Below are 57,671 nucleotides of genomic sequence, written 5' to 3'. Positions count from 1 at the left end.
TCAAGTTCATCTACAGCAACGATCCGACGACCGTCGACTACACCGAGTACGGCATCGACAATGCGATCCTGATCGACAACACCGGCATCTGGCGTGACCGCGACGGGCTGTCGCAGCACCTCCGCCCCGGTGTGGCGAAGGTGGTCCTGACCGCGCCCGGTAAGGGTGACGTCCCCAACATCGTGCACGGCGTCAATCACCGGGACATCGATCCGGCCGAGAAGATCGTGTCGTGCGCGTCCTGCACCACGAACGCCATCGTCCCGCCGCTGAAGACCATGGATGACGAGTTCGGCGTCGTGCGGGGCCACGTCGAGACCGTCCACTCGTTCACCAACGACCAGAACCTGCTGGACAACTTCCACAAGGCCGACCGGCGTGGCCGGTCGGCGCCGTTCAACCTCGTCCTCACCGAGACGGGTGCGGCCTCCGCGATCGCGAAGGCACTCCCCGACCTGAAGGCCAAGATCACCGGCAATTCGATCCGCGTGCCCACGCCGGACGTTTCCGTCGCGATCCTCAACCTTCAGCTCGGCCGCGAGGCCACCAAGGACGAAGTGTTGGAGCACCTTCGCCAGGAATCACTCACCGGAGCATTGAGCCGGAACCTCGACTACACCGCGGCAACCGATGCCGTGTCGAGTGACTTCATCGGCTCGCGTGCGGCGTGCATCGTCGACGCGAACGCGGCCATCGTCGACGGCGACACCGCCATCCTGTACGTCTGGTACGACAACGAGTTCGGCTACTCCTGCCAGGTGGTTCGCACCGTCCAGTACCTCTCGGGCGTGGAGTACCCCATCTACCCGGCGGTCGACGCGGCCGCTACCGCTGGAGCGATCGCCTAGCCTCGGGATTCCGCATCACGCCGCCCGCCGGACTGTCCAAACCGACTCCGGCGGGTGGCGGATCACCCGCATGCGCAGCCCCGGGCGGACGCTACCGGTCAGGGCACCACGAATCGAAGTGCCGTCCAACTCCGGTCGAAGTAGAAGCTGCTCAGGGTCCCGGTGGTGACGGTGAGTCCGGAGTTGCCGGACCCGAGCGGGATCCGGACCCGGTCGGTCCAGCGACCAACTGGCGCGCCCAGGCCGCTGGACTCGTTGGTCAGGCGGACAGGAGTGACGCCGTGCCAGCCGGTGTCGTTGTTCCAGGCACTGATGTTGGCCGTGACCGTGCAGGGGCTGGTGAAGAACGGTGTCCACGACAGCGTGACCCACGCGACGCCCGGCTGATCGTGCGGCGTCTCGAGGACGCTGGTGACCTGACCGGCGCACGGGAGTGAGTGGCCCTCGCCGAGTGTGTACACGGTCGGGAGGGGCACCCGCTCCGGATGGTGCGCGGAGGCGGCGGGAGCCGCCAGGGTCAGCGTCGCTGCCGCCAGGGTCACCGGAATCAAAGCTCTGCGAAGCCTTCTCGTCACCCGCGCAGGCTACATCGTCCGGGTCGCCTCGACTTGTCAGTCGAACGAGTTCGCCATAGGCGTCGGTTCCTCATGCCATAGTGGGCGCATGCGGTCGACCTGCTCGCTCTACATCGATGCCGGGTACCTGCTTGCCTCGGCTGCCACTCGCGTCACCGGTACCTCGCTCCGCGGAGGGATCCACGTCGACTACTCCAAGCTGATCAGTTCGCTCGTGCACGCGGCACAAGCCCGGTCGGGACTGCCCGTGCTGCGGGTGCATTGGTACGACTCGGCGCGCAACGGCGTTCCGGATCCGCAGCAGGAGCGCATCGGCGAGCTCTCCAAGGTCAAGCTCCGGCTCGGCCGGTTCGGAGTCAACGGTGAGCAGAAGGGCGTCGATCTGCGGATCGGCCTCGACCTCGTGGCCCACGCGCGCAACGGGGCATCGGACGTGTTCTTCCTGGTGTCGGGCGACGACGATCTCACCGAAGCAGTCGAGGAGGCGCAGGTCCACGGCGTCCAGGTGGTGGTGTTCGCCGTGCCGTCCGCGGAGGGTAGGCCGCACGGCGTGAGCCGGCATCTCGTCCGGGCCGCGGACGAGCTCGACACCATCGAAGGCGCTGCGGTCGACGATTCCGTCTTGAAGGTCGATCGGCAACCGGTTCCCGAAGCCGTTGCGCCGGAACGGGTCTCCGCGACGCCCGCCACGGTGGCCGCGGCACGGCCGACCGTCCGGACCCCGCTCGATCTCGCGTCCCTCCCGCACAGCCCGGCGCCACCACGCCCGACCAGCGTGCTCGCCTACAGCGTTTCCACCGGGTCCCAGGCGCAGGTTCTGCCTGGATACGACGACACCGAGGGTGACGAGCACGATCGGCTGATCGACGAGGTCGTGATGCGGGTCATCGCGTCGTTCCAGGAGAGTGCCACTGCCGCAGACCAGTTGGGACTCCTGCGGGCGAAACCGTCGATCCCCCGGGACATCGACCGCGCACTTCTGCTGGACGCCTGCGACGTGATGCAGAAGTACGACCTGGACGAGGGCATTCGGTACCGGTTGCGATCGCGTTTCTGGGAGAAGTACGACGAGGCCTGAGCGGGGACGGTCCTACTCCCGGTTCAGCGTCGCCTCCTCGAGGTCGAGTTCACGCAACACCTGGCGCAGCACGTCGTCGTCGATGCGTCCGGTGTCGCGTTCGGCGATGAAGACGTTTCGCTCCGTCTCGAGCATCTGCAGCCGCAGCGCGCGGAAGGCGGCGGACGGACTCTCGCCCAGCTCGGCGTCACTGCGGCCGAGTCGTTCCCAGGCGGCGTGCGCGCGGTGCTCGCTCCAGGCGCGCAGGATCTCGGCGGCGCGCTGCCGGACGGCGGCGGGGTCCCCGTCGGCGCTCGCCACCAGTTGGTCGAGCACCTCCGTCGCGGCCCGCGCGGCCCGGTCCTGCGCGGCGGCGAGAGTCACGGCGTCCCTGCGTCGTTCGTCCGAGTTGTCGACGCCGAGATGGGTGATGAGCCACGGCAGCGTCAGCCCGTGCAGCAGCAGGGTGCCGACCACGACCACGAAGGTGATGAACAGGATCATGTCGCGTCCGGGGAAGGGCGCCCCCGAGTTGACGGTGAGCGGAATCGCGAAGGCCGCGGCCAGCGAGACCACCCCGCGCATGCCGGACCACGCGAGCACGAACACCGCCCGCAGGCTGGGCGCCGGCTCCCGCTCGCGGATCCGCCCGGACATCAGCCGGGGCAGGTAGGCCGCGGGGAAGACCCACAGCACCCGGACGAGGATCACCGCGGCGAGCACGACCGCGGACGCGCCGACCACCTCGGCCACGCTGCGGTCGTGCAGCCCCCGCACGACGCTCGGCAACTGCAGCCCGATCAGCAGGAAGACGAAGGATTCGAGGACGACGTCGACGGCCTTCCACACCGCGGTGTCCTGCAGGCGGGTCGCGTAGCCGGCGCTGGTCGACCGTTGCCCGAGATACAGGCCGGCGACGACCACCGCGATCACCCCGGAACTGTGCACCTCCTCGGCCGCCAGGTAAGCGACGAACGGGACGAGTAGCCCGATTCCGCTCTCCATCACCGGATCCGAGAGCCGCGAGCGGATCGCAGCGACGGCGATGCCCACCACGAAGCCGATCAGCATGCCGCCGATCGCGGCGCCCAGGAAGGTGCGCACCCCCTCCAGCAGGGTGACGCCGGTGCCGACCGCCGCCGCGAGCGCGACGCGGTATGCGGTGAGCGCGGTCGCGTCGTTGAGCAGGCTCTCCCCGCCGAGCAGTGTCATGATCCGCCGCGGCAGGCCGAGGCGTCGTCCGATCGCGCTGGCGGACACCGCATCCGGTGGAGCCACGACGGCCCCGAGCACCAGCGCGGCGGCGAGCGAGAACTGGGGAATGGTGGCGTAGGCGACCACCCCGACGACTGCGGTGGTGGCCAGCGGCAGCCCGATCGCGAGAAACGCGATGGGGCGCGCGTTGCGGCGCATCGCGAGCGAGGAGCTGTCGAGCGCGGCCGAGTAGAGCAGTGGCGGCAGCACCGCGAACAGCACCAGGTCGGGATCGAGCGCGGTGTCGGGGAGCCCGGGAATCTGCGACCCGACCAGGCCGACCAGGACCAGCAGCAGCGGCGCCGACCAGTTCATCCGGCGCGCGACGGCGGCGGTGAGCAGCGCCGCCACCGCGACGGCGAGCAGTGCCACGTTCACGGCGGTTCTCCGTCCGACGTTCCGGTGTGGATATCGCTCCTTGAAGCATGCAGGATGGGAGGTGATGAAGAGAGCACTCCAGCGTGCAGCCGACGCCATCAGGGCCGGATCGCCGGATCCGGCCACCAGCGAGTCGTGCGTCGAGCTGGCGGACGCCACCGGACCGGACCCCGAGGCGCGGACCCCCGGTCGCTGCGAGGAGTGCGAGGCGCTCGGCGAGCAGAACTGGGCACACCTGCGGATGTGCCTGACCTGCGGGCACGTCGGGTGCTGCGATTCGAGCCCGCACCGGCACGCGACCGCACATTTCGAGCAGACCGGACATCCGGTCATGCGTTCGCACGAGCCGGGCGAGACGTGGCGGTGGTGCTACCGGCACGCCGAGATGGGCTGAGCCGACCTCAGGAGTGCTCGCCCTCCGGACCGGTCGATGGAAGACGAACCACGAATTCGGTATGTCCGGGCCGTGATTCGACGCGAATGTCACCCCGGTGCTTGTCGACGATCCGCCACGAGATGTCGAGTCCGAGACCGGTTCCCTCGCCGACCGGTTTCGTGGTGAAGAAGGGCTCGAAGATGCGGTCGCGGATCTCCTCGGGGACGCCCGGGCCGGTGTCCCCGATCGCCACGGCCACGCAGTCGCCGTCCCGGTACGTGCGGACGGTGAGGGTGCCGCGGCCGTCCATCGAGGCGACGGCGTTGTCGACGAGATTGGTCCACACCTGGTTGAGTTCGGCCGCGTACGCGGGGACGGGTGGCAGGCTCCGGTCGTAGTCCTTGACGACGTCGATACCGCCGCCGATCTTGCCGCTGAGCATCACCAGCGTGCTGTCCAGCAGTTCGTGCACGTCCGCGATCTGGAACGGCGCGCGGTCCATCTGCGAGTACTGCTTGGCGGCGCCGACCAGCGAGCTGACCCGGGTGGTGGAGTCGGCGATCTCGTTCATCAGCAGCTCGGTCTCGATGGTGTAGTTGAGCCAGGCCACCGCGCCGGGGAGCACCGGCGGCTCGACCGTGGCCGCCACCCGCTCGAGCCACGCGACGTCCAGACCGGCCTGCACGAAGGTCGGCGCGATGTTCCAACCGCCCGTGATGTCGTGGTCCTCGAGCCAGTCGCCGAGCGTGTCCTCGCGGTCCGACGCCTCCAGCGGGCTCAACGTGGGGGCCTTCGCGACCAGCTCCACCGCCTCTTCCTGGATCCGGATCAGTGCGCGGAGTGCCGCGGGTTCGTACGCCCCGGAGGCGATCATGCCCAGCTTGTGCCGCATGCCGGCTACCCGGTCCCGGAGCGCCGCCGTCGCCCGGACCGCGGCCGCTGCCGGGTTGTTCAGCTCGTGCGTCAGCCCGGCGGACAGCGAGCCGAGGGCGAGCAGCCGCTCCCGCTGGGCGAGGATCTCGCGGGAGCTCTGGTTGCCGAAGAACAGCCCCTCGAGCAGGTGCAGTGCCATCGGGAACCACTCCGCCATGAAACGGGCGAAGTCGTCGGCGTCGAGGACGAAGAAGGTGGAGCGCTCGGGCACGGTCATCGACGTGCCGTAGACCTGCGGCACCCGGTCGCCCATGTAGGCGGTCCAGGCGCCCGAGTAGGAGCCGCGGTGCGACGTGCGCACCATCTCCACCTCCTGGTCGCCCGACTGCTTGGTGAGCACAACCGACCCCTCCACGAGCACGTAGAAGCACGTCGCCGGGGCGCCCTCGCGGTACACCGGGCCCGGCTCGAGCACCTCCAGACGTCCGGCGCGGCACAGCTCCGCGAGCTGAGCGTCGTCGAGCCGCTCGAAGAGGAAGAGTGTCCGCAGCTGTTCCGGCGTGCAGACCGGTCCGGCGTTCACGGCTTCGCCAGGTAGCGGTGGACGAGCATGACGGCCATCGCGCCCTCCCCCACGGCCGACGCCACCCGTTTCGCGGAGTCGGCGCGCACGTCCCCGGCCGCGAAGACCCCGGGCACGTTGGTCTCCAGCTGGTGCGGCAGGCGCTCGAGTTCCCAGCCGGGCGGCCGTCGGCCGTCGACCACCAGGTCCGGTCCGGAGACGACGTAACCGTTGTCGTCGCGGACCACGACGCCGTCGAGCCAGTCCGTGCGCGGTGCGGCCCCGATGAACAGGAACAGCCACTGCGCGTCGACCGATTCGGAGCGGCCGGTGGTGTTGTCGCGCAGGGTGATCCGCTCCAGGTGGTCGCCGCCTTCCGCGCCGATCACCTCCGAGCAGGTCTGGACCGTGATTCTCGGGTTCTGTTGGATCTGCTGAATCAGGTAGTGCGACATGGAGTCGTCCAGCGAGCCGGCGCGCACGACGATGGTCACCGACCGGGCACCCCGGGCGAGGTAGACCGCCGCCTGCCCCGCGGAGTTCGCCCCGCCGATCACGTACACGTCCTGGTCGCTGCACTGCGCGGCCTCCGTCACCGCCGAGCCGTAATACACTCCGCGGCCGGTGAATTCGCTCAGTCCGGGTGCCGACAGCTGCCGATACGAGACGCCCGTGGCGAGGATGACGGTGTGCGCGTCCAGTGCGTCGCCGTCGGCGAACCGAACGGTGCGGGCCGACCCGTTGACCTCCAGGCCGACGACGTCGCGGGTGGTGATCACCTCGGCGCCGAACTTGGCGGCCTGCCTGCGCGCCCGGTCGGCGAGCTGGGCCCCGGACAGCCCGTCCGGGAAGCCGAGGTAGTTCTCGATCCGGGAACTCTGCCCGGCCTGCCCGCCGGTGGCGGTGCGCTCGATCAACACCGTGCGCAAACCCTCCGACGCCCCGTAGACCGCGGCGCCGAGCCCGGCCGGCCCGCCGCCGATGACCACGAGGTCGTAGAAGTCCGATGTGGGGACGGTGGCGAGTCCGACGTGGAGCGCCAGTTCCGCATCGGTCGGCTCCACCAGCGCCTCCCCGTCGGAGGTGATCACGACCGGCAGGTGCATGCCGTCGGCGCCCGCCGCCTGGAGGAGTCGCTGGCCCTCCGGTTCGTCGGACAGGTACCACCGGTAGGGCAGCTGGTTGCGGGCCAGGAACTCGCGCACCTCCGAGGACCGCGCCGACCATCGGTGCGCCACCACCTTGGTCTCGGTCACCGGCTTGCGGTCGGAGGTCACCCAGGCGTCGAGCAGGGCGTCGAGCACCGGATACAGCTTCTCCTCGGGCGGATCCCACGGCTTGAGCAGGTAGTGGTCGAGATCGACGACGTTGATCGCGTCGATCGCCGCGTCGGTGTCGGCGTACGCGGTGAGCAGCACCCGCTTCGCCGCGGGATGCAGGTCCATGCCCTGTTCGAGGAATTCGATGCCGCTCATGCCCGGCATGCGGTAGTCGGCGAGCAGCACCGCGACCGGGTCGCCGCGCAGCTTGATCTCCTCGAGCGCGGCCAGCGCCGCGTCGCCCGATTCGGCCCGGATGATCCGGTACTTCTCGCCGTAGCGGCGACGGAGGTCCCGGACGATGGCGCGGGAGACGCTCGGATCGTCGTCGACGCTGAGAATTGCAGGCTGTGCCATTGTTCTCCCAGGTGCGGCCGCCGCTCAGCCGCCGGTTTCGAGTATGCCGCAGATGTGGGAACGGCGTCGGGCGGATCGCGGCCGTGCAGCGGGTGGTTCCGCCTACACTCGCGGCCATGGAGCTCCATACTCGTCAACTTCGCTATTTCATCGCCGTGGCAGAGGAATTGAGCTTCACCCGGGCAGCACAGCGACTCCACATCGCGCAGCAGGCGCTGAGCGCGCAGATCAAACAGTTGGAACAGACCCTCGGCGTGTCACTGCTGACCCGAACCACGCGCAGCGTGACGCTGACCGTGGCCGGTGCCGCCTTCTTCGAGGACGTGCGGGGGCTGCTGGCGACCCTCGACGACGCGACCGAGCGCGCCCGCTCCCTCGAGCGCGGCGAACACGGACGGTTGGTGTTGGGCTTCTTCGAGGGCGCGGCACTGGTTTTGACGGAGCCGATCCTGTCGGCCTTTCGCAATCGACACCCCGGCGTGACGATCGAGATGCGCCAGTTCAACTATGACGATCCGTCGGCCGGGCTCAACGACCGGTCCGTCGATGTGGCCTTCGTGCGGCGTCCACTCATGGCCGAGGGTGTCGACTTCGAGCCCTTGTTCCACGAGCCGCGTGTGGTGATGATGCGGTCCGGTCACCACCTCGCCGATCGCGCCTCGGTGGCGGCGGCCGAACTGATCGACGAGCCGCTCTTCGGGGCGGCGTGTACCGACTCGGTGTGGAACTCGTACTGGGAACTCGATCACCTCCGCGGAGGAAAGCGCGCGCAGGTGGTGTCCCGCTCGACGACGCTGTTGGAGGAGTACCACAAGGTGGCGGCCGGTGACGGTGTCGCGGTGACGGTGGCGTCCGCCCGCTGGATACCCTTCCCGGGAGTGACGCTGGTGCCGATGACCGCAGACCTTCCGAGCGAGGTGGCGGTGGGGTGGCCGCGAGATAACGATTCACCGCTGGTTCGTGCTTTCGTAGAAGTCGCCCGGTGCACGCGTGAAGCACGCCCCGACCTGGTCAGGGCGATGGAGGAGCCAGACCTCGCCGAGCGAACCATGCCCGCCCTGATCTCCCACTGACAACGGAAACTTGTCAATCAATCCGGAAATCGATGTTTCTCTTCCAGCGCTGCTGCGCTCTAGGGTTCCTGTTGTTGGATCGTCCGGGTTGGGCGGTCCAACCCGATGACGGCGCCAGTCCCACCGGACCGGCGCCCGGCGCCCGCGCATCGACTCGGGGAACGCGAGCATCCACCCGGCCCGCGTGACTTCGGCGCCTCGCTCATCGGGTAGTTCGGCCAGACCTGCCGCGCGGGTGCGTCTGGACGTTCACACGGGGGAGAGGTGGATCATGTCGTCAGGAGTTGTCCCAAGGCGTGGCGGTGTCCGAATGCCGTCCGTCGCGGAGGCTCCGGCAAGGCGTAATGGACAACACCCAGTGGGGGCTGGGACCGGGTACTGATCGCCCGGATTTCGACACCATCCGCATATTTCCCGACCCGAATCGAAGCATCCGGAGTCCGGCCGAAAATGCGGCCGACATCTACGGGTAACCGAAATAAAAATCATTCCTCGGATATGGAAGAATGAATTTCATCCAGAAATGATAAGTGGACAATAGCGCCCGCCATTGCGGCGGGCGCCGGCCCGCTGTAGCCGGATAAAGAAGACGTTCCGAATCCGTCGATTCGGTGCCGCGGAAGTTCGCCGCTAAACGGACTCCCCCATTTGATTCTCGGTGAGTGGTCGTGGTGCGCGCAACGACCCGATCGGTGACGCCCGTGGAGGCGAGTGGTCCGGCTTCCGTGCGCCCTCTGGGCGCTGACTCCGAAATGGGCGTCCTGGCCTGCGGGTATTATGGCTTTCCGCCGCTTCCGTGCGGCGCCGGCTCGTCTGCGGCGCACTCCTCGCGACCACCGGCCACGCCCTGCTTGCGGCATTTTGGTGAATTTCCATCGAGTCCATTCGACGTCTACATGCGCCGTGCCGAAACAATAATTCTACGCATCGCAAACGAGGTTTCGAATCCCGGACAGTGGCTCGTCGCTGTGGTAGTAATTGATCCAGCGCAGCATATTACGATGCGGTCACGGGGGGTCGGATCGTCATTCTGTGGACAGGGATCATGGCTGCGCCGTCCATGAAGCTCGGAACCATTCTCAATGCCGTCGAGACGCAGCGTTTCTTCCGCTGACGGCTCGACCGTCACGGAAGAGAGTAGGTAAACCATGCAGCGGAACTTCGCTCGTCGCATCGCAGCTCTCGCGGCGGTTGCCGCACTGCCCGCAGGCCTCCTCGTTGTGAGCGGCGGCATCGCGCACGCCGCGCCGGTGTGCGAGCAGGCCAGCCACACCACGAAGAACGACGCCAGCACGGTGTGGGTCACCCACACCTACGACAAGAGCGTCACCGTCACGGAGGCCGCCGCCGGCACCAACGTGACCTACAAGATCGTCGTCGGGACCACGGGTATCGGGAATCCCTACGTGAATACCATCCGTGACTATGCGCCTGCAGGATTCGGCGCGCCCGTCTCGGCGAAGGTCACGGCCTACCACCTCGCTCAGGGGCAGAAGACGGAGAACGTCACCCCGGTGCCGACCGGCGACGGCGGCTGGCGGGTCAGCAGCACCGGCTGGTTCGTCAACTCCGGCAACTCGGTGACTGCCGAATTCACCTATCGGGTCCCGCAGGGCGCCGTGCCGGGTGTCCAGATCACCAGTGGCGGAATCGATGTCAGCGGCACCGTCGGGGTTGGTATCAGGAGGGAGAACCTCAACGCTTGCTTCACGGTGCGGGAGAAGAACCCGGGCGAGACCGTCACCGGCAGCGCGGACGCCGCAGGCTTCGGCTCGTCCGAGGGCCAGCTCAGCTCCGTCGGTTCGCTGTCGGACTTCACCGCCGACACCATCGCCAAGCTCATCAAGAACCTCGGCGGTAGTTAGCTCCAACCCCGCCTCGGCGCTGCCGTCTCCTGGCGCCGGAGCGACGAACCCCAGCAACCCACCGGCGTCGGGGCCGAGCGGTCGCATCCCTCCACCGGAAGGAACACAGATGGCAAATCGAACAATCGCGCGCGGGATCGCCGCTGGTGCGGCAACGACTTTCGCGCTGGGCGCAGCCGCTTTCCTCGGCGCCGGTGCCGCCGGGGCCGCCCCTGCTTCGACCACGTGGGACGACTACTACTCCCACTTCACGCGCACGGTCAGCAATCAGACTCCCAGTGTGGGAGAGACGATCACGATCACCACGAAGTTCGAGCGGACCAACGACACGGCCGAGCGGCTCTACTGGATCAAGGATCATCACCCCACCTGCCTCACCTATGTTCCAGGCTCGGCCAAGATCAGCGGTAACCGCGGCACCCTCGATGTCGAGCCGAATCTGGAGATCAAGCCCGGCTTCGTCGCCGCCGACGTCTCCGCCAGCAGTTGGACGGTGCAGAAGAACCCCGCGGAGTCGCCCGTGCTCACCGTCAAGTACACGGTCGGCGCCGACTGCTCGCGCGGCAACCAGCTCCCCACCGGCATGGAATACAACGGTGCTCTCGGCGCCGGCAACTACGCCACCAAGGGCCCGTCGATCACGGTGAGCTACCTCGGCGGCGGCGGCGACACCGGCGGCGGGGCCACCGGAAGCCTCGGCTCCCTGCTCGGCGGCTTCGGCAGCTGACCCGCCCGACTTTCGCGACCGTCCCGAGCGCGCCGTGCGCGCCGATCACAAGGAGACCAACATGGCTCGACTCGCAACCATCCGAAGCGTCACCGCTGCCACCACCGCCCTCGCGGCCGGCGCCGCCGTCCTTCTCGCCGGCGGCGTCGCGACCGCCGCGTCCCAATCCATCACGTGGAACGACGGCGGGACGAACCTCACCCGCACCGTCAGCAACGCCACCCCGAACCCCGGTGATGTCATCACCATCAGCACCACCTGGGCGCGCAACGACGCCCACTGGGAAGAGCTGGTGTGGGCCAAGGACTTCCATCCCACCTGCCTGACCTACGTGCCCGGCTCCGCCACACTGACCGGCATCGCCGGTGTCCACGCGGTCGAGCCGTACGTAGAGATCAAGCCCGACTTCGCCGCCGCCGACTTCGCTACGTCCGGCTACAAGCCGGTCTCCAAGAGGAACGTCGACACTCCGACCCTCAGCTTCCAGTACACCGTCGGTGCCGACTGTGCCCGCGAGACGGCCCTCTACACCGGGCTGAGCTACAACGGTTCCCGTGGCCAGGGTGACTACGTGAACAAGGGTCCGGCCATCACCGTCGCGAAGGACAGCTTCACCGCGGCACTCGCCCCGGTCAGCGGCGCCGCCGTCGGTACCGCGACCACCCTGACCGCCACCGTCACCCCGTCCGCCGCCGGCACCGTCGAGTTCAAGGACGGCGACACCGTCATCGGCACCGCCACCGTCGGCCCCGACGGCACCGCCACCCGCGCCTGGACGCCGACCACTGCGGGAGAGCGCACCATCACCGCCACCTACACCGGGCCCGCAGGCACCGCCACGACCAGTGCCGTCGTCACGGTCGCGGAGGCGCCCGCGTCGGACGGCGTCGCCGGCAGCCTCGATTCCCTGTTCGGCAGCTTCGGTTCCAGCTAGACGAACCGAGCAATCAACGGTCGGGGCCCGGCATTGCACCCGTGCGGTGCCGGGGTCCGAGCCGCATACGCGGCGAGCGTTCCCGATTACTCGCACACCAAACACTAAGGACGACAACGTCATGGCTCACCGAGCAACCGTTCGTGCCATTGCGGCGGGCGCGATCACCACCTTCACGGTCGGCGCGTATGCCCTCCTCACCGGCGGCATCGCCACTGCCGCGCCCGGAACCCTGACCTGGTCCGACGGGGCCACCACGTTCACTCGCACGATCGACAATGTCACTCCTGTAGGTGGTGACGTCGTCACGGTGAGCACCAAGTGGGCTCGTACGGACGCGAACTGGGAGGAGCTTCGTACGGTAAAGGACTTCCACCCGGCGTGTCTGACGTATGTGCCCGGTTCCGCCACGGTCACCGACGAGGGCGGTGTCCGTGGCATCGAGCCGTATGTCGAGATCCAATCAGACTTCATCGCGGCCGATTTCACCTCGCTCGGATACAAACCGATGTCGAAGAGGAACGTCAACACGCCGGTCATGAGTGTGCAGTACACGGTCGGTTACAACTGCGCTCGTGGCACCAACTTCAACACCGGAATGTCCTACACCGGTTCGCGTGGCCCTGGCAGCTACCCCACCCAGGGCCCGGCGATCAATGTCGCCAAGAACAGCCCGACGACCACTCTGGCCCCCGTGGCCGGTGCTGTGACGGGCCAGGCGAGCACGCTGACCGCGACCATCACGGGCGGCGCCGCGCAGGGCGATACGGTCGAGTTCTACGACGGCACAACCAAGATCGGCACCGGTGTTCTCGACGCGAACCGTGCCGCGACCCTCGCCTGGACTCCCGACTCGGCGGGCGCCCATACGCTCAGCGTCAAGTACCTCGGCACCGCATTCTCCAACGCCTCGCAGTCCGCCGACCAGCAGGTCACGGTCACGGCACCCGATGTCGACTCGACGACGACCCTGGCCCCCGTTTCGGGCGCGAAGGTCGGTGTCGCGGGCACGTTGACGGCGACGATCAATCCGGCTGGTGCGGGTGGCACGGTCGAGTTCAGTGATGGCACTGCGGTTCTGGCGACTGTTCCGGTCGAGGCTGATGGTACGGCTACGACTTCGTGGACACCGGCCGCCGGTGGTGCGCGCACGCTGACCGCAGTCTTCTCCGGTCGCTCGGGTGTTCTCTCGTCGACGACTACGCAGGATGTGACGGTCGCGGATGCGGATGTCACCTCGTCGGTCGTGTTGGGTTCGGTGACCGGTGCGAAGGTCGGCCAGGCAAGCACGTTGACCGCGACGGTGTCGCCGGCGGCTGCGGGTGGCACGGTCGAGTTCAGTGATGGCACTGCGGTTCTGGCGACCGTTCCGGTCGCAGCCGATGGCACGGCCAGCACTTCCTGGACCCCGACTGAGGGCGGTGTCCGCACGGTGCACGCGGTGTTCTCGGGCCGTACGGGTGTTCTCGGGTCGACCACGAGTCAGCAGGTCACGGTCGACGCAGCCGATGCGGTGTCCTCGGTCGAGTTGGGTTCGGTGACGGGTGCGAAGGTCGGCCAGGTCACCACGTTGACAGCGACGGTCAGCCCTGCTGCGGCGGGCGGAACGGTCACGTTCAAGGACGGCGACATCGTCATCGGCACCGCCGTCATCGGTGCTGACGGGATCGCCGCGCTGGAGTGGACCCCCACGGCGGCCGGCCAGCGCGTCATCACCGTTGAATTCGCCGGCCACGGCACGGTCGAGGCCGGCACCGACCACGCGACCGTCACCGTTGCACCCGCCGATGAAACCGGCGGAGGCAGCCTCGGCAGTCTCGGTGTCCTGTTCGGCGGTTTCGGCTCCAGCTAGCGAGGTAACGAACGGCTTTCACCGGCACTTGCTCAGCAAGCGCGGCGTTGGAATCCAAGTCACCAGAATGTTCCGCGAGTGTCGTTGCCGCACAGCACAACACCGCACCCTACCGATAGAAGGAAAGACATGAAATCTAGAGCCACACGACGCGGCGTCGCCGCGTGCGCGGCAACGACACTCGCGATCGGCGTACTGACCGTTTTCGGCACCAGCGTTGCCGATGCGGCGCCTGTCGTGCGTGACTGGGCCGACGGGAAGACCAGTTTCAACCGCACCATCAGCAACGGCACTCCCGGGGTGGGCGAGACCATCACGGTCACCACCAAGTGGCGGCGAACCGACAACGTCACCGAAACCATCGCCTGGGCCACGGACGTGTTCCCGCCCTGCCTGACCTACGTTCCCGGCTCGGCCACGATGAACGGCGTCCCGATCACCCCCACGGTCAACCCCAACCGGGGTGGCACACCGCCGAGCGGCATCGCCACCATCAACGGCAGCTGGGCCAACGCACCGGGCACGAACAACCCGACCTACGCTTTGCAGTACACGGTCGGTGCCAACTGCGCCATCGGCACCTCGCTGGCGACCGGCATGGACTACAGCGGTGACCGCGGCGCCGGCTACTACGGCTTCGGTGGACCCAACTTCACGGTTGGCAAGGGTAACCCTGTCACCACGCTCGCCCCGGTGACCGGCGTCCGGGTGGGCCAGTCGACGACCTTGACCGCTACCGTCGTCGGGGGCGGCAGCGCTTCGGGCAACGTCGTCGAATTCTACAACGGCGCAACCAAGTTGGGCCAGGGCACCCTCGATGCGTCCGGCATCGCCAGCTATGCCTGGACTCCCGCGGTCGCGGGTGCGTACACCCTGAGTGCGAAGTTCGTTGGCACCACCGTTGCGAACGCGTCCCAGTCGACGCCGCAGACGGTGCAGGCTGACGTGACTTCGTCGATCGCTCTCGCTCCGGTGTCGGGCGCGAAGGCCGGTATCGCGAGCACGTTGACGGCGACGGTGTCGCCGGCCGGTGCGGGTGGAACGGTCGAGTTCCGTGATGGCGCTGCGGTCATCGGCACCGGAACCGTTGCTGCGGATGGCACGGCCACCACTTCGTGGACGCCGGCCGCAGGTGGTGCGCGGACCCTGGAGGCTGTGTTCTCCGGCCGCACCGGTGTTCTCGGATCCACGACTACGCAGGATGTGACGGTCGCGGATGCGGATATTGTGTCGTCGGTCGTGTTGGGTTCGGTCACTGGCGCGAAGGTCGGCCAGGTCAGCACGTTGACGGCGACTGTGTCGCCGGCGGCTGCGGGTGGCACGGTCACCTTCAAGGACGGCACCACCGTCATCGGCAGCGCCAATGTTGGTGCTGATGGCTTCGCGACGACGTCATGGACGCCGGCTACCGATGGTGCCCGAACGTTGTCGGCGGAGTTCTCCGGCCGCGCTGGTGTTCTCGGATCGGCGACCACGCAAGATGTGACAGTTGCCGCGGCTGATGTTGTGTCGTCGGTCGAGTTGGGTTCGGTCACTGGCGCGAAGGTCGGCCAGGTCAGCACGCTGACGGCGACGGTCAATCCCGCCGGTGCGGGCGGCACGGTTGAGTTCCGTGACGGTGCCACCGTCATCGACACGGTTACCGTGGGTACCGATGGCACGGCCAGCGCTTCGTGGTCCCCGATGACCGGTGGTGCGCGGACGCTCGAGGCGGTGTTCTCGGGTCGTGAGGGTGTTCTCGGATCGACGACCAGCCAGTCCGTGACGGTTGCCGAGGCCGATGTCGCTTCCACGACCACTCTGGCTCCGGTGTCGGGTGCGAAGGTCGGCGTCGCGAGCACGTTGACGGCTACGGTCAGTCCGGCGGCTGCGGGTGGCACGGTCACCTTCAAGGACGGCGCTGATGTGATCGGTACCGGAACTGTTGGTGCGGATGGCACGGCTACGACTTCGTGGACGCCGGTCACCGATGGTGTTCGTACTGTGTCGGCTGAGTTCGCGGGTCATGCAGGTGTTCTCGCGTCGGCCACGACGCAGGATGTGACGGTTGCGGCGGCTGATGTTGCTTCGACGACGACCCTGGCTTCGGTGTCGGGTGCGAAGGTCGGCGTTGCGAGCACGTTGACGGCGACGGTCAGTCCGGCGGCTGTGGGTGGCACGGTGACCTTCAAGGACGGCGCTGATGTGATCGGTACCGGAACTGTTGCTGCGGATGGCACGGCTACCACGCCCTGGACGCCGGCTACCGATGGTGTCCGGATCCTGTCGGCTGAGTTCGCCGGTCATGCAGGTGTTCTCGCGTCGGCCACGACGCAGGATGTGACGGTAGCGGCGGCGGATGTCGCTTCCACGACCACTCTGGCTCCGGTCTCGGGTGCGAAGGTCGGCGTTGCGAGCACGTTGACGGCGACGGTGTCGCCGGCTGCTGCGGGTGGCACGGTCGAGTTCCGTGATGGCACTGAACTGATCGCTTCGGTCGAGGTCGGTGCCGATGGCACGGCCAGCACCGTGTGGAGCCCGACTGCCGGTGGAGCGCGCACGGTGCATGCGGTGTTCTCCGGCCGCAATGGTGTTCTCGGGTCGAACACGAGCCAACAGGTCACAGTCGAGGCAGCGGACGTTGCTTCGTCGGTCCTGCTCGGTTCTGTGACTGGCGCAAAGGCCGGTGTCGCAACCACATTGACGGCAACGGTGTCGCCGGCTGCTGCGGGTGGCACGGTCGAGTTCAAGGACGGCGCCACCGTGATCGGCACCGCCAACGTCGGTGCTGATGGCATCGCCACTACCTCGTGGACCCCGGCTGCGGGCGGTGCCCACACGCTGGAGGCGGTGTTCTCCGGGCGCACTGGTGTTCTTGGATCGACCACTTCCCAGCAGGTCACGGTCGAGGCAGCCGATGTTGCTTCCACGACGACCCTGGCTCCGGTTTCGGGCGCGAAGGTCGGCCAGCCGACGACGTTGACGGCGACGGTCAGCCCCGCCGCTGCGGGTGGCTCGGTCGAGTTCCGGGACGGTACTACGGTTCTGGCGACCGTTCCGGTCGCCGCCGATGGCACCGCCAGCACCTCCTGGACCCCGACGTCGGGTGGTGCGCGGACGCTGGAGGCAGTGTTCTCCGGTCGCACGGGTGTTCTCGGGTCGACCACGAGCCAGCAGGTCACGGTCGACGCGGCTGATGTCGCGTCCGCGACCACCCTCGCCACGGTTTCGGGTGCGAAGGTCGGCCAGCCGACCACATTGACGGCGACGGTGTCGCCGGCTGCTGCGGGTGGCACGGTCGAGTTCAAGGACGGCGCTACCGTTATCGGCACCGGCAATGTCGGCGCTGACGGAAGGGCCACCACCACCTGGACCCCGGCAACCGCCGGTGCCCGGACCCTGGAGGCGGAGTTCTCCGGCCGCACAGGCGTCCTCGGCTCCACGACCACCCAGCAGGTGACGGTCGCCGACGCCGATGTGGTGTCGTCGGTCGAACTCGCCCCCATCTCAGGTGCGAAGGTCGGTCAGATCACCACGCTGAAGGCCACGCTGAGTCCGGCTGCTGCGGGTGGCACGGTCACCTTCAAGGAGGGCAACACGGTCATCGGCACCGCGATCATCGGCGCGGATGGAATCGCCACCCTGCAGTGGACCCCAACGGCGGCCGGCTCACCCGTCATCACGGTTGAGTTCGACGGTCACAGCACGGTCGAGGCCGGCACCGACCACGCGACCGTCACCGTCGCACCCGCCGGCGGCAATGGCGGCGGCTTCGGCAGCCTCGGTTCCCTGTTCGGCGGCTTCGGCAGCTAGCGGCTGACACGGCTTCCGTCGTCGTCTACCGGAACGGCGACGGAAGCCGCCCCCTGATCCCGGGCTTCGGCGTCACAACCTCGAGGCCCCGAAGCCCGGGATCCGGAATCTTGCGCGAGTGCCGTTGCGGCACAGAACTGCACAAGCAGCACACCCCTCGAACGAAGGAGTATTGAGATGCCCAGAGCAACACGACGCGGCGGGGCCGCGGGCGCGGCCACCACACTCGCGATCGGCGTTCTGTCCGTGTTCGGTACCAGCGTTGCCGATGCGGCGCCCGCAAGCATCACTTGGGCCGACCAGTCCTCGACCTTCACCCGCACGATCGACAACGTCACTCCGGTCGGCGGTGACATCGTCACGGTGACCACCAAGTGGGCCCGCACGGACGCGAACTGGGAGGCGCTCAATTGGGTGAAGGACTTCCACCCGACCTGCCTGACCTATGTGCCCGGCTCCGCCAAGGTGACGGACGCCGCCGGTGTCCATGAGATCGAGCCGTTCGTCGAGATCCAATCCGACTTCGCCGCGGTCGACTTCGTCTCGCTGGGCTACCAGCCGACGTCGAAGAGGAACGTCGACACCCCGGTCCTGAGCATGCAGTACACGGCCGGCTACAACTGCGACCGTGGTACCAACTTCACCACCGGGATGGCCTACGGCGGTTCGCGTGGTCCCGGCACCTACACCACCAAGGGCCCAGCCATCACCGTCGGCAAGAACAGTCCGACGACCACCTTGGCTCCGGTGACCGGTGCGGTGGCAGGCCAGGAGAGCACGCTGACCGCGACCCTCACCGGCGGCGGCGCGCAGGGCGACACGGTCGAGTTCTACGACGGCGCCACCAAGATCGGCACCGGAGTTCTCGACGCGAACCGTGCCGCGACCCTCGCCTGGACTCCCGCCACCGTGGGCGCTCACACGCTGAGCGTCAAGTACCTCGGCACCGCGTTCTCCAATGCCTCGCAGTCTGCCGACCAGCAGGTCACGGTCACGGCATCCGGCGTCGCCTCGACGACCACCCTCGCCCCGGTGCCGGGCGCGAAGGTGGGTGAGGTCGCGACGTTGACCGCGACGGTCGTCCCCGCGTCACCGGGTGGAACGGTTGCTTTCAAGGACGGCGACACGGTCATCGGCACCGCCATCATCGGTGCGGATGGCACCGCCGCTCTGGAGTGGACTCCCGCGGCGGCCGGCCAGCACGTCATCACCGTTGAATTCGACGGTCACGGCGTGGTCGGTGCCAGCACCGGCCAGGCGACCGTCACCGTCGCATCCGCCGGGAACGGCGGAGAGAACGGAGGCGGTCTGGGCAGCCTCGGGTCCCTGCTGAGCGGCTTCGGTTCCTCCAACTAGCACGTGGGGCACGACCGGCGGTAGCCCGTCGGCGGCACTGGGCGTCGGATCACGTACCGAGTACGTGTCCGGCGCCCAGTGGTTTTGTTCGAGCTGGTGCCGATTGGCGGTGAACGTGCGGAGCGTCCGTTCCGCGACTTTCCCGAGCTCGGAGCTGCCCTCTTCCGCGAGGCGCGCACAAGTGGTGTTCTGGATAGGTCACCGCCCCGGTCTCCGGGACCGGGGCGGATCATTCGACTGTCGAGGAAGACGCCATGACGACGATCCATCTCCACGAGAAGACCACCGCGACGCCGGAGGAGTTCCTGGCCGGACTCACCGATTTCGGGCCCGGTCGCGGGGAACTGTTCGGCAACAGCACCGACGGCTACCTGAAGGTGCACAGCGAGGGCGCGCACGATGCCGACGTCACCGAGGGCTCGAGCGGCATCTGGGAGCGCCTGCACTACGACTGGACCGATCCCCATCGTGTCGTGATGACGACGACGGACTCCAATCTGTGGGGCGGCGCCTCGGGCCACGTCTACACCCTCACCCAGGAACCCAACGGGGAGACCGACGTGGACGTGGTGGTGGTCCGGGACGGCAAGAACCTCCGGGGGAAGTTGCTCGCGGGCGTGCTCAGCGCCTTCGGGTCCCGGGTCCTGGGGGGTCAGTTGAAGAAGTCCATCGAGGCCATCGAAGCGCGCAACCACGGCGCGGGTGAGGCGGGCACGCCGCCGGCGGAGAGCTGAGTCAGGCGACCCGGACCCCGTCGGCGGATTCGGGGATTTCGGCCCGCCTCGGCAACAGGAGCGGGGTCGCGAGCAGCAGGACGCCGGACGCGGTGATCGCGGTCAGCGGGCTGGTGACGGTCGCGAGGACGCCCCAGGCCGCGACGAGGGCGGCCTGGGTGAGCCTGCTGCTGACGCTCCACGCGGTGAGGACCCGCGCGGCGCGATCGGCGGGAGTGCGTTGCAGCCGCTCGGTCGCGTTGACGGGGTTGAAGACGCCCATACAGACAATCAGCAGGCCCTCGACGGCGATCACCGTGAGCAGCCCGGCGATGCCGGGTTGGACGAGGGCGAGACCGAGCGGAAAGATCGAGCGCAGCCAGCCGGAGACGGTCATGACGCGATGGCAGCCGTAGCGGGCGACGAGGCGCGACGAGAGGCGGGCGCCCACGAAGCCGCCGAGCGCCGGGATGCCGAACGCGAGACCGTATTGCCAAGCCGGGAACTGGTATTCGCCGAGCATCAGAACGGCCAGGAGCGGGACAGCGGCCATGATCAGGCCACCGACCGTCACGGAGTTGAGGAACAGACACCTCAGGATGCGGTCGTGGAGGATGAATCGCCAGCCGGCCAGCAGGTCGGTGGCGCGAATCCTGGAGGCTGACGGCGAGGTGGCGTCGCTGCCACGGATGCGGCGGATCCCGAACGCGGACAGCAGAAAGCTGACGGCGTCGACGGCGACGGTGACGACCGGTCCGAGCAGTGCGACTAGCGCCCCGCCGAGCGGTGGCCCCACCGCGGTCGCCACCCAGCTCGTGCCCTCGAACCTGCCGTTCGCGACGAGGAGGCGCTCGCCGCGGACGAGGTGCTTCAGGTAGGCCCCGGAGGCGGCGGTGAAGGCGATGGCGGCCGTGCCGGACACGATCGAGACGACCAGCAGTTGGCCGTAGGTCAGCAGGCCGAGGAGGTAGGCGACCGGGACGCTCGCCAGCGCGACGAACCGGGCCAGGTCTGCCGCGACCATCACCGGCCGCTTCGCTCGCTGTTCGACCCACGGCCCCAACGGGACCGCGGCGAGCGCCGAGACGGTGAGCCCGGCCGCCTCGAGCAGCGAGACGGCGAATGCCGTCGAGTGCAGCACCTGCACCGCGATGAGTGGGAACGCCCCGAAGGCGATCCACGTGCCGTAGGTGCTCACGGCGTAGGCCGACCACAGCCACCCGAAGCTGTGTCCCAACTGCCCGCGCATGCGCCTCCTTCGCGACAACCGATCCTCGGGTCTCGAATGACAACAGCTGCATCCGCACTGGATCAAACAACCCGATGCCCGGTGTGCCACAACAGGCGGTTGTGCGGGCATAGGCTCGGGCGATGGACACCGAGGCACTGCGTTCGTTCGTCCGGGCCGCCGAGCTCGGACAACTGCGGCACGCGGCGGACGAGCTGGGCGTGACGCAGCAGGCCGTCTCTAAGCGGATCGCGGGCCTGGAGCGGGAGCTGGACGTCCGGCTGTTCTCCCGCACTCCTCGCGGTGTGGAGCTGACCCTCGACGGCCAGGCGTTCCTTCCGCATGCGCGCACCATCGTCACCGGTGTCGACCGCGCGGTCGCCGCGGTGAGGCCGGGGTCGCGTGCCCTGCGGATCGACGTACTCGGCCTGCGATCCGCTCAGGCCGTTGTCCTGCACGACTATTGGCGATCACATCCGGAGATCGACCTGGATGTGGTGACCCTCAAGGTCGACGATCCGCGTGTGGCGGTCGCCGCGGTGGAGGCGGGCGAGATCGATGCCTCGTTCCGCTCGGTCACCGATCCGGCGATGTTGCCGCGCGACGTGCGGATGATCCACGCGTTCGATTCACCCCTCGAACTTCTCGTCGGACCGCGACACCCGCTCGCCGCCGCGCGAACGTTGACGCCACCGCAGCTGCGTCGGCATCGGATCTGGGTGCCCGGCATAGTGCCCGGCAGTGAATGGTCGGAGTTCTACGATCAGCTCGCCATCGAGTTCGATCTCCGCATCGATGCCGCGGGCCCGAACTTCGGCAACGAGGTCCTGCTCGACACCCTCGCCGACTCCGCCGACGTGGCCACCCTGATCGCCGCGCGTGACCGGTACCTCTGGCCGGTGCACTACGACCTCCGTCGTATTCCGATCGTGAATCCGGTTCTTGCGTACCCAATCTCGTTGATCCTCCGTGGGACGGATCCACACCCGGCGCTGCGTGGGATCGTCGACCACCTGGGCACCCTGGCACCGCTCGCGGAGGGCGCGTGGCGCCCGTCCTGGGCGACGACTCCACGCCGAGCCGACGGTGTGGGTCCTTGCGACTAGCCGCGAAAGCTCGCCGGTGCCTGGTAGCGTCGTCGACATGACTCGGCAGAAAGGCGCATGAGCGCCGATCCTCGGCGCAGGTTCCTGCGTCCACGCTATGTGTTCTCCGCCGGCGGCTACATCTGGGTGGTCGACGAAACCCAACCGGTCGCGGCGTTGTTCGATCCACGAACCGCTCGATCCGTGCGTCTGGTGTCGTGGACCGATCTTCCCCCGCCCGCGAGAGGCGCCCCGCCACCGCAGATCGTGGCCGATGCTGACGGCCTCTGGGTGCAGAACGATCCGGACGGGCCGCTGGCGCGCGTCGGTGTCGACGGCATCGTTCGTGCCGAATACGTCGAAGGCCACCAACTGATCTGCGCCGGGACCTCCGGTGCCTGGTGCGCGAGCTTTCCACGGCGCCGCAACGACATTGCGTCCGCGCCCGACGTTCCGCCACGCCGCTCGCCGCGGCTGCCGACATTGCTGGTGGCGCTCACCGGGGGTGGGACGCGTCGCGTCGTCGTGGACGGTGCGGCGGTGGTGTCGGTCGAATACGACGAGTCGTCGCTGTTCGTCGGGGTCGAACATGCTCCGTGGGAAAGGATTCCGACCTCGAGGAAGGCCGGCGATGCTCGGGAGGGATTCTCGGTTCGGTACAGCTCGTCGGTGCTGCGGGTCCTGCTGGACGAGCCGGTCCCGGATCGCATAGGTCCCGACACGACCCCGCATGCGCCGGGGCGTCGGGCCCAGTACACCAGCGAGTACGCCGACACCTTCTACAACGAGGCGCACCGCCGTAAACGCGCCGTGGACACGGGGATACGTTGGCACTGGGGCCTCGACCCCGCGCGTGTCGGCGTCACGATCGTGCGGACCTACCGGTCCGGCGCGTCACCGCCGGTGGCGGAGATCGACCTACCCGAGGTGCGGGTGATCCACGGAGCCGCGGCGGCGGGGCACCTCTGGATGGTTACCAAGTCGGAAACATCAACGGGCCGTGCGCTTCTCGTCGCAGACCTGGGTGGTCGGCTCCATCCCGTCCCGGTCGACGGTATCGACATCACCGCCCACTGTCGGCCAGTGGGGCCGGAACCGCTGGACCACGACTCGTACGTGGCGTACTGCGTGGGCGGGTTGGACGGGTTGCGCTTCTCGGACGCCGTCGACGAGGTGTCCGCCTCGTTCGTGGGTGGGTGGCCCGACGGCCACGTGCAAGTCAGGTTTCGGCACGTCGACTACCCGGGGCTGATCCTGGTCGCCCGGCTCCGCCTCTACGACGAGCAGGGCACCCGACTCGACGGATTCCTCGCGCACGTGCGGCCGGAGTTGATGGAACAGGCCGGCACGCACGCCTACCCACCGGCGTCGGAGGCCGTCGATGGGGTGCTGTATGTCTGAGCCGCTGAACCGTGAACTCGAACCGGAGGCAACGATGACCGACTGGGTGCAGATGCTGGTGGCAATGGCGGACGGGCCGTCGCAACCGGTTCGCGGTGTCGTTGTGCCGTACCGGAACTCGGACAAACCTTTCCGCTTCTACTACGGGACCTACGGGGAGGAGCCGGTGTTCCTGCCGATGCGTCGCGAGGGCGTGCGGCTGTACCGCTGGGGACGGCGATCGCGCATCGAATCGATGGACGGCGAGGTGTGGTTCGTCAGCGACGGTGTCGCGGCGTGGGACTTCACCGCCGACCCGGACCGGCCGCGTCGCACCGAACTGCAGAACGTGCAGATCCCTGGCCCCGGACGCTATCTGGCGGTCACCCCACCCGTCACCCACTGGGTCGGGCACCACCACGCTCGACCGACCGGGCCGGTGACGGATCTCGAGTTCCTCGGTCGCCGCATCTGGTCTTCGGTGGTTCGGACTGAACCCGAAGGGCGAACTATCCGACGGAAGATCCGGGTTGCCGAGCACGATGGCGCAGGACGCTCGCCATCAGACTGGGCAGGCCGTTGACCAAGACGAGCGCGGCCACGACGACGGCGATGCTCACTCCAGGCCGCGAGTCCCACAGCGCATCCCCCAGCGCGAGGGCGCCGATGATGCTCAGGACCCAACCCGCGGTGTGGAAGTGGCGTTCCCGCTGCCGCTCTCCGAAGACGTGGAAGGCGGCGCCGAGCAGCAGCGCACCTATGGCTGTTCCGAGTAACACGGTCTCCCCCTACTTCTGTGCCTGCCGACGCACCATCTCGTCGATCCAGATCGGCGCGTAGGGCGAGGTGCAGTTGGGTGGTGTCGGGTAGTCCTTCAGCACCTCGAGACTCTCGCCGATCCCGATCGCGCGGGCCCGGTGCTCGGGATGATGGATGCCGATGGTGGCGAGGCATTCGTTCATCGCCCACTGCAGGCGCTCCGGGGCGTCCGTCATCTGTGCCTCGATGGTGTCGAGGAGCCCGGAAAGATCCAGTCCCTCGGGATCTTTCGCGACACGGTCGCTGGTGAGTGCCCACCCGGCACTCGCGACGACCGGGTCGGGATCGGCCAGCCATGCGGTGCGCAACTCTTCGACGTGGGGGTTCTTCTTCACGACGTAGCTCACCAGCCAGCCGTGCACCTTGGGGACCCGCGCGTCGCGGAGCATGGCGTCCAGTTCCGCCGCGCTGTACGCCTTGGGGCGGCTGATCAGGATCGCGACGAGTCGGGCCGCGGTGTCGCCGGTCCCCCACAGCTGACCCGCGAGGTCGTGCTGCGTCTTCAGGCGCTTGGCCACCGCCCGCAGCTTGGTGAGATTGACGCCGTGGTCGTCGCCGTGGCGTTCGTTGACCGCACGGATCTTCGGGTCCTCGAGGGCCGTCAGTTCGGCCAGCACGCCGTCGACCGTCGTCTCGGATGTCGTCGCCACAACTGCCTCCTTCGCCTCGCCTCAGCGTACGGGGCGGCATGCGGAGATTGCGGCGATTGCCGGGGGTACAGGCGTGGCGGTCGATACCGTGGACCACACCGGCGAGGGGCATCCCCGGCCGACAGGGAGGACCGACCTTGACCAGCCGAATACTGCACGTCGTCAGCAATGTCTCGCACTACGACGATCCGTCCGAGCCGACCGGACTGTGGCTGTCGGAGCTGACCCACGCCTACGAGGTGTTCGAGCAGCGCGGGTTCGAGCAGCGCATCGTCAGCCCGCGGGGTGGGCGTTCGCCGCTCGAACCGCGCTCCCTCAAGTGGCCGAACATCGACGCGACGGCGAAGGCGTGGCTGGCCGACGACGCCCGCATGGCGTTGCTGTCGGACACGGCGCGACCGGACGAGATCGACACCGCGGACTTCGACGCGATTTACCTCACCGGCGGGCACGCCGTCATGTGGGATTTCCCGGACAGCCTCGGGCTGCAGCGGCTCACGTGCGACATCTGGGAGCACGGCGGGATCGTCTCGTCCGTCTGCCACGGCTACTGCGGCCTGCTGAACGCGAAGCTGTCCGACGGCACGCTCCTCGTCGCCGGGCGGCGGCTCACCGGCTTCTCGTGGCGGGAGGAGGTGCTGGCCAGGGTCTCCGGCAAGGTGCCGTACAACGCCGAGGAGGAGATGAAGCAGCGCGGCGCGATCTACGAGAAGGCCACGCTGCCCTTCACTTCCAAGGTCGTGGTCGACGGGCGCCTGGTGACCGGTCAGAATCCGCAGTCGGCCAAGGCGACGGCCGAGCAGGTCGCCGCCCTCCTCTGACGTCGGTTAGCCTCCCGACATGGCCGTCTCCCTCTGTTGCCTGCTGTGGGCCCGTTCCGGGCAGGACGATGCTCTGATCGCCTACGAGGACAAGGTGCTGGCACTGATCCCCGAACATCGCGGTCGGGTCCTGCAGCGCGTCCGCACCGACGGATCGGGCGACCAGCCGCTGGAGATCCAGATGTTCGAGTTCGAGTCGCAGGAGGCGCTCGACGGGTACCTGGGCGACGAGCGTCGTCTCGCCCTCGCCGACGAACGCGACCGCGTGGTCGCGCGAACGGAACTGATGCACGTCACGCCGGTCGAAAAAACTTCCGAAAAATAATTCTCGGAACTTGTCGATCCGCCGTCTTCCCGTTCGACGTCGTGAATGAGAGGGTCGATTCGCGACCCCGGACGAAGGAGCGGACAGATGAAGTACATGCTGATCATGCGCGTCACCGACGAGGCGATCGAGGCGTCGAAGGACATCCCGTTCGAGCAGATCATCGAGGACATGGGCAAGTACAACGAGGCCATGATGAAGGCCGGGGTGCTGCTCGCCGGTGAGGGGCTCTCGGACGCGCAGGAGGGCTTCGTCGTCGACTTCACCGGCGAGACTCCGTTGGTGACCGACGGCCCGTACGGCGAGACGAAGGAGTTGTTCAACGGCTTCTGGATCCTCGAGGTCGCATCCAAGGAGGAGGCCGCCGAGTGGGCCAGGCGTGCCCCGCTCGGGCCCGGCACCAAGCTCGAGGTGCGTCGGGTGACCGGCCCCGAGGACTTCCCGCAGGACAACGAGTGGATCGAGAAGGAAGAGGGCTGGCGCGAGGAACTCGAGAACCGTAAGGCCTGACCGCATGCCCGACGTCCCGACCGAGCGTCGCGCGGATCCGACGGAGTCCGCGCGGCGCTCTGTCGCGGCGGTGTGGCGGATCGAGTCCGCCCGCATCGTCGCGACGCTCACCCGGATCGTCGGTGATTTCGGCCGGGCCGAGGATCTCGCACAGGAGGCCCTGGCCGACGCACTCGCACGGTGGCCGCAGACCGGCGTCCCCGCCAATCCCGGCGCGTGGCTGACCGCCGTCGCCAAGCGCAAGGCCATCGACGGCTGGCGCCGGCAGGAGAGGTACGACGAGCGTCTCGCCGCGATCGCCCACGACCTCGAGACGGACGAGAACACCTACCCGGACGCGCTGCCGTGGGATCCGGACCGGATCGACGACGACGTCCTGCGGCTGGTCTTCGTCTCGTGCCATCCGGTGCTCTCCCGCGAGGCCCGGGTCGCGTTGACGCTCAAGGTGGTCGGCGGCCTGTCCAGCGAGGAGATCGCCCGCGCCTTCCTGGTGCCGACCTCGACGGTGCAGCAGCGGATCGTGCGCGCCAAGAAGACCCTCTCCGCCGCCAAGGTGCCGTTCGCGGTGCCCGAGCGCGCCGCGTTCGCGGAGCGGCTGGGAACGGTGCTCGGGGTGCTGTATCTCGTGTTCAACGAGGGGCATTCGGCGAGCGCCGGTGACGACTGGATGCGCCCGGAGCTGAGCCGGGAGGCGTTGCGGCTCGGCCGTGTGCTCGTCGAGCTCGTGCCGCGGGAACCCGAGCCGCACGCACTGGTTGCGCTGATGGAACTGACGGCGGCACGGTTCCCGGCACGGCTCGACCCGAACGGTGATCCGGTGCTGCTCGCCGACCAGGATCGACGACGCTGGGACCGCGGCGCGATCACCCGTGGCCGGTCCGCGCTCGCCCGCTCCGACGAGCTGGGACGCGGCCGCGGCGCCTACGCGCTGCAGGCGGCGATCGCGGAATGCCATGCGAGCGCGCCGTCCGTCGACGACACCGACTGGGAGCGGATCGTGCTGCTGTACGAGGCGCTGGGGCGGCTCGCGCCCTCCCCCGTCGTCGACCTCAACCGCGCCGCCGCGGTCGCGATGGCGTCGGGGCCCGGTGCGGCGCTCGAGATCATCGACGGTCTCGTCGCGGACGGCCGGCTCGCCGGATACCGGTACCTGCCTGCGACGCGCGCGGAACTCCTCGCGCGCCTCGGCCGCAACGAGGAGGCGCGGACCGAGTTCGCGGCGGCGGCCGAGCTGACGGCCAACGCCCGGGAACGGAAGCGGTTGGAGGACAGAGCGTCCGAATTGCCGATCCCGTGACTCCGGGAGATCCGGGCGCGTGATGTAACGCGTCAGGTCGACTGCCCGACTTTCTCCATGACGTGACGCGCGGACGGGGGGCTGTCCACGCGTCTTCCGTGAGTCGGGTTTGGGGAGTGGACATGGCTATTCACGGCTTTCTCGAGCGGCATCGGAGCGCGACGCGGGTGATCACCCCCATCGCACTGGGGGTGGCGCTGCTGGTGGTCCTGGCGTGGGCGTTGTGGTCCGCGCCGCCGCGCACCATCGACACCGCGCTGACGGCGTCGACCACCGACTGCCACGACATGGTGACGTTGTCGATCGCCGGGCGCGGTGACACGCCCCGCCCCGGCACCACGAAGATGCTCGTCGACGCCGACGGCCGGGAGTTGCCCGCGGCCTCGGCGGACGACTACGTGAGCAGTTGGATCGACCGGACGGCCAACGCGCCGACTGCGGCGGTCGCGCCGGGCTCCTATGCCGCGATGTACATCGCCTACCCGGCGGACATGTCGAGCTACGAGAAGTCCGTGGACACCGGCGTCGCGAACACCCAATCGGTGATCAAGGCGATCAAGGCATCCTGCCCGGACACCAAGTTCGCGATCGTCGGCTACAGCGAGGGCGCCGACGTGGCCCGCCGTGTCGCGATGAATGTCGGCCACCAGGAGCCGGACTCCGACGGCTGGTACGGCATCGTCGATCCGGCGCACGTCGTCGGGGTCGTCATCCTCGCCGACGCCGGCCGCGCCGACGGTCAGGGTCCGTTCCCGGGCGCGACGAATCCGTTCACCAATCCGGACGGCTTCGACGTGAAATACCAGAACGGCAAGAACCCCGTCCCCGGCCAGGGCGTGACACCGGACACCGGCGGCTCCGACTTCGGCGCGCTCGCCGGCCGCATCGCGTCGTTCTGCTCGGACGGCGACCTCACCTGTGCGGCGCCGCAGAACATCTCGTTGCTGCAGTTGGTGGTGAACGTGGGCCGGCAGCTGAACGTCGATGCGCTCGAGCGGGAACAGCTGACCCCGGCCACCGGCATCGATGTCGCGACGGTCTTCTCGCGCATCGCGCTGGACGCCTTCGCACACATCAAGGCGCAGCCGGACTGGATGCAGAACGACGAGACGTTCCTGGACGTACTGCTCACGGTGTCGAACCCGTCGTACGCGCGGCCCACCGCGACGCCGACCACGACGACGACGCAGCCGGGATCCGCGACCGATGCCGCTGCCGATTCGGACATTTCCACTCCCGTTTCGGGACAGAAGGATTCGATCACGACGGAGAAGATGTCTCCGCTGGCGTACCTGCCGCAGAAGCTGTTCAAGGAGATCGTCGGCCTGATCGTGACGAACCAGAACACGATCCCGGTGATCATGAGCGACCCGTACCAGCTGACGCTGGGCCCGGACGTCGGCCATCACTTCGACTACTGGCGGGACGCCGACCAGGCGAACGGCAAGCCGCTCACGTCGGCCGACTACGCGGCCGCGTGGTTGACGTACCTGGCGAAGCAGGCCCAGAACGGGCAGCCGGTGAATCCGGCGGCGAAGCCGAGCGCGGCCGAACTGGCGGCGGCCCTGAGCGAGGTCACGTCCTCGGCGGCCCCGTCCTCCGCACAGCCGAGCGATGCGTCCACCCAGCCGACGCCGGGTCCGGTCACGGAGCAGTCGGCGGACACCGACGCCGCGTCGCCGACCCCTCCGACCTCGCCGACGCCCGTGCCCGCCGTGACGCCGGAAGCCGTGGCATCCGAGACTGCGACGTCCACGACGGAAGCCGTTTCGCCGCAGACGAGTACGTCCACCTCGGCGCCGCAGACCACGACGGCGGCTCCGACCACGACGCCCTCCAGCGCCGTCCCGACACCGAGCGGTTAGCGCGTCCCGCCCGGACGACTCGGCCCCGGCTGCTCATTCCTGAGCGGCCGGGGCCTGCGTCGTCTTGGCTGTTTTCAACTGTTCGGGGTTCGGGTGGTGGCGCCGAACGCGTTCTGCGCCACCACCCGACCACGGCCTGCCAGGTCGGGGGTCCGGGAGGCCGTGGGCCGTCCGACGAATCGTCCGGCACTTCTGAACGCTAGTGCCGCGTCGTCGCGGGTCGTAGGGGGATTTGCCCCGTGCCGGGTGGGGGATCCGCCGTGGGGGTCCCCGGCGGCCGCATCAGCTGTTCGGGGTGGTGTCCGGTTCGGCCGCGAGGGTGAAATAGTTCTCCTCCTCCTGCACGAAGTGCAGTCGTAGCAGCGCGTGCAGCCCGTACAGGCACGCGAGCAGGTCGTCGACCTGATCGGCAGTGATGCCCCCGGCCGCGTCGGCGCGGGTGAGGTGGGTGCGCAGTCGTCGGGCGAGACGGTCGATCTCGGCGTGCATGCGGCTCATCGTCGCTGTGGCCTCCGCGTTGCCGAGGGGCGTGGCGAGCGCCGGATACAGCTCGCGGTCCTCGGCCTCCTCGTGCGGCAGCAGGGTGTCGAACAGGAACCTGTCGACGCGGCGCAGCGCGGCGTGTGCGGCCGCGAGATCTCCGGTCGCGAGCAGGTCCGCGGTGTCCCGCAGGATCGTGAGCTGGTCGCGCAGCTCGTCGTGCTCCGCGGAGAACCGATGCAGCATCGCCTCGGTGTCCTCGGGCAGCGGAACCTCCTCGGCCCGGTCGCCGCGCAGCGCGCGCAGCGCGTTGAGGATCACCGCCACGTCGATGCCCTCCTGCAGCAGCGCGCCGGCCGCGGGCGGCAACAGACCGAAGGCGGCAAAGCCCATGGCCACCAACGACAACCCCATGCCGACGGATGCGCTCTGGACGGCGATCCGGCGTGAGCGGCGCGCGATCGCCATCGCGTCCGCGAGGTGGTCGAGGCGGTCGGTGGTGAGCACGACGTCCGCAGCCTCGGACGTCGCGGTCGACCCGCGCGCGCCCATCGCCACGCCGACGGTCGCTGCCGCCAGTGCGGGAGCGTCGTTGACCCCGTCGCCGACCATCACCGTGACCGCCCGATCCCGCTCGGCACGCACCCCGGCCACCTTGTCGGCGGGGGTCTGTTCGGCGCGGACGGCGTCGAGGCCGAGGACCGCCCCGATCTCCTCCGCGGGTTCGCGGCGATCCCCGGTGAGCATGACCAGTCGGTTCAGGCCGGCCGCGCGGAGGCGCCGGAGGGTGCGGGAGGCGTCCCGGCGCACCGGGTCGATCAGCAGGATCGCGCCGGCGAGTGTGTCGTCGACGGTGACCCACGCGGTCGCGGCGCCGTCGAGCACGGCCCGCCCGTGCGCCGACCGCGCCCAGCCGGGAGCGTCGTCGGGCAGCGTCAGGGTGCCGACGGTGACCCGATGGCCGTCCACGGTGGCGGTCACCCCGGTGCCCGCCTCCTCGTCCACGTCGGTCGGCAGGGACAGGTCGAGGCCCCGCACCTTCGCCTCCTGCACGATGGCCTCCGCGAGTACGTGCGGCGACAGTTGATCGGCCGACGCGGCCAGGCGCAGCACCTCGGTGGCGTCGCCGCCGGGCGCGGTGAGCACGTCGGTTCCGGTAGGCCGTCCGGTGGTGAGGGTTCCGGTCTTGTCCATCACCAATGTGGTTGCATGCCCGAGATTCTCGAGTGCGCCACCGTTGCGGATCACGACGCCGCGGCGCGAGGCCCGGGACAGCCCCGACACGATCGCGACCGGCGCGGCCAGCAGCAGTGGGCACGGTGTCGCGACGACGAGCACCGCGACGGCGCGGGTCGCCGAGCCGCTGAAGAGCCACGCGGCACCGGCCACGGCGAGCGCGACGGGTAGGAACCACCCGGCGATGCGGTCCGCGACCCGGACGACGGGAGCGCTCTCGGCGGCGGCATCCTGCGCCAGGCGCACGATGCCGGCATACGTGCTCTGCTCCGAGGTGGTGCGCGCCTGCATCTCGAAAGCGCTTCCGGCGTCGACGGTTCCGCTGCGGACGGCCTCGCCGCGACGACGCTGCACGGCGAGTGGTTCGCCGGTGAGTACCGACTCGTCGAGGACCGCCGCCTCCGACGTGACCCAGCCGTCCACGGGCACCACCTCGCCGGGACCGACGACGAGGGCGTCTCCGGCGGCGACGTCCTCGAGCGGGACGGTTTCGACGGTGTCGCCGACACGGCGTCGCGCGGTCCGCGGCGCATGGTCGAGCAGCGACCGCAGGTCCTTGGTGGCGCGCCGTTCCGCGGCCGCGTCGAGGGCTTGACCGGTCGCCAGCATCACCCCGATCAGGGCGCCCGCGAGGTACTCCCCCACCAGGAGCGTGCCGATCAGCGACAGCACGGCGATGAGGTCGACGCCGACGCGGCGGTGCCGAAGCGCATCGACGACCCACCACGTGGCGGGCACGATCGCGACGGCCGTCCCGGCGATCCAGCACGCGTCCGCGACATCGCGCGCACCGGCGAGCCACGCGATTCCGCCGGCGACGAGCGCCGCGAGGGTGACCACCAACAGGGCGGGTTCCCTCAGTCGGCGTAGCCGTTCGCGCCGCCGCGAATATGCATCGGACGCTGCCTCCACCATGACGCTCCCAGGCTCTCGTGGGTGTCCCCTCGACGGTACCGCCGCGGTGATCCGCATCGGCCCTGTACGGGCCGTTCGGCACGCATGAGGGCGCGATCGCCACTATCTTTCGAATGTCCGATTCGGTCGAGTGTTCGGGGAGGCAGCATGACGGGTACGGAAATTCGGCCGGAGCCACCGGCCGTGCACGACGAATTCGATCCTGGCGACCGCTGGGTGCCCGTCGATCGACGGTGGCTCGGCCTGGACCGACGAACCGTCGTCCCGGCTCTGGTCGTGCTCGCTCTGGCCCTGTTGATGGGCAGCGTGCTCCCCGCGATCAACGAGTCGGTGGCGTACGACGACAAGGTCGTGGCCGGCGATGTCATCGAGGTCGACGGCGGCGTCACGTTCGTTCCCACCGTGGGGTGGGGCATCACCGACGGCGTGCGGGCCGGGCAGCGTCCGCTGAGCGGGTCGTACCCCGACACCGCGACGGTCGTGGACGGTGACGACTCGTTCTCGATCAGGACGGCACCGTTCAAGGGGGATGCGAACGCTCTGCTCGAGCAGATTCGGACCACGACGACGGCGCTGGACGGAAGCCAGGGCTTCCACTTCACGAGCGATCCCACCGACATCGTCACGGCACGCGGTGACCGCGGTGTCGTCGCGCGGTTCCAGGGCGCCCGCTCGGACGGGTTGATCGCGGCCTTCGTCTTCGGAGACCGCGGCGTGCAGGTGACGGCGTACGGGGCCCCGGACGCCACCGCCGGTACCGCGGCAGACGTTGCCGCGATGATCACCAGCATCGAGCACGTGAGCGAGGGGAAGTCCTGATGTCCAGCACCGCAACCGACCTCGAGAGCACACGTTTCGACGCGATCCACGACTCGGGGTGGAGCCGATCGTTCACGTTCTACCAACCACGCAACCTGGCCTTCTGGGCCTACCTCCTGCTGGTCGTGTCCGGGACGGCCACGTTCGTCTCGGCGCTGACGCGGTCGTACGACGCGTACCCGCAGGCGATCACGGTGGCGGTGGTCCTGTTCGCCCTCTACGGTGCCGTGTTCGGGTGGTTCACCCAGCACATCGACCGCTACGCACGCCAGCCCGTGAAACTGATGGTGGTGGCCTTCGTGTGGGGTGGCTTCGCCGCCACCTGGGCGATGGCCGCGCACGCGAACGACGCGATCCGTGCCCTGTACGCCAAGGGTCTGGGGCAGGCATGGTCGTTCGACTGGGGCGCCGGCCTCGCAGCGCCGTTCACGGAGGAGATCGCGAAGGGTGCCGGCCTGGTGCTGCTGATCGCGATGGCGCCCAGACTGATTCGCACCGCCTTCGACGGCTTCATCCTCGGTGCCTTCATCGGTCTGGGCTTCCAGATCGTCGAGGACGTCGCGTACGCGATGACGTCGGCCGGCTCGGAGTTCGGTGCGAACCAGGTGGGCGCCGCGATGGGCACGATCGTCATGCGGATGGTGCTCGGGGTGACGGCCCACATTCTCTACAGCGCGGTGTTCTGTGCCGGACTCGTCTACCTGCTGGGCCGACCGGCCGAGCCGCGGCGCGTGGGGCGTGGTCTCGCGCTGATGGCGGGCGCCATGGTCCTGCACGGGCTCTGGGATTCGATGGGGGCGATCGCCGGCGGAAATCTCGGACTGACCTACCTCCTGATGGCGGGCGTCATGGTGGTTGCGCTGGTCCTGGTGGTCCGTGTCTTCACGATGACCGTGACCCGCGAGCGTGAGTTCCTGCGCGACATCGTCGCCCCCGAGGTGGCTCACGGCGTTCTGACCGCCGAGGAGTTCGAGGCGATGTGCGGTGACCGCAAGGCGCGCCGAGCATTCCGGAAGGCGGCGCCCGATCACCGCGGGCGAAAGAGACGTGCGCACGTACTCGAGGCCGCGTTCGACCTCGCCGACGAACTCGCCTCCGCCCGTGGCGAAGGCACCGATCGGGTGATGTTCGCGCGCGACGAGGTTGCCCGCATCCGGGCCGGGATTCCGTCCCCGGTCCTGTGACCACCCCATTTCGAACTTCAACCATCGAGAGGACACCGTGAAGACCGAGATCAGTTGTGGACCCGCGTTCGCGCTCGCCGAGATCCACGTCCCGCCCGGCGGATCCGTCCGGGTCGAGGCCGGCGCGATGGCGATGATGCGCGGCGACGTCGCGATCACCACCTCGACCCGGGGTGGATTCATGAAGGGACTGCGCCGTTCGCTGGGCGGATCGAGCTTCTTCGTCAACGATTTCAGCAGCGAGAACGGCGGCGTCGTCGGCGTCGCCGGCGCGCTGCCGGGCGATCTCGTCGAGACCACCCTCGGTGAGACGGCGCTGCTGGTGCAGTCCGGCTGCTGGATCGCGTCGGACCCCACCGTCGACGTCGACTCCAAATGGGGTGGGCACAAAGGCTTCTTCAGCGGGGCCGGCCTGGTGCTGCTGCGCTGCACCGGACACGGGGAGATCCTGCTGTCCAGCTACGGCGCCATCCGCCCCATCACGCTCGACGCCGGCGAGACGATGGTGCTCGACTCGGGGCACGTCGTCGCGTTCGAGGAGACCGTCGAGTACCGCATCCGCAAGGCGGGCGGCTGGAAGTCGATGTTCCTCGGTGGCGAGGGCATCGTCACCGAGTTCACCGGCCCGGGCCGCGTCTGGATGCAGACCCGCAGCGCCACCGACCTGGTCGATTGGCTGCGCGCGCGGATGCCGTCGAGCACCACCACGAGCAGCAGCAGCGACTGAGCCGTCCGGTCAGTCGGGACTGACGAGGTCGCCGTCCGGCCTCGTCGGTCTCGGCTGGGCCGCGGAGAACGTCAGGGTGCCGTCGTCGACCGGGGTCTCTCGCAGGACCGCGACGTCCTTGTAGTAGTCCATCTGCAGGTTCCAGGGGTCCTTCGTGCCGGCCTGCGGCCACAGGTCCAGCGACCGCTGGACGTAGCCGGCGGCGAAGTCGAGCAGCGGCCGCGTGTCCATGCCGTCCTCGTGGTTCTCGGCGACGGCGACGTCCGCGCCGCGCCGATCCATCTCGGTGAGGACGCGGCACAGGTACTCGGCGACCAGATCGACCTTGAGCGTCCAGGGGGCGTTGGTGTAGCCGACGGCGAACGAGAAGTTCGGGATGTCGGAGAGCATGGTGCCCTTGAAGGCCAGCCGCTTCGTGATGTCGACGGGTTCGCCGTCCAGTCGCAGTTCGATGCCGCCGAGCGCGAGCAGATCGAGTCCCGTTGCGGTGATGACGATGTCGGCGTCGAGGTGCCGCCCCGACTTCAACGCGATCCCGGTCTCGGTGAACGTGTCGATGCCGTCGGTGACGACCGATGCCTTCCCCTTGCGGATCGTCTTGAACAGGTCGCCGCCCGGCACCACGCACAGCCGCTGATCCCACGGGTCGTAGCGGGGATTGAAGTGGGTGTCGACGTCGAAGCCGGCGGGAAGCAGGCGCTTGTTGAGCCCCCGGATGACGGCCCGGGCCTGCCGCGGAAAGCGTTGACAGAGCTTGTAGATCCAGACGTTCTGGGCGATGTTCTTCTTCCGGGTGAGCCGGTAGCCGCGCTCGTCGCCCAGCACGCGGCGGAACACGCTCGACAGTGCGTCCTCGGCCGGCAACGGGATGACGTACGACGGCGACCGCTGGAGCATCGTGACGTGCCCGGTGGCGTCGGCCATCGCCGGGATGAGCGTGACCGCGGTGGCGCCGGAACCGATCACCACGACCTGCTTGCCGGCGTAGTCCAGATCCTCGGGCCAGTGCTGCGGATGCACGAGTTGCCCGCGGAAGCGTTCGACGCCCGGGAACCGTGGGGTGTATCCCTGGTCGTAGTTGTAATAGCCACTGGCGCAGAAGAACCAGTTCGTCGTGAACGTCGTGGTCTCGGTGGTGTCGCCGATCCGTGCGACGACCGTCCAGCGGGCATCGGATTGCGACCAGTCGGCACGGATCACCCGGTGTCGGTAGTGGATGTGCCGATCGAGGTCGTATTCACGGGCGGTCTCGCGGATGTAGCCGAGGATGTCGGCGGCCGGCGCGAGTGCCTTGCGGCCCTTCCACGGTTTGAAGTCGTACCCGTAGGTCTGGACGTCGGAGTCGGAGCGGATGCCGGGGTACCGGAACAGGTCCCAGGTTCCGCCCGAGTCTGCGCGGGACTCGAGGATGGTGACGGTCCGCTCGGGGTGCTCGCGCCGCAGGCGGGCGGCGACGCCGATCCCGGACAGCCCGGCCCCGACGATGAGGACGTCGACGTGCTGGGGCGTGGTCGCGTCGGTTTCGCTCATCGGGTCCTCCGGGTCGGCTCACTCGTGAAAAGAGGTCTGTACTGCACGTTAGCCCGATTCCGCCGAGCGGTGTGCGCATCCCGGTCACGCATCCCGGGTGCGCGGACGAGCCTCGGACGATAATGGGAGCCGGACCCCACCGCGTCGAGGAGGTATCCGTGACCGAGACACCCGACATCGACCCGACCGTGCCGCCGAGCGGCGCCGGGTGCGCCGAATGCGATGCCGTCGGCGGATGGTGGTTCCATCTACGCCGGTGTGCCGCGTGCGGTCACGTCGGCTGCTGCGACTCCTCACCCGCGCAACACGCGAGCGCACACGCCGCCGCGGCGGGGCACCCGATCATCCGCAGTTACGAACCGGGTGAGGAGTGGTTCTGGGACTACCGCATCCAGAATTTCGCCGACGGACCGGAACTGGCCCCGCCGCAGCATCATCCGGTCGACCAGACGGTGCCCGGTCCGGCCGACCGGGTGCCCGCCGACTGGGCGGACAGGCTGCACTGAGCCGACCCGGATACGGTCGGAGGGTGATCGAGGTTCCCGAGGCGCTCGTCGCCGCACAGCACAGATACGGCGGCGTCGCGGGGCGCGCCTTCATCGCCGACCTTCCCCGGCTCGCCGACGAGATGCTCGAGCGTTGGAATCTCCGTCCGGTCGGCCCACCGATGCACGGTATGGCGGCGCTGGTGCTGCCGGTCCGGGACGGTGACGGCCGGGACGCCGTCCTCAAGTTGCAGGCCGTGGACGAGGAGACCGTCGGCGAATCCGTCGCGCTGCGGATCTGGAACGGCGACGGCGCCGTCCGTCTCCTTGCCCACGACGCCGACACCGGGGCGATGCTGCTCGAACGTCTCGATACGTCGCGGCACCTGTCGAGCGTCACGGACACCCGCGCGGCGGTGCGGACCATCGCCGAACTGCTGGTACGCCTCACCGCGCACGAGGCGCCGGACGGTCTGCGCCGCCTCGGTGACGTGGCTGCGGCGATGCTCGAGCAGACGCCGTCCGCGGTCCTCCTGCTCGACGATCCGGACGACCGAGATCTGCTGACGGACTGCGCCGCGGCGATACGCGAGATGGTCGACGAACCCGGAAACAGGCTGCTGCACTGGGATCTCCACTACGACAACGTCCTCGCATCGGAGCGCGAGCCGTGGCTCGCGATCGATCCGAAACCACTCGCCGGCGATCCCGGCTTCGAACTGCTGCCCGCCCTGACCGACCGCTTCGAGCCCGACGAGACCCGGTGGCGGTTCGACCTCATGACCGACGTCCTCGCCCTCGACCGGGATCGCGCGCGGGCCTGGACCCTGGGGCGGGTACTGCAGAACGGCCTGTGGGACATCGAGGACGGTGAGCGGCGGCTGCAGGCGGAGCAGGTCTCGATCGCGCGTGTTCTGTTGCGCTGATCTACCATCCCCGCATGATCAGACGAATTGTGGGGATTGCTGCTTCCGTGGGAATCCTGGTGGGCCTGGGAAGCCAGGCGCCCGCCGCCGCGCAGCCTGTGCAGGTGGACGACTTCACGGCGGTCCGGACGGCGTTCGGCGCGGGACTGCCGGTCGGCACGCTCACCCCGCAGTCGGTGCTGGAGACCCTCGGGCGCGTCACCGCCGGTGTGCCCCGCGCCGCCTACTTCCCCCGTTCGGCACACCTGGTCGAGGGCGTCGTCCAACCGTTCCTGTACGACACGTCCGCATCCGACTGCCTGCTGCCCAATGCCCTCGGTGACGACTCGATCGGTGTCGCGCAGGCCATCGCCGGCCCGGCCGTCGACACCAGCCTGCCGACGCCGGTCCTTCCGCCCGGCACGGTCAACGTGCTCTTCTCCGGGCTGGGCACGTCGATGTCCACGCCGCACCGCGGCGATCCGATGACAGTGTCCTGGCTGAACCTGAACACCATGCGCTCCGGAACGGCGCCGCTGGTCCAGGAGCGTCCCGCGGACAGTCCCCGCACGCTGTCCAACACGATCGAAACCGGCCGGGGCACGGTCGTTTTCCTGATCTCGGGGAGCATGATCGACAACACCAGCCGGGATCTGCCGGCGTGCGATTTCGCGCCGGTGGTCGGGGTCGTGCAGGCCTGACGGAGTCGAACCGTCCGCCGTCCACTCGACGGCGGGCGGGCCCGGCCACATACTGAGGGTGCAGTCGAGGGTGCGTCGACTCCCGGAGGTGACCGTGCGATGACCGTGTACCGACAGCGACTCGGCGGTGCCGCGTACGAGTTCCACGGCCTGGTGGACCTGCTCGCCAAGGCGTCGCCGCGCCGCTCCGGCGACGAACTCGCCGGGTGCGCAGCGCATTCGGATGCGGAGCGGGCAGCCGCCCAGTGGGCCCTCGCGGAGGTGCCGCTGCGCACCTTCCTCACCGAGTCGGTGGTGCCGTACGAGACCGACGAGGTGACCCGGCTGATCGCCGACACCCACGACGCGGCCGCGTTCGTGCCGATCGCCCATCTCACCGTCGGCGGACTGCGCGACCATCTGCTCGCGGTGGCGGCGCTGCCGGACTCGGCCGACGTCCTCGCCGCCCTCGCCCCCGGTCTCACGCCGGAGATCGTCGCGGCGGTCAGCAAGATCATGCGAAACCAGGATCTCATCGCGGTCTCCCGCGCAGCGTCCGTGACCAGTGCGTTCCGGACCACGATCGGGCTGCCCGGACGGTTGGCGACCCGACTGCAACCGAACCACCCGCTCGACGATCCGCGTGGTGTGGCCGCGGCGATCCTGGACGGACTGCTGCTGGGGTGCGGCGACGCGGTCGTCGGGATCAACCCGGCGAGCGATTCGCCGCATGCCGTTGCCGACCTGCTGCACCTGCTCGACGACATCCGCGAGCGGTTCGAGATCCCCACCCAGTCGTGCGTGCTCACCCACGTCACGACCACCATCGACCTCATCGAGCGGGGCGCGCCCGTCGACCTCGTGTTCCAGTCCGTCGCCGGGACCGAGGGCGCCAACCGAGGTTTCGGGGTGGATCTGGCGCTGCTACGGGAGGGCAACGAGGCCGGCCGGGCACTGGGGCGCGGCACCGTCGGGGACAACGTCATGTACCTCGAGACGGGCCAGGGTTCGGCGCTGTCGTCGGGAACCCATCTGGGGACCGGCGGCCGCCCGGTGGACCAGCAGACGCTCGAGGCCCGCGCGTACGCGGTGGCGCGCGACCTGCGGCCCCTGCTGGTGAACACCGTCGTCGGCTTCATCGGACCCGAATACCTTTACGACGGTAAGCAAATCGTGCGGGCGGGGCTCGAGGACCAGTTCTGCGGCAAGTTGCTGGGGCTGCCGATGGGCGTGGACGTCTGCTACACCAACCATGCCGAGGCCGACCAGGACGACATGGACACCCTGCTGACGCTGCTCGCCGTCGCCGGCACGGCGTTCGTCATCACGGTGCCCGGCGCCGACGACGTCATGCTCGGCTACCAGTCGCTGTCGTTCCACGATGCGCTGTACGTGCGGGAGGCCGCGAACCTGCGGCCCGCACCCGAATTCGAGGCGTGGCTCCGCAAACTCGGGATGGCCGACGACGCCGGCCGGATCCTCCCCGTCGACGTCGCGGCATCGCCGCTGCGGGCACTCGGCGGTGCCGCATGACCGATCCGTGGGACGACCTCCGTCGGCACACGCAGGCGCGGATCGGGCTGGGCCGCACGGGGAACGGAGTGCCGACCTCGCGACACCTCCAGTTCGTCGCGGCCCACGCCGCGGCGCGGGACGCGGTGCACGCGCCACTCGACGTGGCGGACTCGGCGGACCGGATCCGCGAGGTGGGTATCGGAACCCCACTGATCGTGCGCAGCGCGGCGGGCGATCGAGCCACGTACCTGCGCCGACCCGATCTCGGACGGATCCTGGAGCCGGGAACGGCGCTGCCGCACAACGGCTCCGACATAGGGATCGCACTGTGCGACGGGCTCTCCGCGACGGCGCTCGCGGCGCACGGTCCTGCTCTGGTGGCCGCGATCGTCCGTGCCCTGCCGGGTCTGACGTTCGCTCCTCCGGTGATCGCGACCCAGGCCAGGGTGGCGTTGGGCGACCACATCGGTGAACTACTGGGAGTCGCGACGATGCTCGTGCTCATCGGGGAACGCCCCGGACTGTCCGTCGCCGACAGCGTCGGCATCTACCTGACCCACCACCCGCGTCCCGGTCGCAGTGACGCCCAACGCAACTGCGTCTCGAACATCCATCCGCCGGACGGGATGACGTACGAGCATGCGGCGCGGGTCGTCGCGGCACTCGTCGGCGGGGCGCGACGACTCGGGGCTTCCGGTGTCGCGCTCAAGGATTCGTCGCGCGATCCCGCCCTTGCAGACGCGGAACGGCCCGCGCTGTAGAGCGCGGGCCGTTCCGAAGAGCTACTGCGTCAGCTGCTGAGCTTGGCGATCAGATCGGCGCGCTGACGGGCGCCCAGGCCGGAAACGCGACGCGTCTCGGCGATGCCGACGGACTCGGCGATGTCGCGAGCCTTGATCTTGCCGACCTTCGGCAGGGATTCGAGCAGGTACAACACCTTCGTCTTACCGACCAGTTCGTCGGTGTCTGCCTTGTCGAGAACCTCCACCAGCGTCAGCTTGCCCGACTTGAGGCCTTCCCTCAGTTCGGAGCGAGCCTTGCGGGATGCTGCTGCCTTCTCGAGGGCGGCGGCGCGCTGCTCGGGGGTCAACGTGGGCAATGCCATGATGTGCCTCTCTCTCGCGGTACCCGGAATGGTCCCCAGGCTAGAACGCAATCGGCTTCTGCGCGCGGCAAGTTGGCTCCGCGTGTCGAGCGGAACGCCCTACTTCGTCCCGAATGTCCCGAACCACCTTTGTCCCGAACCACCTTGGTGTGTGCGCTGCGTCACACTCCGCCCGGCCGTGCTGACCTTTGTGTATCCAGAATGCGTTGTTTATCGGCTTTGCGGGGAAAGTCGCGAGCCGTTCCCATTGGCAATTGAGCGAAAAGGGCACGGAGAATGAAACTAAGGAACGGTGCTTTCCTGAAAGGCGCCTTACAGGTTGTTGTGTCGGCGGCGATGGTGGCCGGGGCGCTGACGGCCACGACGGCGTCGGCGACCGCCGAGCCCGCCCCGTCGCCGCGGGTCTCGTTGGAGATGTGGTCGGCCCCGAACGATGCCGACAGCTTCGTGGCCGGACAGTCGATCACCTACCGGTTCGGGGTCGCGAACGCGGGTGACGGTCGGCTGGGTGACGTTCAGATCGAGACGATCTCGTTCACCGGATCCGGCACACTGTCGGACATCACTTGCCCGACCGACCCGGAAGTGCTCGAACCTACTGGGGGACTGCGATGTTCCGTGGACTACACGTTGACGGACGCCGACATCGAGGCGGGTGAGGTCCGCTTTGCGGCGGCCGCGACGGCATTGCCGGAGGGCGCCGCCGAGAGGATCCGCTCCAACGAGGCGTCGTACGTCGTCCCGTATGCGGCCGCGCCGTCGCTCACCCTCGAGAAGAGTGCTACGTGGGGGGATTTCGAGGCAGGCGAGCAGATCGAATACTCGTTCGCGGTGACGAACACCGGCAACATTCGACTCGTTCACCTCTTCATCAGGGAGCAGGCGTTCACCGGAACCGGCGAAGCTCCCGTCGCGGTCTGTCCCGAAGAAGCCCTGCTGCCGACGCTGACCGCGGTGTGCACGGCCACCTACACGATCACCGAGGACGACGTGGAGGCCGGTTTCGTCGACAACACCGCAACGGCATTGGGTGGGTGGACAACCGTCGAGGACGACGGATTCGAGGAGTCGGAGCCGTCGTCGGTGACGGTGCCGACGCCGATGGCGCCCGCGCTGGAGCTGGTCAAGACCGCCTCCCCGTCGGATCCCGCGAAGTTCGCCGTCGGGACCGAGGTCACCTACAGCTTCGCGGTCACCAACTCCGGTGACGTTCCGGTGTCCGACGTTTCGATCGACGAGGTCGATTTCACCGGATCCGGCGAGCTGTCGAAGGTCACCTGCCCGACCAGGGCGGAATCGATCGAACCCGGTGAAGGCGTGACCTGCTACGCCGAGTACACGCTCACCCAGGCCGATATCGATACCGGCCGCGTCGACAATGTCGCGCAGGCGATCGGCACCGATCCGCGGAACAATCCGGTGGAGTCCGGTGAGTCCAGCGCGTCGCTGTCCGGCGATCCGGCCTCGGGCTCGGTGGACATCCCGATCATCCCGGTCATCGGTGGACTCGGCTCGCTCGCGCTGGGTTCGCTGGCGTTGGGTTCGGTGGACCTGCCTGCCGGTTCCAGCGGTTGGGCCGAAGCGCCCGCCGGTTCGAGCGAACCGACCCAGGTGGCCCCGCCTGCTGCGCCGGAGACGCCCGTCGCACCCCCTGCGCCGGGTGCGCCGACCACCGGCACCGCTACCCCGCCCGCCGATCCGGGCACCCAGCCCCGCCCCGACGCGGCTCCGCAGGGTGGCGGCGCGCCCGGGCTGATCGACGCCGGTCTCGGCGCTGACGGCGGCTCGTCGAACGGCGGCATGGTCGCTGCCGGCGTCGCGCTGCTGATCGCGGCCGGTGGCGTCGTCGGATGGGCACTGCTCCGCCGCCGGAACTCGCTCCTGAAGTGAGGTGGATGTCCCGTCGCCCTCGGTGACGGACATCGGTGAGCACGGGTGGTCCGCGACGTGAATCGTCCCGGACCACCCGTCGTTCTCATTTGCCCGTCCACTTCGGTTTCCGCTTGGCGAGAAACGCGCTCATGCCCTCCTGCGCGTCGCACGTGACCGCGTTGTCGGCCATCGTCTGGGACATCAGTTCGTACGCCTCGTCCTGGGGAAGATCGATCTGGCGGTAGAACGCCTGCTTGCCGATCGCCAGCGTGAGGGGGCTGGACTCGACGATCCTCGTGGCCAACTCGTTCACCCGAACGTCCAGTTGGTCCGGTGCGGCAACGATATTGACCAGCCCCCACTCCGCTGCCGTGTTCGCGTCGATGGTCTCCCCGGTGAGCAGCATCTGCATCGCACGCTTGCGCCCGACGGCGCGGCTGAGCGCCACCATCGGGGTGGAGCAGAACAGCCCGATCCGTACACCCGGTGTTCCGAACACCGCGGTCGACGCCGCCACGACGAGGTCGCATGACGCGGCCAGTTGGCATCCCGCCGCGATCGCCGGACCCTGGACGGCCGCGATCACCGGTTGTGGGATCGCCTGGACGGCGTCCATCATCTCGGTGCACACCTCGAAGATCTCCTGCTCGTCCTCGAGGCTGCGTCCGACCATTTCGGACAGGTCGTGGCCGGCGGAGAACACCGGGCCGGTCGCGGAGAGGACCACGACGCGGACGGATTCGTCGTCACCGAGCTTTCGAAGCGTGGCGGTGACGGATCGCATCATGCTGGTGGACAGTGGGTTCCGTTGTTCGGGCCGGTTCAGGACGAGACGCGCGATGCCCGTCGCGCCGTCGACGTGGGTCGTGATCGGATCGTCCATGTCGCACCTCTTCCGTCGAGCGCCCGCAAGCCGATGCTACGACGCCCCGTGGCGCGGTGCAGGTGGCGTCCGGGTGGATGACGGGAGATACCTCGGAGTGCTCCCGCGGCTGGCAGGATCGAGGGCGTGAGTATCGCGAATCTGACCCGCTCCGAGACCGCCGCACGATCGGCGGCCGTGACAGTCCGCGCATATCGGGTGGAACTGGACGTGACGGACGCCCCCGACGAGACCGAGGCGGGATTCCTGACCACCACGACGGTGGAGTTCGACGCCACCGAGTCGGAGACGTGGCTCGATTTCCTCGGCCTCGAGGTGCGTTCGGTGATCGTCAACGGCCAGTTCGTCGACGTGGAGTACGACGGCGCCCGGATTCCGCTGCACGGCTTGCGGCGCTCGAACACCGTCGTGGTCAGTGCGGTGGGCGGATACAGCCGTTCCGGGGAAGGGCTGCACCGCTTCCAGGATCCGGTCGACGGTGCGACGTACCTCTACACGCAGTACGAGCCGGCGGATGCGCGCCGGGTGTTCGCATGCTTCGAGCAGCCGGACATGAAGGCGCCCTTCACGTTCGCCGTCACCGCACCGTCCGGCTGGGAGGTGGTGTCCAACCGCCCCGCCGCGATCGTGGAGGACGACGGGGACCGGCAGTGGGTGGAGTTCTCCCCCACTCTGCCCATCTCGACGTACATCACCGCGATCGTCGCCGGTCCGTATCACCGCGTCGAATCGAAATGGCGCCGAGGCGATCTCGATATTCCACTCGGTGTGCTGTGCCGCGCTTCGCTCGCCCGCCACCTGGATGCCGACACGATCTTCGAGGTGACCCGCCAGGGCCTCGATTTCTTCGCCGAGAACTTCGACTACCCGTACCCGTGGGGCAAGTACGACCAGGTGTTCGTTCCCGAGTACAACCTCGGTGCGATGGAGAACCCGGGCTGCGTCACGTTCACCGAGGCCTACGTGTTCCGCGGCGCCGCGACCGCCGCGCAGTACGAGGGGCGGGCGAACACGATCCTGCACGAGATGGCGCACATGTGGTTCGGCGACCTCGTCACGATGGTGTGGTGGGACGACCTGTGGCTCAAGGAGTCCTTCGCCGACTACATGGGTGCGCTCGCGAGCGCGGAGGCCACCGAGTGGACCGATGCGTGGGTCGCGTTCGCGAATCGGCGCAAGGCGTGGGCGTACTCGCAGGACCAGCTGCCGACGACGCACCCGATCGTTGCCGACATCGTCGACCTCGAGGCCGCGAAACTGAACTTCGACGGCATCACGTACGCGAAGGGCGCCAGTGTGCTCAAGCAACTGGTCGCGTACGTCGGCCGGGACGCGTTCTTCGAGGGCTCGCGCAGCTACTTCCGTGCGCACGCCTTCGGCAACACCACGCTGGCGGACCTGCTGGCGGAGCTGTCGGAGGCGTCGGGCCGCGACCTCGCCGCCTGGGCGCGGGCGTGGCTCCAGACCACGGGGATGTCGACGCTGACCCTCGAACGCGGCGCCGGTGGCTACGAGATCGTGCAGACCGATCCGCGGCCACACCGGATCGCGCTGGGACTCTACGACTTCGACGAGTCGGGCAACCTCGTTCGCCGCGAGCGCATCGAGCTGGACCTCGAGAACGAACGCACGCCGGTCGAGTTGCCGGACGCGCCGCTGCGCCTGCTCAACGACGGCGACCTCACGTACGCGAAGGTCCGGCTCGACGCCGGCTCGCTCGACACCGTGGAGCGGTCGCTGGATCGCGTCGTCGACCCACTGGCCCGGGGGCTGATCTGGTCGGCGCTGTGGAACGCCACCCGGGACGGCGAACTCGCCCCCGAACGCTACCTGGCGATGGCGCAGGCCTTTGCGCCGTCGGAGACCAACACCGCACTGATGGCGGCGGTCCTCGCGAACGCCGGATATGCCGTCGCGCATTACCTTCCGGATACGGCACGTGGCGAGTGGCGGGGCCGGTGGCTCGAATCGTGTTGGGCGGCGCTGTGGGACGCGCGGCCCGGTTCGGGTGCGCAGTTGGCGTGGGCGCGGGCGGTGGCGTCGGCAGCGGTCGTCGACGATCGCTTCGCGCCGCAGATCCGCGCCGTGCTCGACGGCGCCGCACCGGCACCCGACGGCCTGTCACTCGATCCGGATCTGCGCTGGGCGCTGTGGACCGCGCTCGCCGCGACGGGGCATGCCGATACGCCGGACCTCGACGCCGAACTCGGCCGCGACGACACCGCGTCCGGCCGCACCGCTCACCTGCGCGCACTAACGGCCCGCCCGCTGGCGGAGGTCAAGGACGAGGCCTGGCGGGCCGCCCTGGAGGACCTCGGGCTCAGCAACGACCAACTCGACGCCGTCATCGGTGGGTTCCGGGCCGGCGACCGGCGCGACCTGATCGCGTCGTACGACGACGCCTACTTCGCGGCGATCCGCGACGTATGGGGGTCGCGGAGCATCGAGATCGCCCGGCGCATCGTGCTGGGCCTGTTCCCGGCGTCCGATTCGCTCGATTCGGTCGACGCCTGGCTGACGGCCAACGCTGATGCTCCCGCTGCGCTGCGGCGCCTGGTGCTCGAACAGCGCGATCACCTGGCCCGGGATCTGCGCGTCCGGACCCTCGGTGTTAACGACGTATGACGCCATTTTTACGCCCGTGCGCTCGAGCGTTTCCATTCTGTAATGGATTGCGATTCAGGGCCTTCCCCGCTTGGAATCCGTTGTCGCAGTCCGCTACACATGCAGTGGCGCCGACAACGGCGACTGAGACGAAGCACCAGCTTCACGGGAACAAAGGGGAAGACAATGGGTTCTGAGGAGTTCGCTACGGCTCTGGGTTCGGTCGACTTCGATCAGGTTGTCGCAGGTGCGGAAGCGGTGGGGGCTTTCGCCGGTCTGATCGCCGCCATCGGGGCGTTCGCCGCGCTGCTCGTCTAGCGGGTGTGGCCGTGAACCGGCCGACTCGTGTAGGGCCCGAAGTCTCTCACCGGCTTCGGGCCCTACACGTGTGTTGAGCTCAGGTGCGTTCGACCAGTCGCTCGTATCTCTGCCGTGCCGCCTGGGTGCTTCCCAGCCCCAGCCCGAACGCGATTTCGCGCCAGGTCATTCCGCGCTGGCGAGCGATACGCAGAAACAACGCCTCGAGCTGATCCATCTCGGCGCGGGCCTTCGGGAAGAGTCCGAGGGCCGCGGTGATGTCGGCATCGTCGACATCCGGTTCGCCGGGCTCGGGAGTGTGAACGCCGCCCGCCAGTGCCGCCACGACCCGGATGGCTCCCAGGGGTTCCAGGATTTCGGGGTGCGACTGACGCGCCCGCTGTTCGGGGGTGGCGCCGTGGCGTTCGATGATCCGGAACAGGGCCGCGTACTCCCGATGGACGCGCTCCCTGCTCGGGTTGGGTGGGGTGAATTCGTCCGAGGTCATGCTTCGAGCATCCATTGAGGAACCCGCGTTGTCAACGAAGTATTGACAACAAGATGTTCACACCATTTGGGCGCGACGTGTAATGCGGGCCACTCCCGTGCGATGAAACCGGCATGAAATTAACAAAAGGGACGGTCGGCTCTGTTGTGGCCGGTACGGCGCTCTCGGCACTCATCCTCGGCGTGCCGACGGCCGCGGCCGACGTCGTTCGAGTGGATGCCCATCCCGGACTCAGCTACACGTGGACCCCGGAGCGTGGTTTCGAGGAGAAGTTCGGAACCAACTGCATCTATGCGGTGACCGCGGAGACGACGTGGCCGAACCCCGTCTCGTTCTTCGATTTCCAGCAGGCCACGATCCTGCCGAGCGCGCTGGCGCCCGTTCTGAACGGTACGGCCACAGTCGGGTGGATTCCGCGCACCCCCGGTGATCACCGGATCATGGCGTACCACACGTCGGCGGGCGGTCCCGACGTGACAGTGCCGGTGGGAACGGGAATCCCATTGGGTCCGGCCTGTTTCGTGCTTCCGTGAGTCCGGCGGCACTCGTCGTCAGCCTGCCTGTCTTCCCGGCTTCGGGTCGTATCCGGCGCGCATGCTCGCGCCGGCGTTGACGGCCAGCAGGACGAGGAATGCGGTGACCGGTGCGGTCCACGAGCCGGTGGCGTCGTGCAGCAGCGACGCGAGGATCGGGCCGGTCGCCGCGATCAGGTAGCCACCGGTCTGTGCCACCGTCGACAGCGCGGCCACGTGGTCCGGCGTGCGCCCGCGCCGGGCGTAGAGCACACCGGCGACGGCCTGCCCGGCGCCCAGTCCGACACCGAGGATCAACGCCCACACGACGGGCACGGTGCCGGGCGCGATCAGTAGGCCCGCGAAGCCCGCGGCGCACACGGCGACGATCGCCAGGATGTGGGGGCGCTGGTCGATGCTCGCGGCCGCGAGGATCGGTGCCACCAGCCCACCCGCGGCGACGCCGACGATGAACAGCGCCTGCATGTTTCCGGCCGTCCCGTCGGCTACTCCGGCGGCCACCAGGATCGACGGCAGCCACGCGAGCGTCGCGTAGAACAGCAGCGTCTGGATGCCGAAGAAGATCGTCAGGCTCCACGCGGTCCACGTGCGCAGCACCCGCGGCCGGTCGTGTTCCGCCGTCGCGGCGTGGGTGTCGGGCCGGCTCGCGTGCCGCAGCTGCGGAACCGTGCCGGCGAGCGCCAGGACCGCCGGAATGACGGCGAGTCCGATTGCCGGCGGCCAGGATTCGCCGGTCGCCCGGAACACCGGGATCATCAGTGCGGCGATCACGGCGGATCCGGCGCCCATCGACATCGCGTACACGCCCATCATCACGCCCGTCCGTTCGGGCGCGAACCGCTTGCGCACGAACACCGGGACGAGGACGTTCACGACCGCGGTCGCAATGCTGACGACGACGGTGCCGGCGATCAGTCCGGGCATCCCCGCCATCCGGACCAGCGCCCCGACGAGGAGCAGGGCGCTGGCGGCGAACAGCGCACGCTCCTCGCCGAGGCGTCGGCGGGCGACGACGGCGAGCGGCGCGAACAGTCCCATGACCAGCGGCGGGATCAGCCCGAGCAGGGTGACGGTGGAGGCGTCGAATCCGGCGACCGGCGCCAGCGGGCCGATCTGACCGAAGGCGACGCGAGTGTTCGCGCTGATCAGGACGAAGCCCGCGACGAGCAGCACCGCCGAGGCGCCGACGCCGGCCCGGGCCGGTGCGGCCGGTGCGGCACCGGTCTGCAAAGACTGCACTGAGCGTTCCTTTCCGCGGAGTAGGCTCACAGCGTCCACACTCAAGTGGACTTGAGTGCAAGTCGGAGGTGTCCCATGCCCGACGACCTCTTCTCCATCGCCGACGTCGCGCGCGCCTTCGGGCTGTCCGTGCCGGCGCTGCGGTACTACGAGGAGCGCGGCCTCATCGAGGCGTCCGAGCGTCGCGGCCGGGTCCGCTACTACAGCCGTGACGACCTGTGTCGTCTGGCGTACATCCAGCTGTGGCACGGGGACGGCATGCTGTCGCTCGCCGACACGCAGGCGATCGTCGACTCGGACACGGTGGCCGACCGCAGCCGGTTGATCGAGGATCAAGCCGCCCGGATGCGCGAGCGCATCGGCAACCTGTCCCGCGCGGTCGCGGTGCTCGAGCACATGCTCGGCTGCCGCACCGATCGGGCGCGGGACTGCCCCATGACCGGGGGTTACATCCGGGCCCGCGTCGACGCGGCGCTGTCCGGCGAGGACTTCGCGGACGACTTCCTGCCCCAGGCCGTCGAACCGTGAGCAGTTCGCTCGCGAACCCCGGCCTCGCGCTGTTCGTCCTGTGCGCGGTCATGGTCGGGTGCGCGGCTGTCGTGTACCGCTTCGCGGGGCTCGGTAACCCGCTCACCGCGCCGTGGGCCGCGGCGCGTGGTGCGCTGCAGTTGGCGGCGGTGTCGCTGATCCTGGCCGCGGCGCTCGCGCACCTGTGGTCGTCGTTGCTGGTGCTCGCGGTGATGTTCGTGGCCGCGTCGTTCACGGCCGCCCGCCGGTCGCGGGCGGGCCGGTCGGCGGTGTGGCTGGCGTCGGCGTTGGCCGTCGGTGTCGGTGTGGTGATCCCGTTGATGCTCGTCAGCGGTGTGGTGCCGCTCGAAGGGGTGGCCCTGGTCCCGATCGGCGGCATCGTCCTCGGCAACGCGATGACGGCCACGTCCCTCGCCGCCAAACGCGGCCTGGACGCGATCGAGCAGCGCTGGGGCGAGGTGGAGGCCGCGCTCAGTCTGGGGCTGAGCACGCGGGACGCCCGGATGGAGGTGGTCGGGTCGGCGGCCTCGGATGCGTTGCTGCCGGGCCTCGATCAGACTCGCACGGTGGGGTTGGTGACGCTGCCGGGAGCGTTCGTCGGCGTGCTGCTCGCGACCGGGTCCGCGGTGCAGGCCGGTGCGGTGCAGATCCTCGTTCTCGTCGGGCTGCTGCTCGCGCAGACGTGCTCGGTGGCTACGACGATCGAACTCGTCGCCCGCGGAGTCGTCCACCGCCCCCGGACATCCGGTCCACACCACCCCTGACCCTCACACCTCCCCCGCGTTCTGCGCACTTGTCGCGCATTCCGGGGCGTTTCCTCCGCGCTAAGTGCGCGAAACGCGAAGGGGAACAGTCGGTGAACGCTCGGAACGTTGCCCGATTCTTCTTGAACGCCCGTCCGAATTGCGTTGTGATCCGGTGGTGTTCGAGAACAACGACATCGCTGGGGTGAGTCGACGCGGGGTGCTGCGCGGCTCGATGGTGCTCGCGGGGGCCGGGATCGCGGCCGCGGCGGCGGGACGGGCATCGGCCGGCACGCCGGCGCCGGGTTTCGTCCACGGGGTGGCGTCCGGTGACCCGCTCCCCGACCGTGTGATCGTCTGGACCCGGTTCACCCCGTCCGCAGAGGCGTTGCCGGGATCGGGTGTGGGGCCGACGGTGTCGGTGACCTGGCAGGTCGCGACCGACCCGGGTTTCGCGACGGTCGTCCGCACTGGCACCGTCACCGCGGGCCCGGACGCGGACCACACCGTGAAGGTCGACGTGACCGGCCTGCGGCCCGGTACCGGGTACTTCTACCGGTTCACCGGGCTCGGGATCGTCTCCCCCGTCGGCCGGACCCGCACCGCACCGGCGACGGACGCCGACGTCGCACGCCTGCGCTTCGGTGTGGTGTCGTGCTCCAACTGGGAGGCCGGGTACTTCGCGTCGTACCGGCATCTCACCGAGCGCGACGACCTGGACGTGATCGTCCACCTGGGCGACTACATTTACGAGTACGGTCGCGGCGAGTACGGGGCACGCGGCGGCTCGGTGCGCCTGCACGACCCGGCGCACGAGATCGTCACGCTCGCCGACTACCGAATCCGGCACGCGCAGTACAAGACCGACCCCGATCTCCTGGCGCTGCACGCGAAGATCCCGTTCATCGCGATGTGGGACGACCATGAGTCGGCCGACAACTCGTACGACGGCGGCGCCGAGAACCACGATCCGACCACCGAGGGTGACTGGGATGCCCGCAAGGCCGCATCGACACGTGCCTACTTCGAGTGGATGCCGGTGCGAGTCAACGGGACCGGGGCCGACGCCGCGTTGTACCGGCGTTTCCGGTTCGGCACGTTGGCCGAACTGTCGATGCTCGATCTGCGCACCTACCGCGACGAGCAGGCGTCCGCGGGTGCCGGGTGGCGTGAGGTCGACTCCCCCGACCGGACCATCACCGGTCGCGCGCAGATGGATTGGCTGACGAGCGGCATCGTCACCGCGCCGACGCAGTGGAAGATCGTCGGCAACCCGGTGATGATCACGCCGTGCGTGTTCCCGCCTCTGGACAACCGGACGATGGGCGCCATCACCGAGATGATCGGGGTGCCCGACGCCGGTATCCCCTACAACACGGATCAGTGGGACGGGTACACCGCGGACCGTCGACGTCTGTTCGACGCGATCACCGCGAACGGGGTCCGCAACACCGTGTTCCTCACCGGCGACATCCACACGTCGTGGGCGTGCGACCTGCCGGTGGACGCGGCGAACTACCCGGCTGCCGGCACGGTCGGCACCGAGTTCGTGGTGCCGTCGGTGACGTCGCCGAACATCGACGACATGCTGAAGGTTCCCCCGCGCACCGCGACCGTGGCCGCGGAAGAGGCGTTCAAGGCGTTCAACCGCCACGTGCGGTACGTCGAACTCGACTCCCACGGATACGGTGTGTTCGAGGTGAACCGGTCTGGGGCGCAGATGGACTGGTTCTACGTGACCGATCCGGCGGATCCGCGCGGAGTTGCCCGCCACGCGATGAGCTACCGGGTCGCGGATGGCACTCAGCAGGTGCACCCGGTTGCTACCCCGCTTGCCCCTTGATCTGTTCGCCCTGGCCTGTGCGGTCATGACTCGTCAGCCCGCGCACCCCGCTGTGGCCGGCACCCCTTCCCCTGGGTGCCGGCTGCAGCGTCATGCTGCCTGTGGTCCTGCCCGATTGTGGGCGGGGATGAGCTTCTTGTAGGGGTCGACGGTGCTCGGTGGGGTGAACCACGGCTTTCTGTCGGTGCCGATTTTCACTTCCCAGTGGGAGTGGTGGAGCAGTCCGTGGTGGTAGCGGCACAGCAGCACGAGGTTGTCGAGGTCGGTTGGTCCGCCGTCAGCCCAATGTGTGACGTGGTGGCCTTCGCAGTGGGCGGGTACTGCTCCGCAGCCGGGGAATGCGCAGCCGTGGTCGCGGGCGATCAACGCGCGGCGCTGCTTTTTCGACACCGTTCTGCTCGAGCGACCCAGGTCGATCGGGACGCCGTCGCTCATGACGATCGGGGTGAGGTGGCAGTCGCAGGCCAGGCGGCGGGCGGTGGCGATCGAGAGTGGCCCCATGTGCGGCATGCGTGCAACGTCTTTGTCGCCGAACAGGTCCGGATCGCCGTCCGAGCCTGTCCACTCGTGGTTCGACTGGGATCGCGCGAGGTCTTGCGCGTTCACGTGCAGGGATAGGTGTGGTCGTTCTCCGCCCTCGATGGGTGCGTCTCCGGAGTCGAGGTAGCGGCGCAGGATTTCTGCGAACGCGTCCGCGCGCTGCCGCGCCGGCGTGCGAGTGTTGGTCGGGTCGTCCATCGGGTTCCGTGGCTTGGTCAGCGACGAGAGTGCCGTCAGGAGCATCTCGCCGGTGACGGCGTCCAGATCGCCCTTCACAGCGACGCGCCCGTTCAGGGTCTTCGAGGCGTGGAACTCGTTGCGCTCGGTGTCTTCGCTGGGCGGAAGTTCGTCGGATTCGAAGATCCGCTCCAACCTGGAGATGCACGTGCGGACCGTCGTCGTGGTCGCGGCGGGGCCGGTGGCGCTGTCCAGCAACACCTTCCGGCACGCATCCAACGCCTCGTTCGGCATACCACGCGGCGGGGTCTCGCAGAACTCCCCGATCAGGGCGGCATGCTCGGCAGAAATTTCACCTGCGTTGAAGGCGTCGGCGATCTCGGGTTGCCGGCCGAGCATCTTGCCTAACGCGAGGATCCGAGCCGCGGTCGACACCTCCAGCAGGGTGTTGGCGGCCAGCCACTGTTTGACGCTCCGAAACCCGAGGGTGTCTAACGAAACTGCACGACTGTCGATTTCGCCGACGCCTTCGACGCACAACGCTTCGAGGCGCTCGATCTCCCGGCGGATATCCAGAGTGGTCTGCAGCAGCGATGCCTCGGGCAGCGAGCGCATGTCGCCGGACCGCAGAGTGGCGACTGCGGTGCGCGAATTATTGAGTCCCCCCGGATTCATGACTCGAATGTAGTTCGAACTTATGTTCGAGTCAATGGGATACTCTGACCCCAGAACTTCACGAGGAGGGGCGCATGTGGGCTCGAATCCCTATGGTGGTGAACATATGAACACTGCAGACGCACTGTTGGCCGGCCCGCGGGGGCGCCGGTTGTTGCTTGCTTACGCGATGGGCGCCGAGTCGATTTCACGCTCTGAGTGCAACGACAACTCATTCGGTGCTGGGGTGTTCCTGGCGTCGTATCACCTCGAGTCCGGTCGAGAAGGTGCGCGAGTGCTGTTCGGACCCGGCGCAGAGGAGGCCCGGCAGACGGTCATACCTCCGGACGAGGTGGCGGACCGCTTGTCGAGGGTGCCGCTTCCGGAAGTGTCGGCCGTTGCGCTCCGTTCGGCGCTCGCCCACGCGGTGGACATGGCGCGTTATTGGCAGGACCCGGACGGTGAGGACATCCTCGTCGCCACCGAGCCCGTCCGGCGTGAGCTTCGACGGGTTGCCGAGCACATCGCACGCTCCCCGCATGCGTGGTGGTGGACGACGGGCCTCGCCGCGGCCGATCAGTGGTTGGTGGGCTGGGTCGACGAGAGCGCCGAATCCAGCGTCCCGGCTGCCGCAGAGCAGTCGGCCACAGAACAGTCGGCCGCAGAACTCCTCCGCGCCTGGCGTGACGAGACCGTCGAAGAGGAACTGCGATCGGAACGCGATCGCCCGGCAGATCCGTCGGCGAACTGGTCCGGCTGGTGGTGGTCGACCCCACCCACTCGCAGTTCGACCCGCCCGCTGGACGACGGGACCCCCACTGGCTTGTGGTTCGTCGAGGACAGCATGGGCTGGAAGCGCGCCGTCGCGCGACGCGTGAACGTCCCCGCCGGAGCCGGCGTCTACGAGGTAGACAGTGCGGATGCGTGGGCAGAACTGTGCAGACAGTTCCCTGTCGACGTCACCGCGCAGAAGCGACACGACTGGTACCGCACCACCGGGCGGTCGGGACCATGGGTCGTTCCCGACTGGCCGCGCATCGCCGAACGGTACGACGGCGTGCACCTCACCATCGCCGGATATCTGGCCGCGGCGGGTACCGCAATCGAGGTCGATACAGGCACTGCCAGTGTCATTGCGGGATGGGCGCCCGACGAAACCTACTGGCTCACAGACGTCGTGGGCCTGGACAGCGACGCTCGGACGACCTGGGTGTGCGACACCAGTCGGGAGCACCCCGACTGGAATGAAGAATTGCAGGGCTGAGCGCTCCTCGCACCGAAAGCAGGTCGGCCCTGTGCTCCGGACATGTGCCCGGGGCGCAGGGCCTGGAACCAGCGAAGTGCTATCCCTACGTGGGCGGGTTCTCGACTCCGCCGCCGGCCGAGCCGGTCATATCGAAGCCGGCGGAGCCCACGTGGAATCCCAGATTCAGAATGAGGGTGAACAGGTCGGTCACACTGGAGAACATCTGACACTCCTTCACAGTCGGTAGAACACGAACCGATTGGTACGACTTGAACGCTATCAACGCATTGCGAAGTCTGCTCGGCAGTGTCGTCGCCACCGAATATCGCAGGAAGGCAGAGTGTTCCAACGGCGCGGGCAAATTCCGAGGTCGAAGCCCGATCAGGTGCCCGACACGTAGAGTCGTACGTGGGGCATACGAGTGCAGGGGGAGAATCGTGCGAAGAACGTCTTCGATCGTCGGCGCGATCGTCTGTGTGACGATTGCGGGTGCTTGCAGTACCGATCCGGCCGCGCCGCAATCCGATCGGTCGGCGACCTCGACGCCCGCCGATCGCACCGGCCGGATCCAGATCGGGGATCCTCCCACGCTGCCGCCGCCCACGGTCGCCCTAGTGCCCGGCACCGACGTGCCGTCGGCCGACGCGTCGGAGCCCTCGGCCGCTATCAGTGACGTGCGCGTCGAATCCGATCCGGTATCGGGCGTCGACCGGGTCGTCTACTCGTTCACCGGGGAGGGGATTCCGTTCTGGAAGGTGGGGTACGTCGCCGAGGCCGTCCCGCACCGCGGCGGTCCGACGCTCTCCGTCTCGGGGCGGACGATCATGCAGGTCGACGTCATGGACACTTCACTGCCCGCGCGGCACCTGTACGGCGACGCGACACCGATGACGGGCCCGCAGGATTCCCGCGTGGCTCAGCTCTACCTGCTGCCCGATACGCGTGACGGGAATGGAATAACGCAGTCCTTCATCGGGATTCGTACCGGTCCGGCGCCGTTCGAGGTCGTCACCGTCGATGATCCGCCCCAGCTGATCGTCGAGTTCCGTTGAGAACACCTGTTCGTACCCGACTCCACGGATCGACGGCTTCGGCCGCACCGTCGCGGTTCCGGCTACATTCGAGGGCATGAGCGCACAGCCGGTCGCCCGTCGTCGGCGCCTCGCCATGTGGATTTCCTCCGTGCTCGCGGCGCTGGTCCTGGTGGCGGGCGCCGTGCTGTGGTGGGCACCGCCGCGCTACCTGCCGTGGGACACGGCGTCGTTCCCCGACGTCGACACCTCCGCCCTGACGCCCACCCAGGCCAAGGTCGTCGGGCTCCTCGAGAACGAGCATCGCGAGCAGCGTCCCGGCACGTTCTACTCGGAGGGTGTCAAGGAGCCGTGGTGCGCCAATTTCGTCAGCTGGGTCATGCGCGAGGCCGGTGAGCCGTTCTCGAGCCCGAACTCGGGGTCGTGGCGCATCCCTGGTGTGTACACGCTGCAGGAGTACTACGAATCCCAGGGGCGCTTCGAACCGATCGGCAACGGCTACCGACCCAAGACTGGGGACACGGTGCTGTACGACAACGAGTTCCGGATCGGTCAGCACACCAACTTCGTCGTCGCGGTCGATGGTGACACCGCTACCACCGTGGGTGGCAACGAGCTCGGCAAGATCCGGGTGCACGATCTGGACTGGCTGTCGGACGGTGCCGTCGTCGGATTCGGCCGGCTGGATTCCTGACGGAATCGACGCGGTCTGTGGCGACCGATGCGGTGTAGTGCCGTAACCCGTGTCCCTGGCGACTATTCCGGTTCTCGAGCGCGGGGGTCGTCTCCCGCAGTAGTGTCGCCCTCGATTCTGCGCTGGGGCGGCCCAGCAGGAGGGGGTATTGGATGCGTGCACGACACAAGAACCAGAACGCGTATGTCGAAATCAGCTCGGCGATGCCGATACACCAGCTCGCCGAGGTATGTATCGGCATAGCGACGTCGGTCCGTACATCGCCCACTCTGGGGCAGGTCACGGCCTACGGGATCGAGTATCTCGGAGGTGACCCCTCGGTTCTGCACTTCATGGTGCGGCGAGCCGCACGCGGTGGGCAGCTGAAGTTCGAAGTCATGCCGTTCCACGTCAGCGTCGGACATCGCGTAGGCGGCTCGTATGCGCGCTCGGAGATCGACGGGGCTACGGTCAGCCAAGATTCGTTCCTCTTCGTCCCGATCGGGCCGAAGCAGTTGCATGGTTACCCCGCATACAAAGCCTTCATGAATCAGTTTGCTTTCGCTGCGAAGCAGGCCGATCCTCATGCGCAGGCGGTGGTTTCCGAGTTCGGCTGATCCAGACGTCCGATTCGGTGGAACCTTCGAACGCGCGCCCGCCCGGCCGCCTGGAAATGCTCCTGTGACCTGTGCCGTGACAAGGTCGTCCACCGTCTCGATCTGCGACGCAACGGCGTTCGACGACGTCGTGGTCCCGCACCGTTGCCGCGACTGGTGGTGAGGTCCACCGATGAGACCGCCGTGGTGGGCGTTCCACGGAACGCCCACC

51 protein-coding genes (1 of these 51 running past the window's edge) are annotated in these 57,671 nt (G+C 68.5%); 38 read left to right on the top strand and 13 right to left on the bottom strand.

Annotated elements, in window-relative coordinates; translation table 11 throughout:
• Positions 1-848 carry the 3' portion of a glyceraldehyde-3-phosphate dehydrogenase gene (locus LCL87_RS08045; protein WP_225018481.1) on the top strand. Its footprint begins 616 nt before the window's first position, so the window shows 848 of its 1,464 coding nt (coding positions 617-1,464); its start codon lies beyond the left edge, outside the window; it ends in the stop codon at positions 846-848.
• 98 nt (positions 849-946) lie between these two features.
• On the opposite strand, the gene LCL87_RS08040 is transcribed toward LCL87_RS08045, so the two are convergent.
• Positions 947-1,423, bottom strand: coding sequence for a hypothetical protein (locus LCL87_RS08040; protein ID WP_225018479.1), 477 nt, complete (start codon positions 1,421-1,423; stop codon positions 947-949).
• Positions 1,424-1,511: 88 nt separating this feature from the next.
• Between LCL87_RS08040 and LCL87_RS08035 the strand changes: the two genes are divergently transcribed.
• Positions 1,512-2,501 (top strand): NYN domain-containing protein, encoded by a 990-nt coding sequence (locus LCL87_RS08035; RefSeq protein WP_225018477.1) that lies wholly within the window; start codon positions 1,512-1,514, stop codon positions 2,499-2,501.
• A gap of 12 nt (positions 2,502-2,513) precedes the next feature.
• Here LCL87_RS08035 and LCL87_RS08030 read toward each other — a convergent pair whose 3' ends face one another.
• Positions 2,514-4,112, bottom strand: coding sequence for a Na+/H+ antiporter (locus LCL87_RS08030; protein ID WP_225018475.1), 1,599 nt, complete (start codon positions 4,110-4,112; stop codon positions 2,514-2,516).
• A 64-nt stretch (positions 4,113-4,176) separates the two neighbouring features.
• On the opposite strand from LCL87_RS08030, the gene LCL87_RS08025 reads away from it, so the two are divergent.
• Entirely contained in the window at positions 4,177-4,506 is a 330-nt protein-coding gene (locus tag LCL87_RS08025; RefSeq protein ID WP_225018473.1) for a UBP-type zinc finger domain-containing protein, read from the top strand.
• Between the two features lie 7 nt (positions 4,507-4,513).
• Here LCL87_RS08025 and LCL87_RS08020 read toward each other — a convergent pair whose 3' ends face one another.
• Both LCL87_RS08020 and LCL87_RS08015 read right to left on the bottom strand, forming a co-directional pair.
• Positions 4,514-5,944, bottom strand: a complete 1,431-nt coding sequence (locus LCL87_RS08020) for an ATP-binding protein (protein ID WP_225018471.1) — start codon at positions 5,942-5,944, stop codon at positions 4,514-4,516.
• Positions 5,941-7,599: an FAD-dependent oxidoreductase gene (locus LCL87_RS08015; protein WP_225018469.1), complete on the bottom strand. Its 1,659-nt coding sequence runs from the start codon at positions 7,597-7,599 to the stop codon at positions 5,941-5,943. The genes LCL87_RS08020 and LCL87_RS08015 overlap by 4 nt, the downstream gene beginning before the upstream one ends.
• An 83-nt stretch (positions 7,600-7,682) precedes the next feature.
• Between LCL87_RS08015 and LCL87_RS08010 the strand changes: the two genes are divergently transcribed.
• The 8 genes from LCL87_RS08010 to LCL87_RS07975 all read left to right on the top strand — a co-directional run bounded on the left by LCL87_RS08010 (position 7,683) and on the right by LCL87_RS07975 (position 19,932).
• Positions 7,683-8,672: a LysR substrate-binding domain-containing protein gene (locus tag LCL87_RS08010; protein ID WP_225018467.1), complete on the top strand. Its 990-nt coding sequence runs from the start codon at positions 7,683-7,685 to the stop codon at positions 8,670-8,672.
• Positions 8,673-9,820: 1,148 nt separating this feature from the next.
• Positions 9,821-10,537: a hypothetical protein gene (locus LCL87_RS08005; RefSeq protein ID WP_225018465.1), complete on the top strand. Its 717-nt coding sequence runs from the start codon at positions 9,821-9,823 to the stop codon at positions 10,535-10,537.
• A gap of 109 nt (positions 10,538-10,646) precedes the next feature.
• On the top strand, positions 10,647-11,264 hold the full coding sequence (locus LCL87_RS08000) for a hypothetical protein (RefSeq protein WP_225018463.1): 618 nt from the start codon (positions 10,647-10,649) through the stop codon (positions 11,262-11,264).
• A 61-nt stretch (positions 11,265-11,325) separates the two neighbouring features.
• A complete protein-coding gene (locus tag LCL87_RS07995) occupies positions 11,326-12,198 on the top strand; it encodes an Ig-like domain-containing protein (protein ID WP_225018460.1) in 873 nt (290 codons plus the stop codon).
• 121 nt (positions 12,199-12,319) lie between these two features.
• Positions 12,320-14,050, top strand: a complete 1,731-nt coding sequence (locus tag LCL87_RS07990; protein ID WP_225018457.1) for an Ig-like domain repeat protein — start codon at positions 12,320-12,322, stop codon at positions 14,048-14,050.
• Between the two features lie 129 nt (positions 14,051-14,179).
• Complete coding sequence (locus tag LCL87_RS07985; protein WP_225018454.1) at positions 14,180-17,842, top strand: Ig-like domain repeat protein; 3,663 nt, start codon at positions 14,180-14,182, stop codon at positions 17,840-17,842.
• Positions 17,843-18,019: 177 nt separating this feature from the next.
• On the top strand, positions 18,020-19,198 hold the full coding sequence (locus tag LCL87_RS07980; RefSeq protein ID WP_225018451.1) for an Ig-like domain-containing protein: 1,179 nt from the start codon (positions 18,020-18,022) through the stop codon (positions 19,196-19,198).
• 254 nt (positions 19,199-19,452) lie between these two features.
• Positions 19,453-19,932: a hypothetical protein gene (locus LCL87_RS07975; protein WP_225018448.1), complete on the top strand. Its 480-nt coding sequence runs from the start codon at positions 19,453-19,455 to the stop codon at positions 19,930-19,932.
• A 1-nt stretch (position 19,933) separates the two neighbouring features.
• On the opposite strand, the gene LCL87_RS07970 is transcribed toward LCL87_RS07975, so the two are convergent.
• A complete protein-coding gene (locus tag LCL87_RS07970) occupies positions 19,934-21,160 on the bottom strand; it encodes an MFS transporter (RefSeq protein ID WP_225018446.1) in 1,227 nt (408 codons plus the stop codon).
• A 122-nt stretch (positions 21,161-21,282) separates the two neighbouring features.
• On the opposite strand from LCL87_RS07970, the gene LCL87_RS07965 reads away from it, so the two are divergent.
• From LCL87_RS07965 to LCL87_RS07955, 3 genes are read left to right on the top strand one after another with little or no spacing between them, the layout of a single operon-like run.
• The gene (locus LCL87_RS07965) at positions 21,283-22,245 is read left to right on the top strand and encodes a LysR family transcriptional regulator (protein ID WP_225018443.1); all 963 of its coding nucleotides are present in this window, start codon (positions 21,283-21,285) and stop codon (positions 22,243-22,245) included.
• 57 nt (positions 22,246-22,302) lie between these two features.
• Positions 22,303-23,625 carry a hypothetical protein gene (locus LCL87_RS07960; protein ID WP_225018441.1) on the top strand — a complete coding sequence of 441 codons (1,323 nt, stop codon included), beginning with the start codon at positions 22,303-22,305 and terminating at the stop codon, positions 23,623-23,625.
• A complete protein-coding gene (locus tag LCL87_RS07955; RefSeq protein WP_225018439.1) occupies positions 23,618-24,187 on the top strand; it encodes a hypothetical protein in 570 nt (189 codons plus the stop codon). The genes LCL87_RS07960 and LCL87_RS07955 overlap by 8 nt, the downstream gene beginning before the upstream one ends.
• 205 nt (positions 24,188-24,392) lie before the next feature.
• Here the strand turns inward: LCL87_RS07955 and LCL87_RS07950 are convergent, their stop codons facing one another.
• The gene (locus LCL87_RS07950) at positions 24,393-25,073 is read right to left on the bottom strand and encodes a DNA alkylation repair protein (protein WP_225018437.1); all 681 of its coding nucleotides are present in this window, start codon (positions 25,071-25,073) and stop codon (positions 24,393-24,395) included.
• Positions 25,074-25,210: 137 nt separating this feature from the next.
• Between LCL87_RS07950 and LCL87_RS07945 the strand changes: the two genes are divergently transcribed.
• From LCL87_RS07945 to LCL87_RS07925, 5 genes are all read left to right on the top strand, one after another.
• Entirely contained in the window at positions 25,211-25,894 is a 684-nt protein-coding gene (locus LCL87_RS07945) for a type 1 glutamine amidotransferase domain-containing protein (protein ID WP_225018435.1), read from the top strand.
• 19 nt (positions 25,895-25,913) lie between these two features.
• A complete protein-coding gene (locus LCL87_RS07940) occupies positions 25,914-26,219 on the top strand; it encodes a hypothetical protein (protein ID WP_225018433.1) in 306 nt (101 codons plus the stop codon).
• Between the two features lie 87 nt (positions 26,220-26,306).
• Positions 26,307-26,729 (top strand): YciI family protein, encoded by a 423-nt coding sequence (locus LCL87_RS07935; protein WP_225018431.1) that lies wholly within the window; start codon positions 26,307-26,309, stop codon positions 26,727-26,729.
• A 4-nt stretch (positions 26,730-26,733) separates the two neighbouring features.
• A complete protein-coding gene (locus tag LCL87_RS07930; RefSeq protein WP_225018429.1) occupies positions 26,734-28,026 on the top strand; it encodes an RNA polymerase sigma factor in 1,293 nt (430 codons plus the stop codon).
• Positions 28,027-28,148: 122 nt separating this feature from the next.
• Entirely contained in the window at positions 28,149-29,891 is a 1,743-nt protein-coding gene (locus LCL87_RS07925) for a cutinase family protein (RefSeq protein WP_225018427.1), read from the top strand.
• A 282-nt stretch (positions 29,892-30,173) separates the two neighbouring features.
• On the opposite strand, the gene LCL87_RS07920 is transcribed toward LCL87_RS07925, so the two are convergent.
• A complete protein-coding gene (locus LCL87_RS07920) occupies positions 30,174-32,522 on the bottom strand; it encodes a heavy metal translocating P-type ATPase (protein ID WP_225018424.1) in 2,349 nt (782 codons plus the stop codon).
• A 147-nt stretch (positions 32,523-32,669) separates the two neighbouring features.
• On the opposite strand from LCL87_RS07920, the gene LCL87_RS07915 reads away from it, so the two are divergent.
• From LCL87_RS07915 to LCL87_RS07905, 3 genes are read left to right on the top strand one after another with little or no spacing between them, the layout of a single operon-like run.
• A complete protein-coding gene (locus LCL87_RS07915; RefSeq protein ID WP_225018422.1) occupies positions 32,670-33,341 on the top strand; it encodes a hypothetical protein in 672 nt (223 codons plus the stop codon).
• Entirely contained in the window at positions 33,341-34,525 is a 1,185-nt protein-coding gene (locus LCL87_RS07910; protein ID WP_225018420.1) for a PrsW family intramembrane metalloprotease, read from the top strand. The genes LCL87_RS07915 and LCL87_RS07910 overlap by 1 nt, the downstream gene beginning before the upstream one ends.
• A gap of 37 nt (positions 34,526-34,562) precedes the next feature.
• The gene (locus LCL87_RS07905; RefSeq protein ID WP_225018418.1) at positions 34,563-35,252 is read left to right on the top strand and encodes a TIGR00266 family protein; all 690 of its coding nucleotides are present in this window, start codon (positions 34,563-34,565) and stop codon (positions 35,250-35,252) included.
• A 9-nt stretch (positions 35,253-35,261) separates the two neighbouring features.
• Here the strand turns inward: LCL87_RS07905 and LCL87_RS07900 are convergent, their stop codons facing one another.
• Entirely contained in the window at positions 35,262-36,782 is a 1,521-nt protein-coding gene (locus LCL87_RS07900; RefSeq protein WP_225018416.1) for a flavin-containing monooxygenase, read from the bottom strand.
• A 122-nt stretch (positions 36,783-36,904) separates the two neighbouring features.
• On the opposite strand from LCL87_RS07900, the gene LCL87_RS07895 reads away from it, so the two are divergent.
• The 5 genes from LCL87_RS07895 to eutC all read left to right on the top strand — a co-directional run bounded on the left by LCL87_RS07895 (position 36,905) and on the right by eutC (position 41,128).
• Positions 36,905-37,288, top strand: coding sequence for a UBP-type zinc finger domain-containing protein (locus tag LCL87_RS07895; RefSeq protein WP_225018414.1), 384 nt, complete (start codon positions 36,905-36,907; stop codon positions 37,286-37,288).
• On the top strand, positions 37,285-38,193 hold the full coding sequence (locus LCL87_RS07890; protein WP_510850722.1) for an aminoglycoside phosphotransferase family protein: 909 nt from the start codon (positions 37,285-37,287) through the stop codon (positions 38,191-38,193). The genes LCL87_RS07895 and LCL87_RS07890 overlap by 4 nt, the downstream gene beginning before the upstream one ends.
• A gap of 14 nt (positions 38,194-38,207) precedes the next feature.
• Positions 38,208-38,873: an Rv1157c family protein gene (locus tag LCL87_RS07885; protein ID WP_225018412.1), complete on the top strand. Its 666-nt coding sequence runs from the start codon at positions 38,208-38,210 to the stop codon at positions 38,871-38,873.
• Positions 38,874-38,972: 99 nt separating this feature from the next.
• The gene (locus LCL87_RS07880) at positions 38,973-40,385 is read left to right on the top strand and encodes an ethanolamine ammonia-lyase subunit EutB (RefSeq protein WP_225018409.1); all 1,413 of its coding nucleotides are present in this window, start codon (positions 38,973-38,975) and stop codon (positions 40,383-40,385) included.
• Positions 40,382-41,128: an ethanolamine ammonia-lyase subunit EutC gene (eutC, locus tag LCL87_RS07875; protein ID WP_225018407.1), complete on the top strand. Its 747-nt coding sequence runs from the start codon at positions 40,382-40,384 to the stop codon at positions 41,126-41,128. Before LCL87_RS07880 ends, eutC begins: the two co-directional genes overlap by 4 nt.
• A 29-nt stretch (positions 41,129-41,157) precedes the next feature.
• Here the strand turns inward: eutC and mihF are convergent, their stop codons facing one another.
• Complete coding sequence (mihF, locus tag LCL87_RS07870) at positions 41,158-41,472, bottom strand: integration host factor, actinobacterial type (RefSeq protein ID WP_005516808.1); 315 nt, start codon at positions 41,470-41,472, stop codon at positions 41,158-41,160.
• Positions 41,473-41,796: 324 nt separating this feature from the next.
• On the opposite strand from mihF, the gene LCL87_RS07865 reads away from it, so the two are divergent.
• The gene (locus LCL87_RS07865; protein WP_225018406.1) at positions 41,797-43,362 is read left to right on the top strand and encodes a CLIPPER-2 domain-containing protein; all 1,566 of its coding nucleotides are present in this window, start codon (positions 41,797-41,799) and stop codon (positions 43,360-43,362) included.
• A gap of 85 nt (positions 43,363-43,447) precedes the next feature.
• Here LCL87_RS07865 and LCL87_RS07860 read toward each other — a convergent pair whose 3' ends face one another.
• A complete protein-coding gene (locus LCL87_RS07860; RefSeq protein WP_225018404.1) occupies positions 43,448-44,227 on the bottom strand; it encodes an enoyl-CoA hydratase in 780 nt (259 codons plus the stop codon).
• Positions 44,228-44,353: 126 nt separating this feature from the next.
• Here LCL87_RS07860 and pepN point away from each other — a divergent pair, with 126 nt between their 5' ends.
• Positions 44,354-46,852, top strand: a complete 2,499-nt coding sequence (gene pepN, locus LCL87_RS07855) for an aminopeptidase N (RefSeq protein WP_225018403.1) — start codon at positions 44,354-44,356, stop codon at positions 46,850-46,852.
• Positions 46,853-47,017: 165 nt separating this feature from the next.
• Entirely contained in the window at positions 47,018-47,149 is a 132-nt protein-coding gene (locus LCL87_RS25815; RefSeq protein WP_510850714.1) for a hypothetical protein, read from the top strand.
• Between the two features lie 79 nt (positions 47,150-47,228).
• Here LCL87_RS25815 and LCL87_RS07850 read toward each other — a convergent pair whose 3' ends face one another.
• Complete coding sequence (locus LCL87_RS07850) at positions 47,229-47,636, bottom strand: DNA-binding protein (RefSeq protein ID WP_225018401.1); 408 nt, start codon at positions 47,634-47,636, stop codon at positions 47,229-47,231.
• Between the two features lie 146 nt (positions 47,637-47,782).
• On the opposite strand from LCL87_RS07850, the gene LCL87_RS07845 reads away from it, so the two are divergent.
• Positions 47,783-48,169 carry a hypothetical protein gene (locus tag LCL87_RS07845; protein WP_225018399.1) on the top strand — a complete coding sequence of 129 codons (387 nt, stop codon included), beginning with the start codon at positions 47,783-47,785 and terminating at the stop codon, positions 48,167-48,169.
• Between the two features lie 18 nt (positions 48,170-48,187).
• Here the strand turns inward: LCL87_RS07845 and LCL87_RS07840 are convergent, their stop codons facing one another.
• Positions 48,188-49,408, bottom strand: coding sequence for an MFS transporter (locus tag LCL87_RS07840; protein ID WP_225018398.1), 1,221 nt, complete (start codon positions 49,406-49,408; stop codon positions 48,188-48,190).
• Between the two features lie 75 nt (positions 49,409-49,483).
• Here LCL87_RS07840 and LCL87_RS07835 point away from each other — a divergent pair, with 75 nt between their 5' ends.
• The 3 genes from LCL87_RS07835 (at position 49,484) to LCL87_RS07825 (ending at position 52,522) form a co-directional block, all read left to right on the top strand.
• Positions 49,484-49,936, top strand: a complete 453-nt coding sequence (locus LCL87_RS07835) for a MerR family transcriptional regulator (RefSeq protein WP_225018396.1) — start codon at positions 49,484-49,486, stop codon at positions 49,934-49,936.
• On the top strand, positions 49,933-50,700 hold the full coding sequence (locus LCL87_RS07830; RefSeq protein WP_225018395.1) for an ABC transporter permease: 768 nt from the start codon (positions 49,933-49,935) through the stop codon (positions 50,698-50,700). Before LCL87_RS07835 ends, LCL87_RS07830 begins: the two co-directional genes overlap by 4 nt.
• A gap of 214 nt (positions 50,701-50,914) precedes the next feature.
• Positions 50,915-52,522 carry an alkaline phosphatase D family protein gene (locus LCL87_RS07825; protein WP_225018684.1) on the top strand — a complete coding sequence of 536 codons (1,608 nt, stop codon included), beginning with the start codon at positions 50,915-50,917 and terminating at the stop codon, positions 52,520-52,522.
• Positions 52,523-52,612: 90 nt separating this feature from the next.
• On the opposite strand, the gene LCL87_RS07820 is transcribed toward LCL87_RS07825, so the two are convergent.
• Complete coding sequence (locus LCL87_RS07820; RefSeq protein WP_225018394.1) at positions 52,613-53,914, bottom strand: HNH endonuclease signature motif containing protein; 1,302 nt, start codon at positions 53,912-53,914, stop codon at positions 52,613-52,615.
• A gap of 106 nt (positions 53,915-54,020) precedes the next feature.
• On the opposite strand from LCL87_RS07820, the gene LCL87_RS07815 reads away from it, so the two are divergent.
• The 4 genes from LCL87_RS07815 (at position 54,021) to LCL87_RS07800 (ending at position 57,460) form a co-directional block, all read left to right on the top strand.
• Positions 54,021-55,157 (top strand): hypothetical protein, encoded by a 1,137-nt coding sequence (locus tag LCL87_RS07815; RefSeq protein WP_237691892.1) that lies wholly within the window; start codon positions 54,021-54,023, stop codon positions 55,155-55,157.
• Between the two features lie 419 nt (positions 55,158-55,576).
• The gene (locus tag LCL87_RS07810) at positions 55,577-56,191 is read left to right on the top strand and encodes an AMIN-like domain-containing (lipo)protein (protein WP_225018391.1); all 615 of its coding nucleotides are present in this window, start codon (positions 55,577-55,579) and stop codon (positions 56,189-56,191) included.
• A 76-nt stretch (positions 56,192-56,267) separates the two neighbouring features.
• A complete protein-coding gene (locus tag LCL87_RS07805; RefSeq protein ID WP_225018389.1) occupies positions 56,268-56,864 on the top strand; it encodes a CHAP domain-containing protein in 597 nt (198 codons plus the stop codon).
• Positions 56,865-57,016: 152 nt separating this feature from the next.
• Entirely contained in the window at positions 57,017-57,460 is a 444-nt protein-coding gene (locus LCL87_RS07800) for a hypothetical protein (protein WP_225018387.1), read from the top strand.
• The last annotated feature ends 211 nt before the right edge of the window (positions 57,461-57,671 follow it).

The organism is Prescottella equi (assembly GCF_020171745.1).
Classification (GTDB): domain Bacteria; phylum Actinomycetota; class Actinomycetes; order Mycobacteriales; family Mycobacteriaceae; genus Prescottella; species Prescottella equi_A.
The sequence above is the reverse complement of the archived record's forward strand: the minus strand, read 5'-3'. Positions and strand labels throughout refer to the sequence as shown.

Excerpts from the sequence above, each read along its gene's own strand:
- LCL87_RS08035 (WP_225018477.1), top strand. The coding sequence starts at position 1,512 with ATGCGGTCGACCTGCTCGCTCTACATCGATGCCGGGTACCTGCTTGCC.
- LCL87_RS08025 (WP_225018473.1), top strand. The coding sequence starts at position 4,177 with ATGAAGAGAGCACTCCAGCGTGCAGCCGACGCCATCAGGGCCGGATCG.
- LCL87_RS08015 (WP_225018469.1), bottom strand. The coding sequence starts at position 7,599 with ATGGCACAGCCTGCAATTCTCAGCGTCGACGACGATCCGAGCGTCTCC.
- LCL87_RS08005 (WP_225018465.1), top strand. The coding sequence starts at position 9,821 with ATGCAGCGGAACTTCGCTCGTCGCATCGCAGCTCTCGCGGCGGTTGCC.
- LCL87_RS08000 (WP_225018463.1), top strand. The coding sequence starts at position 10,647 with ATGGCAAATCGAACAATCGCGCGCGGGATCGCCGCTGGTGCGGCAACG.
- LCL87_RS07995 (WP_225018460.1), top strand. The coding sequence starts at position 11,326 with ATGGCTCGACTCGCAACCATCCGAAGCGTCACCGCTGCCACCACCGCC.
- LCL87_RS07990 (WP_225018457.1), top strand. The coding sequence starts at position 12,320 with ATGGCTCACCGAGCAACCGTTCGTGCCATTGCGGCGGGCGCGATCACC.
- LCL87_RS07985 (WP_225018454.1), top strand. The coding sequence starts at position 14,180 with ATGAAATCTAGAGCCACACGACGCGGCGTCGCCGCGTGCGCGGCAACG.
- LCL87_RS07980 (WP_225018451.1), top strand. The coding sequence starts at position 18,020 with ATGCCCAGAGCAACACGACGCGGCGGGGCCGCGGGCGCGGCCACCACA.
- LCL87_RS07975 (WP_225018448.1), top strand. The coding sequence starts at position 19,453 with ATGACGACGATCCATCTCCACGAGAAGACCACCGCGACGCCGGAGGAG.
- LCL87_RS07970 (WP_225018446.1), bottom strand. The coding sequence starts at position 21,160 with ATGCGCGGGCAGTTGGGACACAGCTTCGGGTGGCTGTGGTCGGCCTAC.
- LCL87_RS07965 (WP_225018443.1), top strand. The coding sequence starts at position 21,283 with ATGGACACCGAGGCACTGCGTTCGTTCGTCCGGGCCGCCGAGCTCGGA.
- LCL87_RS07960 (WP_225018441.1), top strand. The coding sequence starts at position 22,303 with ATGAGCGCCGATCCTCGGCGCAGGTTCCTGCGTCCACGCTATGTGTTC.
- LCL87_RS07955 (WP_225018439.1), top strand. The coding sequence starts at position 23,618 with ATGTCTGAGCCGCTGAACCGTGAACTCGAACCGGAGGCAACGATGACC.
- LCL87_RS07940 (WP_225018433.1), top strand. The coding sequence starts at position 25,914 with ATGGCCGTCTCCCTCTGTTGCCTGCTGTGGGCCCGTTCCGGGCAGGAC.
- LCL87_RS07935 (WP_225018431.1), top strand. The coding sequence starts at position 26,307 with ATGAAGTACATGCTGATCATGCGCGTCACCGACGAGGCGATCGAGGCG.
- LCL87_RS07930 (WP_225018429.1), top strand. The coding sequence starts at position 26,734 with ATGCCCGACGTCCCGACCGAGCGTCGCGCGGATCCGACGGAGTCCGCG.
- LCL87_RS07925 (WP_225018427.1), top strand. The coding sequence starts at position 28,149 with ATGGCTATTCACGGCTTTCTCGAGCGGCATCGGAGCGCGACGCGGGTG.
- LCL87_RS07920 (WP_225018424.1), bottom strand. The coding sequence starts at position 32,522 with ATGGTGGAGGCAGCGTCCGATGCATATTCGCGGCGGCGCGAACGGCTA.
- LCL87_RS07915 (WP_225018422.1), top strand. The coding sequence starts at position 32,670 with ATGACGGGTACGGAAATTCGGCCGGAGCCACCGGCCGTGCACGACGAA.
- LCL87_RS07910 (WP_225018420.1), top strand. The coding sequence starts at position 33,341 with ATGTCCAGCACCGCAACCGACCTCGAGAGCACACGTTTCGACGCGATC.
- LCL87_RS07900 (WP_225018416.1), bottom strand. The coding sequence starts at position 36,782 with ATGAGCGAAACCGACGCGACCACGCCCCAGCACGTCGACGTCCTCATC.
- LCL87_RS07895 (WP_225018414.1), top strand. The coding sequence starts at position 36,905 with ATGGGAGCCGGACCCCACCGCGTCGAGGAGGTATCCGTGACCGAGACA.
- LCL87_RS07885 (WP_225018412.1), top strand. The coding sequence starts at position 38,208 with ATGATCAGACGAATTGTGGGGATTGCTGCTTCCGTGGGAATCCTGGTG.
- LCL87_RS07880 (WP_225018409.1), top strand. The coding sequence starts at position 38,973 with ATGACCGTGTACCGACAGCGACTCGGCGGTGCCGCGTACGAGTTCCAC.
- eutC (WP_225018407.1), top strand. The coding sequence starts at position 40,382 with ATGACCGATCCGTGGGACGACCTCCGTCGGCACACGCAGGCGCGGATC.
- mihF (WP_005516808.1), bottom strand. The coding sequence starts at position 41,472 with ATGGCATTGCCCACGTTGACCCCCGAGCAGCGCGCCGCCGCCCTCGAG.
- LCL87_RS07860 (WP_225018404.1), bottom strand. The coding sequence starts at position 44,227 with ATGGACGATCCGATCACGACCCACGTCGACGGCGCGACGGGCATCGCG.
- LCL87_RS25815 (WP_510850714.1), top strand. The coding sequence starts at position 47,018 with ATGGGTTCTGAGGAGTTCGCTACGGCTCTGGGTTCGGTCGACTTCGAT.
- LCL87_RS07850 (WP_225018401.1), bottom strand. The coding sequence starts at position 47,636 with ATGACCTCGGACGAATTCACCCCACCCAACCCGAGCAGGGAGCGCGTC.
- LCL87_RS07835 (WP_225018396.1), top strand. The coding sequence starts at position 49,484 with ATGCCCGACGACCTCTTCTCCATCGCCGACGTCGCGCGCGCCTTCGGG.
- LCL87_RS07825 (WP_225018684.1), top strand. The coding sequence starts at position 50,915 with ATGGTGCTCGCGGGGGCCGGGATCGCGGCCGCGGCGGCGGGACGGGCA.
- LCL87_RS07820 (WP_225018394.1), bottom strand. The coding sequence starts at position 53,914 with ATGAATCCGGGGGGACTCAATAATTCGCGCACCGCAGTCGCCACTCTG.
- LCL87_RS07815 (WP_237691892.1), top strand. The coding sequence starts at position 54,021 with ATGAACACTGCAGACGCACTGTTGGCCGGCCCGCGGGGGCGCCGGTTG.
- LCL87_RS07805 (WP_225018389.1), top strand. The coding sequence starts at position 56,268 with ATGAGCGCACAGCCGGTCGCCCGTCGTCGGCGCCTCGCCATGTGGATT.
- LCL87_RS07800 (WP_225018387.1), top strand. The coding sequence starts at position 57,017 with ATGCGTGCACGACACAAGAACCAGAACGCGTATGTCGAAATCAGCTCG.